Source organism: Streptomyces clavuligerus (genome assembly GCF_005519465.1).
Taxonomy (GTDB): Bacteria; Actinomycetota; Actinomycetes; order Streptomycetales; family Streptomycetaceae; genus Streptomyces; species Streptomyces clavuligerus.
The window spans coordinates 5,963,380-6,019,892 of sequence record NZ_CP027858.1 but is presented as its reverse complement, the minus strand read 5'-3'; the positions used below and the strand labels follow the sequence as shown (position 1 = coordinate 6,019,892).

Genomic DNA, 56,513 nt, shown 5'->3' with positions numbered 1-56,513 from the left:
TGTCGGGGCCGCTGGCGGCGGGTGGTTTCCCGGCCAACGCGCTCGACGCCACCTTCGGTCCGGAGCGGGTCTTCGTCCGGGCGCCGGAGCGGGCGAACGTGTCGCCGATGGAGTCCCCGCAGTACTTCGGGGAGGTCGCCATCGACGGGGGCAGCGGAGAGCTGACGGTGCGGCTGCGGGCGGAGGGGGGCACGGTGCTGTTCAGCAAGACGCTTCAGCCGGGGCGGGTGGGGCAGTAGGGACGGGCGCATCGATCCGGCGGGGCCGTCGGCCGGGGGCTCCCCTGCGGCGGCCCCGGGCCGTGGAACGCGGTACTCCGGGGGCTGGGCCGCCGCTGGGGGCGTGGTGCTCCGCCGGGCCGGGCCGAGGTGGGGAAGACGGCGTTCCGCGGGCCGGTCCAAGCGGGGGGGCGCGCGCCGGGCAGAATGCGCCTCTCATCCCCTGTGACCTGCGAAATCACCGTGACCCAAGGCGAGTTGGCAAGGGCTTCGGAGCGGCCGTCGCCGGGCCATTGTCAGTGGTGGGTCCTACGGTTTTTTCCATGACGCGAACCATGCAGGCGCTCGCCTACGCACGCCCGTCCGCCCTGGAGTCCGGGGCCGGCGGCGGTCTTCTTGGTCTGGAGACCTCCGGCGGGCTCACCCCGGCGGGCGCACAGCCCCACCCCGCCTTCTTCTCCGGTTTCCTCGCCTCGCCGCTGGCCGCGGCCCGGGCGCTGCTCGCGGTCGCCGACGTGGCCGCCGCGCGGTACACGGACCCGACACCGCGCCCGCTGCTCGACCCGGTGGTGACGGGGAACGGGGACCGGCTGCGGTTCGAGTCCTTCTCCGGCTGCTGCGGTGTCTACGCCCGGCTGGACGTGCTGCGCGACGGCCTGGAGGGGCGGGAGACCGCGCACGGCACCACCAATGTGGACGTGAACAACCCGCTGCGGGAGGCGCTGTCCCGGATGACCGGTGACAGCCCGCTCCATCTGCGGGTGGGCCCCGGGGAGATGGCGGTCACCACCCTGGACGGGCCGGTCGTGGAGAAGAAGGTGCCCCTGCCGGACCGCTGGCTGCGCGGGTTCGCGGAGGCCCAGGTCGCCACCGCCGGGTTCGAGCTGCGGGCCGAGCTGCCGGGGGCGGAGGCGGTGCGGTTCCTGCGCTCGCTGCCGCGCTCCTTCGGCCGTGCCTCCCGGGGCACGACCTGGGTGGTCCCGGCGCGGGGGGCCCTGCGGCCCACCACCCGGCCGGTCGCGGGAGCGGTCTGCCTGCCGGGGCCGGAGCGGCTGACGGCCCTGCACCGGGTACTGCGCCACGCCACCGCCCTGCGGGTGTACGGCCCGTCGGGCACCGGCTCCGCGCCCGCCCCGGCCGCGTGGGAGGTGATGCTGCCGGGGATGCGGCTCACCCTGACGCTGTCGCCGGACACCAGCCGCGGTTTCTCCGGCGAGGGCGGTGTCCTGGAGGCGCTGTCCACGCCGGAGGCCGAGCAGGACGCGGAGCTGATCTCGGTGCTGCTCGCCTGGGAGCCGGTGATCGACCCGGCGGAGCTGGCGGACCGGTCCGGTCTGCCCGTGGAGCGGGTACGGGCCGCGCTGGTACGGCTGGGCACGGCGGGCCGGGTCGGGTACGACGTGGCGGACGCGGCCTACTTCCACCGGGAACTCCCCTATGACGCGCGGCGCGCGGAGAGACACAATCCACGGCTGCTCAGCGCCCGGGAGCTGGTCGCGTCGGGTGCGGTGACCCTCGGCGCGGACGGGGAGACGGCCGCGGTGGCCTCGGGCGCGCGGGTCTACCGGGTCGGGGAGCGCGGCGGACGGCTGTGGTGCACCTGCGCCTGGTGGGCGGAGCACCAGGGCGGGCGCGGCCCCTGCAAGCACGCGCTCGCGGTCCGGATGGTGCGGCGCGGCGCCACCGCCGCGGACGGGGACGCGGGTACGCGGGCCGCCGTACCGGCCGCGCGTGCCGCCGGTGCGGACCCGGTCGGGGGTGCCCGGTGAACGCGATTCTCGACACCGTGCGCCGGGGTGCTTTCCGGGAGGTGGCCACGGAGCTGGCCCCGCTGACCGCGGCCGAGCGCAAGGAGCTGCTGCCGGAGCTGAAGGCGCTGCGCACCGAGCTGCGCGGCTGGGGCTGGGAGGAGTGGCGGACCCGGGGCCGGATCTCCACCGCGCTGCTGGTCGCCGGGGCGGGCTGCCACCCGGGTGCCGCCGCGGCGGCGGGCTGGATCGGGGCGCGGGATCTGCGGATGTCCCGGGGCCCGGGGGACGCGCCGGTCCTGCCCGCCGTGCTGGCGGCGCTGGCGGGCCGGGACCCCGACTGGCTCGGCGATCTCGCCCACCGGCTCGCCGCCCGCGCCTCGACCGGCGCTGACGACTACCCCCTGATCCGGGAGCTGGTGGCACTCTCGGGCCGCCCCGTGCCCACGGACGACCCCTGCGTCCGCGGCTGGGCCGTCCATGTGCACCGCCACCGCGAGCTGTTGCGTCACCTGGACCGGGAACCGGCGGTGGACGTGCTGGCGCCCCGGCTCTTCGAACTGCCCGAGCTGCCCGGGGAGCTGCTGTGGTCGGCGGAGGAGGACGGCCCCCAGCACTGGCCGCAGGCGCTGGCACGGCTCTCGGTGTCGGACGCGGTCGAACGCCCGGTGATCGTGGACGCCTGTGTCTCCCGGCTGCTGCGCGGCGGCAGGCCCCAGGAGCTGAAGTTCTTCCGCGCCGTGCTGCGGGCCCTCGCGCTCACGCCGGAGGAGGAGAGCGCCCGGATTCCCGACTGGATGGGCATGGCCGCCGACGGCACGGGCCCGGTGGCCGCCCATGCCCAGGGGGTGCTGGGGGCGCTGGCCGAGCGGGGCACGCTGTCGGAGCACGACTTCGCCCAGACCTCGGGCGCGGTCTTCTTCCGGAGCGAGAAGACCCTGGTGCGCACCCAGCTCACCCTGCTGGGCAGGACCGTCAGGGCACGGGCGAAGGCCGGGGACGCCGCCGCCGTGGCCACGCTGCTGCGCGCCGCGGGAGACGCCTTCGGGCACGCGGACACCGGGGTGCAGGACCGCGCGCTGAAGCTGGTGGCCCGTCATCTGCCGGACGTGGACGCCGGGGTGCGCCAGGAGCTGGCCGAGGCCGCCGCCCTGCTCGGCCCGGCGCACCGGGAGACGGCGGCCGGGCTCTTCGGCTCCCTCCTGCCCGAGGACGGCCCGGAGCCGGGCGCCGAGGAGACGCTGCCCCCGGTGCCCGCGCGGCGCGCGGTCCCCGGGCCGCCGGACTCCGTCGGGGAGTTCACGGCGGACCTGGTCGCCGTGATGGACCGGGACGACAGGGACCCGGACCGGATCGCCTTCGAACGGACGCTGGACGCCCTGGTGCGGCTGGCCCACACGGACCGGGAGCGGCTGGCCGAAGCGATGCGGGAGACCTTCGCGGGACAGTGGTGGTTCGGACCGGACCACGACAGCCGCTATGTCAGCCGCCGGATGGCACGGGTGTCGGCCGGTCTGGAGCTGCTGGTGGCCACGGTGGCCGACGTGGTGCCGACCGAGGTGGTGCGGCGGATACACCGGCGGAGCACCGGCCCGGGGGTCTGCGCGGTCGGGGGGATGTGCGGCGTGATCACGGCCCGGATCGCGGAGGCCGCGTGGCTGATCCGGACGGAGAGGCCGCCGCTGCTGCTCGCGACACCGACCTGGGAGACGGGGGCGCTGGACGCCGAGGTGCTGCTGGAGCGGTTGCGGGAGTACCAGCGGCTCGGTGCCGACCCGGGGCCGGTGGACTTCACCCAGGCCCTGCTGCGGGTCGCGCCGGGCACGGGCGGCCCCGTGGCACGGGAGGCGGCCCTCCTCGGGACGGAGGAGGGCGACCGGCTCGCCGCCTGGCTGGAGGGGACCGCGCCGGAGCTGCCCGCGCTGACGCACCCGGCACCGGTGGACCTGTCGGACCCGGCCGGGCCCCAGGACGCGCCGGAGGGCACCGGGGAGGACCCGGCTCGGGGCGCGGAGTCCACCGGGGGCGGGCTGCTCGGGCTGACCGCGCGCACGGCCCGGGCGCTGACCGGCCGCGTCCGGCAGCGGACCGCCGCCCAGCGGGCACTGCCGGGCCCGTTCCGCTGGCTGGCGCAGCGCCCCGACCCCGCGCACACCCACAGCCACAGCTGCGCCGGCTGGTATCTGTCGCTGGAGCAGGTGGCGCCGCTGTGGACGACGGCCCTGCCGCACCACCGGGAGGCGGTGGCGTCCTGGCTGCGCGTCTTCATGGAGCACCTGGTGGACCAGTACGCCGACCGCTTGGACTGGCAGAACATGACGAGCGCGCTGGCCCGGCTCGCGGAGGGCGAGGGGGACGGGCCCGCGGGGCCGGAGCTGCACCGGGCCGTGGCGCTGGGGCTGGACGCGCCGGACTCCGGGGCCCGGCTGGGCGCGGTGGACGCGCTGCTGGTGCTGGCCGCCCGGGGCCAGCTCGATCCGGTCCTGCTGGGCGGGCGGCTGGGCACGATGTTCCGGAACGGCGCGCTCAAGCCCAACCGGCTCGCGGACGCCGCCCGCACCGCGGCGGCGACCGGCGCGTATACGACGACCTGGGCGGTGCTGGCCGCCGCGCTGCCCGCGCTGCTCGGGGCGGTGCCGGTGGCGCGGTCGCTCGGCGAGGTCCTGGAGGTGGCGGCCGATTGCGCGGAGCGCTCCGGCCCGGCCGTGGCGCGGCCCCCGGCGTCCCTGCCGGAGCTGCTTCCGGGGCTGGGGGAACTGGCCGGGCGGGGAGGCTCGTCGATACGGGTGGCGCAGGCGGCCCGGCTGCTGACGGCGGTGCGCCGCCATGAGGCGGGCCCCGCAGACGGGGGGAGGGAACAATCTCCGCCAGGAACGGCTAAAAAGAGTGCATAGGGGCCCAGATATGTGCTTAACCCATCGGTCACAATACGTTTGTGACCGTGCAACACGGTTCGGCGAGAGTGCTGTCATGACACAGACGACCTCGACAGCATCCTCGTCCGCCCCGTCCTCGCGGAGCGCCCGCCGCCACCACTGGCGGCGGGACCTCGTCGAGCTGGCGGCCGTGTTCACGGCGGTGGTGGTCGCCGACACGGTGGCCAAGCTGATCGTACGGGGGCCGGACGGTCCGGTGCTCCTCGTCGTCTCGGCCGCGACCCTCGCCGCGACCGCCGCCTTCCACACCTGGTGGGCACATCGCCCGGGTCACGCCCCTCCGAACGATACGGCGCACATCATCGACACCACCGACACGACCGGCGCCACCGCGACCGGCCGCCCGCAGCACACCGGCGGAGAGGCCCAGCGGCCACGAGGCCCCGGGGAGGAGGCCGCCCCGGGCGGCGGGACGGCGCTGTGGCGGATGCGCACCACCGTGCGCGACGAGCCGGGCAGCCTCGCCGCGCTCTGCGCGGCGCTGGCCTCCCTCCGGGTCGACATCCTCACCCTGCAGACCCATCCGCTCGCCGAGGGCACCGTCGACGAGTTCCTGCTGCGGGCACCCGCGGCGCTGCCGCCCCGGCAGCTGACCGCGAAGGTCGCGGCGGCGGGCGGCAGCGACACCTGGATCGAGCGCGCCGACGCCCACGACCTGGTGGACACCCCCACCCGGGTGCTGGGCCTCGCCTCCCGCACCGCGCTGGACGCGGCCGAACTGCCGCTCGCCCTGCGCCATCTCCTCGGCCGCTGCACCGTCCACCACCGCCCCGCGCCCGCCCCCGGCGGACGGCCCCCCGCCGAGCTGCCGCCCCCGGAGGGCACACAGGACGGGACCGTGCTGCGGTTCCGCGACCCGCGCGGCGGCGCGATCGAGGTGGAGCGCCCGCAGCTCCCCTTCACCCCGACCGAGTTCGCCCGCGCCCGGGCGCTGCTGGAGTTGGACGCCCGGCTCGGCCACCGGGTGCCGCCGGGCCGGGACGTGCTCACCCTGCCGAAGGGCGAGGAGATCACGGTCGGCCGGGCCGACCAGCGGGACACCGAGGCCGCCAGGGCCCTGCACGGCCGCTGCTCGGAGCGGACCCTGCGGCAGCGCTACCACGGCCCCGTCGCCGACGCGGACCGCTATCTCGACCATCTGCTGAGCCCCCGGTTCGGCCGCACACTCGCCGTGCGGACCGGCTCGGGACGGCTGGTCGCCCTCGGCCATCTGCTCTGGGACGGGGACGAGAGCGAGGTGGCCCTGCTCGTGGAGGACGCCTGGCAGCGCCGGGGCATCGGCTCCGAGCTGCTGACCCGGCTGGTGGCGCTGGCCCGGGAGTCCGGGAGCGGAAGCGTCTACGCGGTGACCCAGGCGTCCAACACCGGCATGGTCGCGGCGATGCGCGGGCTGCGGCTGCCGCTCGACCTCCAGGTCGAGGAGGGCACGCTGGTGCTCACGGCGGCCCTGGACGGAGCGGACCCCGGTCGGAATCAGGCCAGGGAGCGGGCGGAGCGCTGAGGGCCCGCACGGAGCGGCGCCGCGCCCCCGGCCGCCGGGGCGCGCCGTCACCCGCCCGCCCGTCGCGCCTCCCGTCCGGCCGCGCGGAGCACGCGTCGCACCGGCGGTGATCCGGCCACGGCGAAAGCGGCACTGCGGCGGACGAGGGGCGCGGCGGACGATGATGACATGACGCAGTCCCGTGCTTGAGGATGTGTGCATGTCAGTAACCCCCAATAGCCCGCTGCCCCGTGAGGTCGCCGACGCCCATGTCGACGCCGTCATCGCACTCGACCCGACGTTCGGCACCTATCTGGGTGTCAAGGAGAGCAGCCCTTTCCTCCCCGACTACTCGCCCGCCGGGGACGCGGCCCGCGCGGCGCTCGCCCGGGAGACCCTCGCCCGGCTCGACGACGCCGAGAAGCAGCCGGGCGCCGAGAGCGACGTCGAGCGGCGCTGTGCCCGGCTGCTGCGTGAGCGGCTGACGGCGGAACTCGCCATCCACGACACGGGAGAGAAGCTGCGCGCGGTGAGCAATCTGCGCTCGCCGGTGCACTCGGTGCGGGAGTCGTTCTCGGTGATGCCCACCCGGACCGAGGAGGACTGGGCGGCCGTGGACCGGCGGCTGCGCGCCGTGCCCGCCGCGCTGGAGGGCTACCGGTCCTCGCTCGCCCTGGGGCTGGAGCGCGGGCTCCTCGGCGGCCCCCGGGCGACGCGGACCAACATCGGGCAGATGACGGAGTGGATCGGCACGGACCGGAGTTGGTTCGGGCAGTTCGTGGCGGCGGGCCCGGACGCGCTCCGCGACCGGCTCGACGCCGCCGCGGACCTCGCCACCGGCGCGCTCACCGTGCTGCGCGACTGGATGCGGGACGTGTATCTGCCCGCCGTCGCGGACGCGCCGGACACCGTGGGCCGGGAGCGGTACGCCCGCTGGGCGCGCTTCTTCAACGGCACCGAACTGGACCTGGACGAGGCGTACGCGTACGGCTGGTCGGAGTACCACCGGCTGCTCGCCGAGATGCGGACCGAGGCCGGCAAGATCCTCCCCGGGGCGGGCCCCTGGGAGGCGCTGGCCCACCTCGACGAGCACGGCCGGCACATCGAGGGCGTCGACGAGGTGCGCGACTGGCTCCAGGGGCTCATGGACGAGGCGATCGAGACGCTGGACGGCACCCACTTCGAACTCGCCGAGCGGGTGCGGCGGGTGGAGTCCCGTATCGCCCCGCCCGGCAGCGCGGCGGCGCCCTACTACACCGGCCCCTCGGAGGACTTCTCCCGCCCCGGGCTGACCTGGCTGCCGACGATGGGGGCCACCCGCTTCCCCGTGTACGACCTGGTGTCGACCTGGTACCACGAGGGCGTCCCCGGACACCATCTCCAGATCGCGCAGTGGGTCCATGTCGCCGACCGGCTCTCCCGCTACCAGGCCACCCTCGGGAAGGTCAGCGCCAATGTGGAGGGGTGGGCCCTCTACGCCGAACGGCTCATGGACGAGCTGGGCTTCCTGCCCGACCCCGAGCAGCGGCTGGGCTATCTGGACGCGCAGATGATGCGTGCCTGCCGGGTGATCGTGGACATCGGGATGCATCTGGGGCTGGAGATCCCGGCGGACTCGCCGTTCCGGCCGGGCGAGTCCTGGACGCCCGAGCTGGCCGAGGAGTTCTTCGGCCTGCACAGCGGACGGCCCGCGGCGTATGTGGCGAGCGAGTTGACCCGTTATCTCTCGATGCCCGCCCAGGCGATCGGCTACAAGCTGGGTGAACGGGCGTGGCTGCTGGGACGGGAGAAAGCCCGCGCGGCGCACGGCGACGCGTTCGACGCGAAGGCGTGGCACATGGCGGCGCTGTCCCAGGGCTCGCTGGGCCTGGACGACCTGGTGGACGAGTTGTCCCGGCTGTGACCGCCGGACGGGGGCAGAGCACCGCCCCCGGTCGGTGGCGACCGGGGGCGCGGCCGGGAGCGGCGGGGCCCAGGGCGCCGTGGCTCAGCGGCGGAAGCCGCCCTCGGAGTCGATGACCTGACCGGTGATCCACTCCGCCTCGTCCGTCGCCAGCCAGGCGATCAGCCGGGCCGGGTCGTCGGGCATGCCCCAGCGGCCCGCGGGGAAGAGGTCCGCGACAGCCTGGTACTCCTCGCCCTCCATGTAGTCCGTGTCCACCGGACCGGGGTTGACGGTGTTCACGGTGACGGCCAGCTCGGCGAGTGTGGTCGACAGGGAGCGGGTGACCGAGGCCAGCGCCCCCTTGGCCAGCGCGTACGCCAGCTCCCCCGGCATGCCGCCCGCGATGTCCTGGCCCGAGGTCATCATGACGACCCGGCCGCCGGGAGTACGCGCCGGAAGCGCGGCCCGCTGCCGGGCGAAGGTCTGGATCAGCAGCAGCACCGCGCGGGTGTCGATGGCCCAGTGGGCGTCGAGCTTCTCCGCGTCGATCTCCAGGAGGGTGCCGTCGAAGCCGCTGAGGGCGTGGTTGGCGACCAGGATGTCGAGCCGTCCGCCGAGTGCGCGGGTCGCGGTGGCGATCAGCTCGGCGGGGGCGGCGGCGGTGGAGAGGTCACCGGGGCCGTGGCAGACCCGGGCCGAGGGGTCGCCGAGGGCGGCCCGCACCCCGGCGGCCACCGCTTCGGGGCCCTCCGGGTCGGCGCCCCACGGCTTGGCCTCGTCATGGGGGACATGGTGGTGCAGATAGACGCTCGCGCCATGGGCGGCGAGGCGGCGGGCCACCGCGTAGCCGATGCCCCCGCGCCGGCTGGCGCCGGTGACCAGGGCGGTACGGCCCCGCAGCGGAAGGGGGTCGCGGCGCAGGGAGGCGGCTTCGGGATGCGGCAGCTTGGGCATGGGAGCCCATGATGGCCGAGGGGTGAGTGGCTGTCACATGTTTTTCGGCGGCCCGCCGGGGAGGGCCGCCGGGCCGGACTGTCCGGGTGCGCCGTGGCCGGACAGCCCCGTCCCCCGGGTCAGCCGTCCAGCGGGGCGGTGTGCAGCCGGACCGTGGAGCCCCCCCGTGCCTTGACCACCTCCAGCCGGGTGGGAACACGGCGTCGGAGGTCGGCGACATGGCTGACGATGCCGACGCAGCGGTCCCGTTCGCGCAGCGCGTCGAGGACGTCGATGACCTCGTCGAGGGTCTGCTCGTCCAGGCTGCCGAAGCCCTCGTCGACGAAGAGGGTGTCGAGCCGTACGCCCCCGGCCTCTTCGGTGACCACGTCGGCGAGGCCCAGCGCCAACGCCAGCGAGGCGAAGAAGGTCTCGCCGCCGGAGAGGGTCGCCGTGTCCCGCTCGGCCCCGGTCCAGGCGTCCACGACATGGAGCCCGAGGCCCGAACGTCTGCCGCCGGAGCGGGCATCGGAGTGGACCAGGGTAAAGCGGCCGGACGACATGCGCCGCAGCCGTACGGACGCGGCGGCGGCGACCTGTTCGAGCCGGGCCGCCAGGACGTACGACTCCAGCCGCATCCTGCGCTCGTTGTCGGCGGAGGTGCCCGCGGTGAGCCCCGCGAGCCGGGCGACCCGGTCGTACTCCTCGCGCAGCGGGCCGAGCCCCCGCACGGCGGTGACGGCCCGCGCGGAGAGCCGCGCCAGCTCGGCACGGCGCTCACGGGCGGAGTCGAGCGCGGACACAGCCTCGCGCAGGGCACGTTCGGCCCTGTCGTACCCGGTGCGGGCGGCGGCGGAGTCGACGGGGGGACGCTCCCCCGCGGCCCGGGTCCCGGGCTCGTCGAGCCGGTCGGCGACCGCCGCGGCCTCGGTGCGCCAGGCGTCGACGCGGGACTGGACGTCGCGCAGCGCGGCGGCGGGGAGCAACGCGTCGGCGGCGGCCGACGGGGTGCCGAGGTCCGCGTCGAACACGGCGGAGGCGAGCCGGTCGTCGGCCACCTTCAGCCGCCGCGCGGCGGTGTCCGCCTCCCGGACGGCCCCGGCGGCCCGAGCGAGCAGCCGCACCCGGCGCTCCAGCAGCGCGGCGCGGGCGGAGACGCCGGTGCCGTCGTCGAGATGCGCCAGCTCGGCGAGGAGGGCGCCCTGCTCCCGGTCGAGCGCCTCCCGCCGCGAGGTCCGCGCCGCCACCCGCCGCTCGGTCTCCTGACGGTCCGCCAGCCGCTCCCGGTGCTCCCGCTCGGCCCGGTCGAGCGCCTCCCGCGCACTGTGCCCGCCCCCCGCGGTCCGATGCGCCCGCCCGTACTCCTCCTCCAGCCGGACGACCAGCGCCTCCAGCTCACGCACGGTGGGGTCGTACTCCTCCCCGGCCCCCCGTGCCCGCGGAACGGCACCGTCCACCGCGACGGGCGCGTCCCTCGGGGCGCCCCGCCCACCGGCGGACCGCCCGCCGTCCACGGACCCGTTTTCGGCCCCGTCCCCTCCGGTGCCGGAAACCCGACCGGCCGCACCGGCCGCACCACCACCGGCCACCATCGGTGCGACAGAGCCACCCGCGCCCTGGGCCCGGCCCGGCACCCCGCCGCCCACGGACCCGCCGACCGCCCTGTCCCCTCCGGACGGGGCCGGAACCGACTCCCCGGTGGCGGAAGGCTCACCGTCCGCACCACCGGAACCGCCACCGACCACGCCGAACGGACCGGCCTCCCCGGCACCCGCACCCGCGCCGACCGGACCGGCGGTGCCACCCGGGCCACCCACACCGTCCGTCGGGACCGGCGCACCACCGGCACCGGCATCCGCCACCGGTACGCGGAAACCACCCGCAGCGTCCATGCCTTCCGGGCCTTCCCCGGCCGCCGCGACCGGCACCACGGAACTGCCCGGCCCGGCAGGCCCAGCCGCACCGCACGCGGGCCCACCGGACAACCGGTCCGGCTTCCCGGCGCCCGGGAAGCGACCGGGCCCACCGGTCCTCACACCCGAGGTGTCCGGGCCACCCACACCGTCCGTCGCGACCGGCACACCACCGGCACCGCCACCGGCCGCCGCCACCGGTACGCGGAAACCACCCGCGGTGTCCGAGCCGTTCGCGGGCCCACCGGCCACCGCACCACCCACCGCGTCGGCTCCGCGTGCCCGGCCCGAGTCCACAGGACCGGGCAGGCGGCCGGATTCACCGCCTCCGGCACGCGCAGCCGCGCCTGCGGCGACCGGACCGGCCGGACCGGTACCGGGTGTCACCACCGCCGTACCCGACCCGGACGCCCCGGACGCCCCGGACGCGGGGGCCGCGGTGGCCGGGGAGCGGTCGGGTCCGCCGGTCCCGTTCGCCGGGGACGAAGACGTGCCCGTCGGCGGAGAGACGGACCGGGCCTGGGTACGGGCGGTGGTCAGGGCCTCGGTGAGGACCGCGAGTTCGCGTTCGGCGGTGGCCTTGGCGGCGTCCGCGCGGGTGTAGTGGTCGTACGCGGAGTCCTCCTGCGCCGCGGTCACGGAGCCATCGGTCGGACGGGCCGGTTCCGGGTGCTCGGCGGAGCCGCAGACGGTGCACGGGCGGCCCGGGGCCAGCTCGGCGGCCAGCTCGGCGGCGATGCCGAGCAGCCGTCGTTCCTTGAGGTCGAGCCACTGCTCGCGGGCCCGGCCCGCACGGTCGCGGGCGGTGCGCAGCCCCTCCTCGGCCGTCACTCCGAGGACCGCGAGCCGGTCCCTTTCCCGCGCGGCGCGCAGCCGTCGGCGGGCGGGGTCGAGCCGACCCGCGAGGTGTTCGGCGCGGGTCGCCGCGTCCTGTGCGGCGGCGATCCGCTCCTGGTGTCCATGGCGCAGGGCCTCCCAGCCCGCGAGCCACCCCTCCGCGTCCTGGAGGATCTCCTCGTCCGCTCGGGCCTGGCGGTCCAGCGCGGCGCGCTCCCGGGTGATCTCCTCGCTGCGCCGCTCGGCCCGGAGAGCCGCCTCAAGGCCGCCGAGGTCCTGGCGCAGCCGGGCCTCGGCGGCGGCGAGCTGCTCGGCCCCCGCCTCCCGCAGCTCGGCCGGGAGCAGGGCGCGGGCCTCCTCGTACGCGGTGCCCGCCACGGTGTGCTCGCGGGCCGCGTCGTCGCGCAGCCGCAGCGCGGGCGCGACCCGCTCCGCCCGCCGGGCGCGGTCCAGACGGTCGCACAGCTCCTCGTACTCGGGCCGCCGGTCCTCCAGGACGGCACGGCGGCGGCGGGCGTCCTCGTACCGCCGCTGGAGCCGCTCCTCCTCCTGGGCCGACTCCAGTGCCTCGCGCGCCGCCCGCTGGCGGTGCTCCGCCGCGGTCAGCGCTCCTTCGGCGATGTCCCGGCGCTCGGCGGCTCCCGCGCGGGCGACGGCGGCCCACTCCAGGACGGCGTCCGCGAGACCGGGGTCGCCGGGCTGCTGCCGGGGCGGCGGCCAGTCGTCCGCCGCCGCGCCCGCGGCCTGCTCCATGCGGTGGGCGATCGCGAGAAGCCCCTCGTCCGCGGTGCGGACCCGCCCCTCGGCGGTGCGCCGCCGCTCGGCGAGGCGCTCCTCCACGGCGGCGAAGCGGCCGGTGTCGAAGAGACGGCCGAGCAGCCGCGCCCTGGCCTCGGCGTCGGAGCGCAGAAAACGGGCGAAGTCCCCCTGCGGCAACAGCACCACCTGGCAGAACTGCTCCCGGCTCATCCCGACGAGCTGGGTGATCTCCTCCCCGATCTCCTGGTGGGAGCGGCTGAGCGCGCGCCAGGCGCCCTGCTCGGCGTCGTACTCGCGGAGCTGGCTCTGGGCCCGCTCGGTGGTGACGCCCCTGCCGTTCTTCTTGGGACGGGGCTGTGCGGGCCTGCGGCGGATCTCCAGCCGCCGACCGCCCACGGTCAGGTCGAGCAGCACCTCGGTGGGGGTGCCCGCCGGGGCGTGGTCGCTGCGCAGCGAGGTCCCGGGGCTCTGCCGGGCGCCGGGGACCGCCCCGTACAGCGCGAAGCAGACCGCGTCGAGCACAGAGGTCTTGCCCGCGCCGGTCGCGCCGTGCAGCAGGAAGATCCCCGCGCCGGAGAGCGCGTCGAAATCGATCTCCTGGGTGGCTCCGAAAGGGCCGAACGCGGTGACGGTGAGCCGGTGGAGCCTCATCGGGCGGACCTCCCCGCGCTCTCCCGCACCGCTTCCCCGACCCGTACCCCGTCGAACGCGTCGCGCAGCACCTCGCGTTCCCGCTCGTCCGGTCCGCTGCCGCCGCGCACATGGGCGACGAAGTCCTCGGCGATCTCCTGGTCCCCGCGTCCGCCGATCCGTTCGGCGTAGGACATCGTCTCCCCGGCCGGGTCGCGCTCGGGCGCGAACACCAGGCTCAGGGTGTGCGGGAAGCGTTCGGTGAGGCGGGCCATGGGCTCCGCCGGGCGGGCCGGGTCGGTGAGGGTCGCCTCGACGAAGGAGTCCGTGTGCCGGTCGAGCGCGGGGTCCTCCAGCAGCTCGGCGAGGGTGCCGCGGAGCCGGGCCAGCGGCCGGGGGACGGGGCAGTCGACCCGTTCCGCGGAGATCTCGCCCCGGGGCCCGAGGTCGACGATCCACATCGTCTTGCGGTGGTTCGCCTCGGAGAACGAGTACGCGAGGGGCGAGCCGGAGTAGCGGAGCCGCTCGGTCACCGTCTGGCAGCCGTGCAGATGCCCGAGGGCGACGTAATCCACGCCGTGGAAGATCCCCGCGGGCACGGCGCTCATCCCGCCGACGGTGATGTCCCGCTCGCTGTCGCTCGGCTCGCCCCCGGCGACGAAGGCGTGGGCGAGCACCACGGAACGTGTGGCCCGGGGCCGGTCCGCGAGATCGGCGCGCACCCGGTCCAGCGCGGCGCCGATGACGGCCTCGTGGTGCGTCCGCTCGGTCCTGAACTCGTCCTTCACCAAGGCTGGTTCGAGATAGGGCAGCCCGTAGCAGGCGACCTCGCCGTGGGCGTCGGACAGGAGCACCGGGGTACCGCAGCCCGCCGGGTCGGTCCGCAGATGGATACCGGCGCGGCCGAGCAGCCCGGCGCCGACGCCGAGCCTGCGGGCGGAGTCGTGGTTCCCGGAGATCATGACGGTCGGCACGCCCGCGTCGGCGAGCCGGTGCAGCGCCCGGTCGTACAGCTCCACCGCCGCCAGTGGCGGCACGGCCCGGTCGTAGATGTCTCCGGCGACCAGGACGGCGTCAATCCCGCGGTCCCGGACGGTCTCCACCAGGTGGTCGAGAAACGCGGCCTGTGCCTCCAGCATGCTCACCCGGTGCAGCGAGCGTCCCAGATGCCAGTCCGATGTGTGCAACAGCCTCACAGCACCGCCCCGACCCGCATGGTGTCCCCCTTCTCCGCCCCTGGTGTCCGGCCTCCGCCCCGCGCGGGTCCCCCCATCGGCGCCCACCACGCTAACGCCTCGCGCACCCCGGATGTCCCGCGCACCCCTGCCGGGGCGGTCTCTCCCGATGTCCACCCTCGCAGACCGCCCCGGCGTCGGCATCGGCCATTCGGCCGACCGAACCGTCCCCCGTCCCGCTGTCCCTCCCCCGCAAGAAGGAGGAGGCCGGCATTCCGTCCGCTGTCCGAGACTGGTGGGGACCCTGTTCCACCGTCGCCGGGAGCCGCCCGTGAACACCCCCCATCTGCTGTTGCTGGACGCCGCCGGGCGCGGCGACGACGCCGGGGTGCGCGCGGCCCTGGCGGCGGGCGCCGATGTCGGGGCCCGGGACGGGGAGCTGCGCACCGCGCTGCTGCTGGCCGCGCTGGGTGATCATGTCCAGGTCGCCCGGACCCTGATCGCCGCCGGAGCCGACCCCGACGCCCAGGACCGCAGGCACGACAGCCCATGGCTGGTCACCGGCGTGACCGGCAGCGTGGCGATGATGCGGACGCTGCTCCGGGGCGCCCCTGACCTGCGGCTGCGCAACCGCTTCGGCGGTGTCTCGCTGATCCCGGCGAGCGAGCGCGGCCATGTCGCGTATGTACGGGCCGTGCTGCGCGAGACCGACATCGAGGTGGACCACGTCAACGACCTGGGGTGGACGGCGCTGCTGGAGGCGGTCATCCTCGGCGACGGCGGACAGGACCACCAGGAGGTGGTGGCCCTGCTGCTGGCCGCCGGGGCGGACCCGCAGCTCGCCGACTCCGAGGGGGTCACCCCGCTGCGGCACGCGGAGCGCCGCGGCTTCGAGGAGATCGCCGGGCTGCTGCGGGGTACGCGATGAGGCGCCGCGCGCTCGCCCCGGTCCTGGCGCTGGCCGTGGCGGGGCTGCTCGCGGGCTGCGCGGCGGACCCGGGCACAAAGGACGCGCGGACGGCGGGCGCGAGCGCGGCGGGCGGTGCGGGGGACGCGGACGGCACCGGTCCCCAGCGGCCGGACGGAAGCGCCGGACCGGACGGCGGCACCACGGCTCCGGCGGACCGCTCCCCCGGTGTCCTCACCCCCGGGGGCACCCTGCTCGTCGCCGACTTCGGCGGTGACACGGTGACCTTCCTCCATCCGGAACGGGGCCCCTTCGCCTCCGTCCGCGTCGGCACCGCGCCCTACGGGCTGGCCGTCGGCGCGGACGGCCGGGCCTGGGTCGCCACCGCCGAGGGGATCGCGATCGTCGACACCCGTACCCGCGCGGGCCTGGGCCGGATTCCGTACCGCACGGACACCGGACCGGTGACCACGGGCGAGTACCGGGGCGGCGGTATGGGGATCGCCCTCTCCCCCGACGGGAAGCGGGTGTACGCGGGGGTGAATGTCCCGGGCGGCCCCGGGGTACTGGAGGTCGTCGACACCGCCACCCGGAAGGTGGTCGCGACCGTGCCGGTGGGCCGCCGTCCCTTCGACGTGGACGTCTCGCGCGACGGGCGGGAGGTCTACGCCACCAACCACGACTCCTTCGACGTCACCGCCGTCGCCGCGGACACCTTGCGCGCCCGCCGTCACGAGGTCGCCCCCTACGGCACCGAGGGCGGCCTCGGCTCCTGGCTGAAACCGCACTACGCGGTGGTCCGGCAGGACGGCCGGCTGCTGCTGCCGTTCGAGGGCGAGCGGCTCGCGGTGCTCGATCCGCGCACCGGACGGGTCGACGTGGAGCGGATGACCGCCGACACCCATCAGCACGGCGCCGCCCTGACCCCGGACGGCACCCTGCTCGCCGTGGGCACCGGGCCCATCGGCTCCGACGACGAGGAGGCGTCCCTGACCATCCGGGCCCCGGACGGAACGGAACGTGTCGTACCGCTCGACGGGCCGCACGAGGACGTGGCCGTGTCGCAGGACGGGCGCACCGCCTATGTGACCGGTGGTTTCACCCGCGACGGCTTCTGGGACGGCGTCACCGTCGTCGACCTGGAGCGGGGCGCCGCCCGACGGCTGCCCGGCGGTTCACGGCCCCTGGGCATCGCCGTGCTGTAGCCGTTCCGCACCCGGTAGGGCCGGTGGGGACAGGGCCGGTACGGACGGGGGACCGGACAGGAAGGAGCCGGGCGGGGCCGGGCCGGGCGGCAAAACGCCGCAGGGCAGAGGGGCGCAGGGGAGAGGGGCGGGCGTCAGGCGTCGCCGTACGCCTCCCCGCCCAGCTCGAACCCCGCGGCGCCCGCCGTCACATCGGCCAGCCAGGCGCGGAACGCCACGACCTCCGCGTCCGGCAGCCCGATCTCGATCGTGACGCGCTCGTCGTACCGCACCTCGCGCACGGCCCGCCCCGTCGCCCGCAGCTCGTTCTCCAGCTTGCCCGCCCGCTGGAGCTCGGCCGTGACGGTGGCGAGCCGGAAGCGCCGCCGGGTGCGGGTGCCGACCGCGTCCAGGGCTTCGCCGACCACTCCCCCGTACGCCCTGATCAGCCCGCCGGCGCCCAGTTTCACACCGCCGTAGTAGCGGGTGACCACCGCCGCCGTGTAGCGGACCTCGCGCCGCATCAGCATCTGGAGCATCGGGACTCCGGCGGTGCCGCCGGGTTCGCCGTCGTCGCTGGCCTTCTGGACGGAGGCGTCGGCGCCGATGACATACGCGAAGCAGTTGTGGGTGGCGGTCGGGTGCTCCTTGCGGATGCGCGCGACGAACGCCTGGGCCTCCTCCTCGGTCGCGGCGGGTGCGAGCGCGCAGAGGAAGCGCGATCTGTTGATCTCTGTCTCGTAAACGCCCTCGTGGGCGACTGTCCGGTACTGCTCCTGCATCAGTCCACCCTAAGCCGCGCCCGGAGGGGAATGCTCCGCGCGGGTCGCCCGTTGTCCTGGCATGAACGCAGAGCGCGAGGAAGCACAGGGGACGGCCGGGGCGGAGCGGACCACCGGGACGGCGGGCACGGCGGGCGCGCACGGGGCGGAGCGCAGCCAGGACGCGGCGGCGGCACGGGCCGCCGCCGAGCGGATTCTGACCGCCACGGGCGACACCTGGGCCGTGGTGGGCCTCTCGGACAACAGCGCGCGGGCGGCGTACGGCGTGGCCCGCGTACTCCAGGACTTCGGCAAGCGGGTGGTTCCCGTGCACCCCAAGGCAGAGACCGTGCACGGCGAGCGGGGGTACGCGACGCTGGCGGAGATCCCCTTCCCGGTGGACGTGGTGGATGTCTTCGTCAACTCCGCTCTGGCCGGGGCGGTCGCGGACGAGGCCGTCACGATCGGGGCGAAGGCGGTGTGGTTCCAGCTTGGCGTGGTCGACGAGGAGGCGTACGCCCGGACGCGGTCCGCCGGTCTGGACATGGTGATGGACCGCTGCCCCGCGATCGAGATCGGAGCGCTGGGCCTCGACGCCCGCTGAGCCGCCGGGACGCGGGAACGCGCAGCCGCCGGGCGGAGCGGAACGGCGCCGTCAGGGCCGTTCCGTGCCCTCCGGCGGCGGCACCGGCGGCCCGACGACGGGCGGCTCGGCCTCCGCCGACTGCTGGGTCCCCCGCTCCGGCCCGCGTCCCCGCTCCCTGCCCCGTCCGGCTTCCCGTTCCGGCTGATCCGGCTGATCCGGCTGATCCGGCTGATCCGGCTGATCAGCGAGGGCGAGCAACTGCTCCGGGGTGATGTCCTCCGGGAGCGGCACGGGCGCGGGGGTGCGCAGCGGGGGCTGCCAGCCCCGGGCCTGGTCCCAGCGGCGGACGATGCGCGCCGGGGCGCCCGCGACGACACAGTGGTCGGGGACCTCGCCCCGTACCACCGCTCCGGCGGCGACCACGACATTGCGGCCGAGCCGGGCGCCGGGCAGCACCACGGCGCCGGTGCCCAGCCAGCAGCCCGGCCCTATCTCGACCGGCTCGGCGCGCGGCCACTGCTTGCCGACCGGCTGCTGGGGGTCGTCGTAGCTGTGGTTGGTGGAGGTGATGTAGACATAGGGCCCGCAGTAGGTGTCCGAGCCGATGGTCACCCGGGTGTCGGCGATGACATGGCTGCCGCGGCCGAGGACGACGCCGTTGCCCAGGGTGAGGATCGGCTCGGGGCCGAGGTCGAGCCCCGGCATCATGCCCGCCGTGAGGGTGACCTGCTCACCGATGATGCAGTGGTCGCCCAGTTCGATCCATGCCTCGCCGAAGACGGTCCCCTGTGGGAAGGCGAGCCGTGTGCCCGGCCCCAGTCGGCGGAAACGGAGCCGCCCGGGGTGTGCGGCGGTGACGGAGCCCGCCCGCTGCACCCAGCGCCAGCCGCGGTGGACGGCCCGGGTGAGCGCGCCACGGCACCAGACGGCCGGGGACGGGAACAGGTTTCCGTTGAGGGGCACCCGCTCACGGTAATCGGCCCGGTCGAGGCCGTTCCCGGCTCCGACCTGTGATCTTCGCCCCATGAGAGCCCGTGGGGAGTCAGTGGAAGCCCCGTGGGAGCCCCGTGAGAGAGGGCCTTCCGAAGCCCTCCGCCGACCATGGATGACCGAAAAGCATCGCCCGATCTCGCTCCCCGGGCCCTCGGAGGCCGCTGACAGCCGGGGGACGGCCGGAGACGGGCCCGGCCCCGAGGGGTCTTTGCCCGGGGTCCTGCCACCATTTCCAAGGGTCTTGCGGAATCCCGCGCCTATCACGCCGCCCCGCACCGGACGACGACTTCGGGTCTAACTCCTCCGTTCTGTGGCCCACAAGGCCCTGGACGGGGCCTGTGGCCGTGACACGTGACTAGCATGAGCGCCACATACGTGCGGATGATCACCACCCAACTCCCGGTGCCCGCTCGTGTGTTCAGCCGCCCGACCAGCGGCTCCCATCCGCATCCCCGGACTCCAGCAGCGAGGGACCGCACCATGTCAGTGCCCGTCACGCCCGCCCCGCGCCGTATACGTACGCCACGGCCCCGGCATCCGGCCGCCCTTCTGGCCCCTCTCCTCGCAGCGGGCGCGGGCGGCGGCGCCGTGAGCGTGCTGGCGCCCCCGGGGGCCCGTCCCTGGGTCGCGGGGACGGTCGCGGTCGCCTGGGTCTGGCTGGCGCTCACCGTTCTCCTCACCACGCGGACGGCCCGCCGGCTGCACCGGGCCGTGGGCGCGGCGGACGACGAGCTGCGCGGTCTGCGCGCGCAGGGGACCCGGGCGGCGGCGGAGTCCGCGCAGCTCGCCGATGTCACCCTCCCCTCCGTGCTCAAACGGCTCCGTGAGGGCGGGAGCGCCCGCGGCGCGGGGGTCATGCCGCCGTCCGAGCCCGCGCTGCGACGGGCGCTCCAGCTCTTCACCGACGAGATCACGGCGGCCGAGGTCCGCGCCAGGGCCGCCGAGGCGGGGCGTGCCGCGGCCGCCGAGCGGCTGGCGCACACCGTCGGCGGGCTGGACCGGCTGACGGGCGTGACCCTGCCCGCCGCCGTGGAGCGGCTGGGCGGCGGCGCCTCCGCCGACACCGTCCTCGCCGAGCTGGAACGACCGGACGACGAGCGGCTGCGCGCGGTCCTGGAGAACACCGTCCGCGCGCTGGCCTTCAGCGAGCGCCGGGCGGCGGCGGCTCGCGAGGTGAGCACCAAGGTGCTGAGCCGGGTGCAGGCGAAGGCCGTGAGCACCCTGGCCGATCTCCGGGACATGCAGGATCGTCACAGCGAAGAGGTGTTCGGGGATCTGCTGCGCCTCGATCACAACACCTCGCAGCTCGGACTGCTCACGGACCGGCTGGCGCTGCTGATGGGCGGCCGGACCAGCCGGGCGTGGAACAAGCCGATCGTGATGGAGTCGATTCTCCGCGGCGCCGTCGGCCGGATCGCCGCCTACCGGCGGGTACGGCTCCACTCCTCCAGCACCGCCTCGATCGTGGGGTACGCGGCCGAGGGCGTGATGCATCTGCTGGCCGAACTGATGGACAACGCGGCCAACTTCTCCCCGCCGATCGACGAGGTCCATGTCTATGTCGAGGAGCGGACGGCCGGGCTGGTCGTCACCGTCGAGGACAGCGGGCTGAAGATGCCCGAGGCCGCGCTGCGGCGGGCCGAGGAGGCGGTATCGGGCCGCGACCACGATCTGGCCCGGCTCCAGAGCACCCGGCTGGGGCTGGTGGTGGTGGGGCTGCTGGCCGTGAAGTACCGGATGAGCGTGAGCTTCCGGCCCTCGTCCCGGGGCGGCACCGGGGTCGTGGTGCTCTTCCCGCCGGAGCTGCTGCACCAGACGCGGCACACGGTGGGCGAGGAAGCGGCGGCGCTGTCGGGGACGGCGGCCCTGCCCCCGGAGCCGACCGGGACCCGGGCCCCCGAGCCGCGTCCCGCCGCGGCCGGGTCCCCGGAGCGTGCCACCCGAGCCGCCGTCGGCCGCGGTGCCACGGTCCACACCGTCCCGGCCCTCCCGGCCTCCGCCGCGCCGCCGTCCCCCGCCGAACCGGTCGGTCCGGTCGGTCCACGGCCCCCGCTGCCGTCCCGGGGCGGCGGCACCGGGCCGCAGCTCTCCACCCCCGGCGGGCTGCCCGTGCGTCCCCCGGGGCGCACCATGGCCGCCGCGGAACGGGGCCGTCCCGAGGCCGAGTCCCGGGCGGCGCACTCCCCCGCCCCGCCGCCGCGCGACGCCGGAACGCAGTTCGGGGCCTTCCACCGGGCCCGCAAGGAGGCGAAGGGGCACGACAGAGGGTGATCGCGGAGTGGCGGCGGAGCCGCTCCCGCCCTCGTCTGTCGCCGTGCCGCCCCACTGCCACGCCGCCGCGTGCCCCGGCCTCCCGTTCCCCCGTCCCTCATCCGTCACCCCTCTCACCCACCCCGCTCACCCACCACCCATCGCATCAGTCCATCGGAACCATCGGATCAGCGAACCCACGGAAGACAGGAGGCACGGGCCGGTGGGCCGGACCGTCCGGCGACACCCGCCCCACGCACCATGCAGACCACGGACAACAGCCTGACCTGGCTACTGGAAACCCTGCTCGACCGGACCCCGGGCACCCGGCACGCCCTGGTGCTCTCCCGGGACGGGCTGAAGCTCTGCTGGACCCCCCATCTGACCCTCGACCAGGCCGACCAGCTCGCCGCGATCTGCTCCGGCATCCAGGCGCTGGCGCAGGGCGCGTCCGTCGAGTTCGGCAACGGCCAGGGCGGTGTGCGCCACTCCATGACGGAGTTCCACGGCGGGCTGCTCTTCATCGTGGAGGCGGGCACCGGGGCGCATCTGGCCGTCGTCGCCGAGGACGGCGCGGACCCGGGGGCCGTGGGCCATCAGATGACCGAGCTGGTCGAGCAGATCGGCGAGCACCTGCGGGCCGAGCCGCGCACGACGGCCCCCGAGACCCGTCTCTGATGGTGCGACGCCCCGTCGACACGGGGGACCCCGACCGGCTCTACACCGTCACACAGGGCCGCAGTCACCCCGTCGACGACTCCTCCTTCGACCTGGTCACCCTGGTGGTCAGCGAGTGCGGACCGACGCCCGGCATGCAGTCGGAGCACGTCCGGATACTCGAACTGTGCCGACACCCCACCGCCGTCGTGGAGATCTCCGCCGAAATGCGGCTGCCGATCACGGTGGTACGGATTCTGCTCGGCGACCTTCTGTCGACGGGGCGTATCACCGCACGCCACCCCCGGGCGGGACGGTCCCTGGTCGACCTGCCCGACCCGTCCTTCTTGGAGGAGGTGCTCCATGGACTCCGCAATCTCTGACCCGCCCCGCCACCGCACCCCGCTCGCGCACTCCGCCGAGACCGGGCTGAAGATCGTGGTCGTCGGCGGCTTCGGCGTCGGCAAGACCACCCTGGTGCGGTCCGTCAGCGAGATCCGCCCGCTGAACACCGAGGAGGTGATGACCCAGGCCGGGATCGGTGTGGACGAACCGGCCTGTGTCACCACCAAGACCACGACCACGGTGGCCTTCGACTTCGGCCGGATCAGCCTCAACGACCGGATGGTCCTGTACTTGTTCGGCGCACCGGGGCAGGAGAGGTTCTGGTTTCTGTGGGACCGGCTCTTCTCCGGCACCCTGGGGGCGGTCGTCCTGGTCGACACCCGCCGGATGAGCGACTCCTGGTACGCCATCGACCGCCTCGAACACCACCGGACACCGTTCGTGGTGGCGGTCAACCGCTTCGACGGCGACCACCCCTCCTTCCCGCTGGAGGAGATCCGCCAGGCCCTCGCGCTGGACGCCCGGGTACCGCTGATCGACTGTGACGCCCGGGTCCGCGCCTCCGGGAAGCAGGTGCTGATCACCCTCGTCGACCATCTTCAGCGACTGGCCAGGGCCAGGGAGACAACGCCATGACCGAAGCCGACTTCACCGCGTCCGACTTTTCCGACCATCCCGATCTCTCGGGCCTCTCGGGTCTCTCCGACATTTCCGCTTTCTCCGGCCCCGCCGACCCGGCGGACCCGACCGATCCGGCCAGGCCCGCCGGTGCACCGCCGACCGGCTGCCCCGCACACCTCGCGCACCCCGCGGGAGCGATCCGCCTCAGCGGTCTGGAGTACCAGCAGACCCCCGCCGAGCTGTACCGCAGCATGCGCCGGGAGCACGGTCCGGTCGCGCCCGTGCTGCTCGACGGTGACATCCCCGCCTGGCTTGTTCTGGGCTATGCCGAGGTCACCCATGTCACCGCCCACGACGAGCTGTTCGCCCGGGACTCACGCCGCTGGAACCAGTGGCCCTCGATCCCGGCGGACTGGCCGCTGCTCCCCTACGTCGGCCATCAGCCGTCCGTTCTCTTCACCGAGGGGGCCGAGCACCAGCGGCGGGCGGGGGTGATCACCCAGGCGCTGGAGGGGGTCGACCAGTTCGAACTCGCCCAGTGGTGCCGTGAGATCGCGCACCGGCTGATCGACGTGTTCGCCGGGAGCGGCCGGGCCGAGCTGATGGCCTCGTACGCCCATGCCCTGCCGATGCGGGCGGCCCTCCGGATGTGCGGCATGCCGTCGGGCGACGACACCGAGGACCTGGTGACCGATCTGCGGATATCACTGGACGCCCACGAGGGCGACGACCCGGTGGCCGCGTACGTCCGGGTCGGAGAGCGCATCCAGCGGCTCGTACGGGACAAGCGCCGGGAGCCGGGCGCCGATGTCACCTCCCGGATGATCACCCACCCCGCGGGCCTGACGGACGAGGAGATCGTCCAGGATCTGATCTCGGTCATCGCGGCGGCACAGCAGCCCACCGCCAACTGGATCTGCAACGCGCTGCGACTGATGCTCACCGACGACCGGTTCGCGCTGAACGTCTCCGGCGGACGGCTGAGCGTGGGCCAGGCGCTCAACGAGGTGCTGTGGCTGGACACGCCCACCCAGAACTTCATCGGACGGTGGGCGGTCCGCGACACCCGGCTCGGGGGCCGGAGCATCCGGGCCGGGGACTGTCTCGTCCTGGGGCTGGCCGCCGCCAACACCGATCCGCAGATCTGGCCCGAGGGGCATGTGGGCGCGGAGAACTCCGCCCATCTCTCCTTCAGCAACGGCGAGCACCGCTGCCCCTACCCGGCGCCGCTGCTGGCCGACTGCGTCTCCCGGACGGCGATCGAGACCCTGCTGGAGCGGCTGCCCGATCTGGTGCTCGCGGTGGAGCCGCAGGAGCTGACCTGGCGTCCGTCGATCTGGATGCGGGGGCTGACCGCGCTCCCGGTACGGTTCACCCCGGCCGGGGGCTGACCACCGGGACGGGACCCGCCGGGGCCGCCGACCGGCCCGTACCCGCACGCGGTACGGGCCGCACGCGCCCGCGGGCCACGGTCACCGGGTCACCGGGTCACCGGGTCACCGGGTCACCGGGTCACCGGGTCACCGGGTCACCGGGTCGAAACGTACCGGGAGCGCCGGATGGCCGCGGGTGAAGACGCCCTGTTCCGCGGGGACGAAGCCGTCGGCGAGCCGCAGACCGGGCATCGCGTCGAGCAGCATGCCGATGCCGGTCTCCACCTCCGCCCTGGCCAGCAGGGCGCCGACGCAGAAGTGGCGCCCCAGCGCGAAGGCCAGATGACCGGCGGCGGCCGAGAAGGCGGTGTCCGCGTCGAGGTCGTCGCGGAAGATGTCGAAGGTGTCCGGATCGCGGTAGCGCGCGGCGTCCCGGTTGGCGGAGCCGATCAGACAGATGACGGTGGCTCCGGCGGGTATGGTGCCCCCGCTGACGGTGACCTCCGCCGCCGTCTGCCGCATGATCATCTGGACCGGCGGGGTGTACCGGAGGGTCTCCGCGAACGCCCGGCCGATCAGCGAGCGGTCCTCGCGCACCGCCGCGAACTGCTCGGGATGCGCGAGCAGATGGGCGAAGACGGAGCCGATCGCCTTGTCGGTCGTCTCACCCCCGGCGGCGAGCAGCAGACTGCAGAACGCCTTGACGTCCTCGTCGCTCATCCGCACCCCGTCGACCTCCGCGAGACACAGTGTGGAGAGCAGATCGTCCCCCGGGTTCCTCCGGCGCTCCCGGATCACGGGGAGCAGATACTCCGCGAACTCCACCCGGGTGCGCTCGCCCGCCGCGGTGACCTCCGGGTCGCCGGTGAGGTTGCCGAGATAGGCGACGACGCTGCTGTACCAGCGGTGGAACCGCGCGTGGTCGGCCTTGTCCAGGCCGAGCATGTCGGCGATGACGTTGACGGGGAAGCGGGTCGCGAAGGAGTCCACGAGATCGGTGGCGCCGGTGTACCGGAAGGCGTCGATCAGCTCCCGGGCGTTGCGTTCGATCACCGGGAGGAACTTCTCGCGCAGTTCGTCGCCCCGGAACGCGGGCGCGACCAGGGCCCGTCGTACGGCGTGCTCCCGCCCGCTGAGCTGGAGGATGGTCCGCCCGTGCACCGGCTCGATCTGCCACCCGTAGTTGTCCGTGGTGAACAGCCCCTCCTTGTCCTTGAAGGCGCGCTCCACGTCCTCGTGGCGGGAGAGGACATGGCTGCGGGTGGCCTCGTGCCACAGCAGCGGGGTGTGCTCGCGCATGGCCCGGTAGACGGGATAGGGATTCTCGGCGAACTCCGGCGAGAGGATGTCGGGTACGTGGTGCGGGGTGGCCATGGCGCTCCCTCGGCGTAATGGACGACAGCCCTTACGCTAGGCGCCGCGGACTCGGCCGGGACAGATGGATCTTGGCCGAGTCCGGACGGTGCCCAAGGGCTCAGCCGCGGGGGGCCGCCTCGCGATGGACTTCCGTCAGCTCCCGGTACATGACGGCGTTGAGCCGGATGCCCTCGCGCTCCTCCTCGGTCAGCTCGCGCCGGACCCGGGCGGGGACGCCCGCGACCAGGGAGCCGGGAGGGACCATCATGCCCTGCGGGACGAGCGCCTGGGCGGCGACGAGCGAACCGGCCCCGATGTGCGCGCCGTTGAGGACCGTGGCACCCATGCCGATCAGCACGTCGTCGTCCACGGTGCAGCCGTGCAGGACGGCGTTGTGGCCGACGGAGACCCGTTCGCCGACGGTGACGGGAAAGCCGGGGTCGACATGGACGGTGCAGTTGTCCTGGATGTTGGAGTCCGCGCCGATGGCGATGGGGCCGCAGTCGGCGCGCAGCACGGCGTGGTACCAGACGCTGGCCCCCGGGGCCAGGGCGACCTCGCCGACGACGACGGACGTGGGCGCGGTGAAGGCGTCCGGCGCGATGTCCGGTTCCTTGCCCCCGACCCCGGCGATCCATGGTGCTGCGGTCATCGCGCTCTCCTTCCGGCGTGCGCCCCTCGGCGCACGCCGGGCAGCCTACCCAGGAGGTGATCAGAGACGATCAGGGGCGGTCGGGAGCGCTCAGGAGTGCGGACGCAGTGTCCAGACGATCTCCATCTCACCGGTCACGGCGCCGTCGGCGCGGGCGATGGAGACCTGGACGGAGAACTCGGGGCGTCCGCCCGCGTCCAGTTCGGCGACGATGTCGGCGATCGGGCGGCCGAGCGTGGCCGTCGCGGTCACCTCGCCCATCGCCAGCTTGCGGTACGCGATCTCCGCCTTCACCGCGAGCGGTACGGCCCGGTCCATCCGGTCGCCGAAGGCGGCGACGACGATGGCGCCGCTCGCGGATTCGGCGAGGGTGAACATCGCTCCGGCGTGCGGTCCGCCGACGTGGTTGTGGTACTCGGGCTGGTCCGGCAGGCGCAGTACGGCGCGCTCCGCCGTGGTTTCCAGGAACTCCAGCTTCAGGGTCCTGGCCATGGGGACGGTGGCGGCGAGCAGTTCGCCGACGGACATCTGATCAGCGCTCATGACCGCGATGTTACCCATGGGTAGTGACCTTGGCCATCCTCCAGGGGAGGCCGGGACGGTCCGGGCGGCACGCCGGCCTCTATGGTTGACCGCCATGTGGCCAGGACAGCAGCAGCCCGGAGAGCCGGGGCAGCCGAATCCGTATCAGCGGCCCGGGTACCCCGCGTCCGGACCTCAGCAGCCGAACCCCTACGCCCCGCAGCAGCGGACACAAGCGGGCGGACAGCCGGGGACCTCCCCGTACGGGCCCTTTGCGCACACACCCTCCCCGCCGTACGGACCCGGTGGCGCAGGGGCACACACCAGGACGGCGGAAGCCGCGGCGGCCGAGGCCGACAGGAAGCGGACGAGGGCGTTCGCGATCGGTGCGGTCGCGGCGGTCGTCACCACGGCGGTGATCACGGGTGCGGTGGTCCTCGGGACCGGTGACACCCGGGAGCCGGGCGCGCAGCGGCCGGAGGCAGGGGCAGGGGTGGCCGGATCGACCGGCCCGGAGTCCGCCGAGGGCGCCACGGAGCCCGAGGGGGCGGGGGAGGCCGGGGACCCCGCCGCGCCCGGGGGCGCGAACCCGCGGGAGGGCGGCGAGAGCGTGCCCACCGTCAAGGGCTGGAAGGTCGTCACCAACCCCAAGCACGGCACCCGGTTCGACGTGCCGCCCGACTGGTCGGTGTCCGCCTCCGGCATGAGCACCTTCGTCGAGGACCGGGCGAAGGGCGGTGGCACCCCGCTGATCACCATGTCCGCCCCGGCGCACCTCAAACCGGAGTCCTGCACCGGCGACACCGACGGCGACGGCGTGGCGGAGCCGTCCGGCCGGGCCACGGTCGGCACCAAGGGAGCCAAGGGAGCCAGGGACACCGCGACCGCCGCGCGCGGCGAGGCCGCGGCCTGGGCCTGGGGCGCCTATGCCCAGACGGAGCCGAAGGAGACGGTCAGGGCCACCCCCGCCAGGCCGTTCACCACCGCCTCGGGACTGAAGGGCAGCCTCGCGACCGCGACGGCGGCCGGGGTGCGCGGGAACGCCCCGTGCGCCACCGACGGCAAGTCGGCCGCGTTCACCTTCAAGGACCCGAGCGGCGAGTTCCGGACCTGGGTCCTCTACGCCGACGCGGGTGTCCCGGACGAGATCCCGGACGCCACCGTGGAACGGATACTGCGCACGCTCCGGCTCTCGGGAACACCCACCGGCTGACCGGAACCCGTCGGCACCCGACCCCTCCCCCGCTCCGTTCTCCCCTCCCCTTCCCCTTGCTCCGTGACGGTGCCGCGGCTCGGCCGCGGCGGTGGGGCGGGGGTGTGGGGCGCGGGGTCCCTCAGCCGATGCCGAAGGCCCCGTCCGGCGGCTCCGGGGACGGCTGGGCCTCCTGGTCCGCGACCGGGACCGCGTCCCCGATGAGCCGGGTCAGCGGCGCGCCGTGCTCCACCCGGGCCGGGAAGGGGTCGGCGGCACAGCGGCGGGCCAGCGCGGCGAGGTCGACCGGGGTCCGGGAGGCGAGCAGCACCACATTGCCGAAGCGGCGGCCGCGCAGCACGGCCGGTTCGGCGATCACGGCGAGTTCGGCGAAGACCTCGCGGAAGGCGGCGAGCTGGGAGCGGAGGAAGCCGAAGGGCGCGCCGTCGGCGATGTTCGCGGCGTACGTCCCGCCGGGGCGCAGCATCCGGGCCGCGGCCCGCGCGTACTCGACCGAGGTGAGGCCCGCGGGGATGCGGGAGCCGCTGAAGACATCGGCGACGACGAGGTCCGCCGAGTTCTCGGGGGCGGCCTCGACCCAGGCACGGGCGTCCGCCGCGCACACCTCGACCCCGGCGCCGGGCGGCAGCGGCAGCACGTCCTCGACCAATGAGATCAGGCCACGGTCGGCTTCGACAGCGAGCTGCCGGGAGCCGGGCCGCGCGGCGGCGACATAGCGCGGCAGGGTGAGGGCCCCGCCGCCGAGGTGCACGACGTCCAGCGGGGCGTCCCGGGGCTCCTGGACGTCGATGACATGGGCGAGCCGCCGGGTGTACTCGAACTCCAGCCGGGCGGGGTCGTCGAGGTCGACGTAGGACTGGGGCGCTCCGTCGACCGTCAGCAGCCAGGCCCGGTCGCAGTCGATGTCGGGCAGCAGTCTGGCGGTGCCGAAGTCCACGGATCTGGTCACCGGAAGGGGCTCGTTCACCGGGCCATTGTCGTCGGTCCCGGCGGGGGCGGCGGTACGGGGTGCGCGGGCTGCCGCCTGCCGCGCGGCGGACACCGGGCGCGGAGCGGAGCGGTGTCCGGGGGCGCCCCGGACGGGCGGCGCCGGGTACGCGGTGCCGGGTGCGGAGGGCCATGGCCCGGACGCCGGGTTTCGGCCACCCGGGACGCGCACAGGCCACCGGCCCGTTCACAGGACCTCGGTCACGGTGCCCGCGCCGATGGTCCGGCCGCCCTCGCGGACCGCGAAGCCGAGACCCGCTTCGAGCGGCGCGGGACGGCCCAGCCGTACGGTCATGGCGACCGTGGTCCCGGGGCGGGCGAGGGCGGGGGCACCGAGGTCGACGCCGCCGGTGAGGTCGGCGGTCCGCAGATGGAACTGTGGCCGGAAGCCGGTGCGCACCGGAGCGGTCCTGCCGCCCTCCCGGCCGGACAGCAGCCGGACCCGGGCGGCGAAGTCGCGCCCCGGTGTCAGGGTGCCGGGCGCGGCGACCACATGCCCGCGCCGGACGGCCTCCCGGGGCACCCCCCGCAGCAGCAGGGCGACGCGGTCCCCGGCCGCCGCCCGCTCCAGCGGCCGGCCGAAGGACTGGAGTCCGGTGACGGTGCACGCCCGGGGCCCGCCGTCCGCGCCGACGAGGTGGACGGGATCGCCGACGCGTACCGTGCCGCGTTCCACGGCGCCGGTGACCACGGTGCCCCGTCCGGTGACGGTGAGGACCCGGACCACCGGCAGCAGCAGCGGCGCGGCGACCGCGCGCGCCGGCGGCGGCACATAGGTCTCCACGGCGTCGAGGAGGGCGTCCACCGCCGCTGTCCAGCGCGGGCGGCCCGCCAGGGCCCCGACGGCGGAGACCTGGACGACGGGGGCGGACCCTCCCTCGTACCCCTGCGCGGTCAGCAGCCGCCGGACGCTCTGCTCGACCCGTACGGCGTCGTCGTCCTCGCAGGTCTCGGCCTTGTTGAGCGCGACGACGACATGGGCGACCCCGGCCTGGCGGGCGAGCAGCACATGTTCGGCGGTCTGGGGCATGACGCCGTCGGCGGCGGAGACGACGAGGATCGCCCCGTCGAGCCCGCAGAGCCCGGCGGCCGTCGTGCGGGTGTGGTCGGCGTGACCGGGGAGGTCGACATGGGTGTAGCGGCGGGTGTCGGTCGCGTACTCCACCAGGCCGGGATGGACGGTGATGCCGCGAATCCGCTCCTCGGGTGTCCGGTCGAGCCGGTCGAAGGGCACGAAGGCGCCGCCGCCCCGGGCGGCGAGCACCTGGGTGACGGCCGCGGTCAGCGTGGTCTTGCCGTGGTCGACATGGCCGATCGTGCCGATGTTCACCGCGGGTTCGGTCCGGGCGCCGGGCCGGAGGGCGGCGGCAGCGGAGCACGCGGTACGGGGAGTGCGCGGACGAGTGCTACGGGTGTTCCCGGCGAACGGGTCTGTGGACATGGCTCTTCCTCGGAATCCGTCACGGTGGAGGTCAGGGAGGGCCCCGCTGCGGGCGGGCCCTCCCCCGCGGGGGCCGGACGATCCGGGAAGGGCCCGCGTCAGCCGCAGCCGGGGGGAAGCGCCACGGCGGCGGCGACGGCGCTGTGCACCGGACTGGCGCAGGGGCGGCCCGCCGCGTCGGCCGTGCGGACCGGCGGGCGGACGGCGCGTGCCGCTGAGGGGGCGGTGAGGCGGTGGGCGGCCGGGGGCAGCGGTGCCACCGTGCGGAGCGCTGCGGTGCGGGCCGGCCGGAACATGATGCGATCATCGCTGCGGGCACCCGGCCCGTCGAATGGTTTTCCCGGCCCCGAGACCCCCATGACGGCGATCACATGCGCTCGTCGGTTAGTCTCCCCGGATGTTCGAGCCCGCCCCTAGACCGTCCACCGCTCTCGCCGTCCGCTGCGGAAGGGTGCTGCTCTCCCCGTGGTCCCGGCTGGCGCTGCTGTTCACGATGCTGGCCACGGCCGGCACCCTGGTCGTGCTGTACGAGCCGCAGCGGCTGCTCGCGGACGGCTGGCCCGCCGCCCGGCTGAGCGGCGCGGCGGCGGTGGTGCTGTTCGCGGTCGGCTACGGGGCCTGCACCGCCGCGTTCGTCCCCCGGCCGATCCTCAACCTCGCGGCGGGGGCGCTCTTCGGGACCCAGGCGGGCCTGGTCGCGGCGGTCGCGGGAACGGTCCTGGGCGCGGGGGTCGCCTTCACCCTCGGACGGGTACTGGGGCAGGACGCCCTCCGCCCGCTGCTGCGGGGACGGGTCCTGACCACCGTCGACCGGCAGCTCAGCGACCACGGATTCCGTTCGATGCTGGCGGTCAGGCTTTTTCCCGGGATTCCGTTCGCCGCGGCCAATTACTGCGCCGCGGTCTCCCGTATGGGGTACACACCTTTTCTGCTGGCGACCGCGGTGGGGACGATTCCCAATACCGCGGCGTATGTGGTGGCGGGTGCGCGCGCGGGCTCACCGACATCACCGGCGTTTCTGCTCGCGATGGGTTTCATCGTGGCGACGGGGCTGATCGCGGCCGTGGTCGCCTGGCGCAAGCGGCGCGCCCTGAAAGCCGGGTGAACGGCCCGCCCCGGACAACGGGCCGACGGCGCGCCCGAGCGCGGACCGCCGCGCGAAACGCCGGAGCGGGGCACTGTCACGAAAGCCGTCCCGTACAGCAGTTCACCGGGAGGACGCCGCCCGAACGCCACGTCACGTTCACTTCGGAGCGCTACGCTCATTCCGCACCGGCGCACCTTTGATCCGCTCCGCTCCGCGCCGTTCGGAAACGATCATCTTTGGGTGGCGCGCTTTTCCATGTCGTGGTTCGAATCCCTCATCCTCGGCCTCGTCCAGGGGCTGACCGAATTCCTGCCGATCTCCTCCAGCGCGCATCTGCGCCTCACCGCCGCGTTCGCGGGCTGGGAGGATCCCGGCGCGGCCTTCACGGCGATCACACAGATCGGCACCGAGACGGCCGTACTCATCTATTTCCGCGAGGACATCGGCAGGATCGTCCGGGCCTGGTTCCGCTCGCTCACCGACAGGGCGATGCGCCACGACCACGACGCCCGGATGGGCTGGCTGGTCATCGTCGGGTCGATTCCGATCGGGGTGCTCGGGGTCACCCTGAAGGACCAGATCGAGGGCCCGTTCCGCGATCTGCGGCTGATCGCGACCACTCTGATCGTCATGGGTGTCGTCCTCGGTGTCGCGGACCGGCTCGCGGCCCGCGACGAGTCGGGCGGTCGGCACCGCGCCGTGAAACAGCGCAAAACGCTCCGCGAGCTGAGCGTCAAGGACGGTCTGATCTACGGCTTCTGCCAGGCGATGGCCCTGATCCCGGGCGTCTCCCGCTCCGGCGCCACCATCAGCGGCGGTCTGCTGATGGGCTACACCCGTGAGGCGGCGGCCCGTTACTCGTTCCTCCTCGCCATCCCGGCGGTCCTGGCCTCGGGTGTGTACGAGCTGAAGGACGCGGGCGAGGGGCATGTGGCCTGGGGGCCCACCCTGTTCGCGACGGTGGTCGCTTTCGCGGTGGGATACGCCGTCATCGCATGGTTCATGCGGTACATCACGACCAAGAGCTTCATGCCCTTCGTCATCTACCGAATCCTGCTGGGAATCCTGCTGTTCGCGCTGGTCGGAGCAGGTGTGCTGAGCCCGCACGCGGGCGAGTCGGGCGGCTAGGGCCCATGCCCGCGGGTCCGGCGGGGCCGGAGGCCGGAGGCTCTTGAGGGGCGCCGGGAAAGCCCGGTGGGCCCGTCGTCTCCACGACGGGCCCACCGGGCTTGCGGCCGGGGCCTACCTCTGAGGGATCAGTCCCACGTGGGGTCGGGCCGGCCCGCCCTGGGCGCCGGAACGGCCGCCGCGGAGATCTCCGACGCCGTCACCTGAGCGGGCTCCACGACGGCCCCGCCCCCCGCGACCGTGGCGCCCACGGCGATCGCCGCCAGAGCACCCACCAGAACCGCCGCGGCCTTCAGTCTGTTGAACACGAAAACTTCCCCTCCCCAGGTCCACCCGGCCTTCCGAATGGACCGCAGTAACGTTTCCCCCGTCGCACTCCGTAGCCTTACATGTGCATATGACATATTCCAATACCTGACGCGTCAGGGGTTCCTCAAGGCGGCCACCGCCGCGGCGCGACGAGGTCCGAAACCCTCACCGCGGCGCGCTGTTGCACCTGTGACCTTTGCGGCACGGCACGGCCGACCCGTGCCGACCGTCCCGGCGGAACGGGTCGGCGCTCCTCAATCCATGAGGTTCATCACTCTGCGGGGCCCTCTTCGTACACACGGTTCACCATGCCCGCCGGGGAATCGCCCAGTTCACCCCGGCGATGACGGACATCCGTGCCCGGACAGCGGTGATTCGGGTGACCGACCGCACCTGCGACAGGGGAGACGGCGCCATCCCCGAGGCCGTAATCTGTTCGGCATGTCCCCCCTTCCCCGCGAGTCAGAGACTGCTTTGTCCGCCTTGTCCGCCGCTGAGCTCAACGCTCGCATCCGTGAGCTGTGGGCCGACGGTCAGCTCCCCGAGGAACGGCGCGGTGAGTACGAGGCGCTCGTCCTCAGGTGGGCGGCGGCCGCGCTGGAGCGGGCCGAGAACGTCGAGCCCGCCGCCTGAACGGAACCCTGTCACCCGCTTGGCGGCCCCGGCCGCATCGCACAAGCGAAGAACGGGAAGGCCGGCGCACGCGGCGCCGGGCGGCGCGGGGAGATCACGCGCGGCGCACTGGGCTAGCCTGACTGCACGATGAACCGTTTGAGCACGTCCTGGGGCGACTTCGCCCTCACCCGCTTCCCCGAAGACCCCCGCGAGCCGCTGCGCGCCTGGGACGCGGCCGACGAGTATCTGCTGCGTCGGCTCGCCGAGACCGAAGCCGAGGCCGAGACCGGGACACCGGACGGCAGGGCCGGGTCCAGGACGGAGAGCGGGGCAGGCCCGCTCTCCGGGACCGCCGGGGCGGTGGTCGTCGTCGGTGACCGCTGGGGGGCGCTCACGACGGCGCTCGCGGCCCACCCGCTCGTGGGGGCCGACCGGATCAGCCAGATCAGCGACTCCTTCCTCGGCCGTCAGGCGACCCTCGCCAATCTCGCCCGGAACACACCGCCCGGCTCCGGCGCGGCGGCGGACGTACGGCTGCTCTCCCCCCGGGACACCCCGCCGGAGCGGATCGACGTCCTGCTGGTGCGCGTACCGAAGAGCCTGGCGCTGCTGGAGGACCAGCTCCACCGGCTCGCGCCCGCCGTCCACGCGGACACCGTGGTGATCGGCACCGGCATGGTCAGCGAGATCCACACCTCCACGCTCCGGCTCTTCGAACGGATCATCGGCCCCACCCGGACCTCGCTGGCGGTGCGCAAGGCCCGGCTGATCCTCAGCACGCCGGACCGCTCGCTCACCCCCGGCCCGAGCCCCTGGCCGCTCCGGTACGACCTGCCCGCGGACATCGGGGCCCTCGCGGGCCGCACCGTGACCAACCACGCGGGCATCTTCTGCGCCGACCGGCTCGACATCGGCACCCGGCTGTTCCTGCGCAGCCTGCCCGAGCGCGCGGGACCGGTCCAGGTGGTGGACCTGGGCTGCGGCAACGGTGTCGTCGGCACGGCGGTCGCGCTGGCCGACCCCGGGGCGTCGGTGACCTTCATCGACGAGTCGTACTCGGCCGTGGCCTCCGCCGAGGCCACCTACCGCGCCAATGTCACCGGCGGCGCACCCGCCCGTTTCCTCGTCGGGGACGGGATGGACCCGGTGCCGGACGCCTCCGTGGACCTGGTGCTCAACAACCCCCCGTTCCACTCGCACCGCGCCACCACCGACACCACCGCCCGGCGGATGTTCTCCGGCGCCCGGCGGGCCCTGCGGCCCGGGGGTGAGCTGTGGGTCATCGGGAACCGCCATCTCGGCTATCACGTACGGCTGCGCCGTCTCTTCGGGAATGCCGAGGTCGTGGCGAGCGACCCGAAATTCGTGGTCCTGCGCGCGGTACGGCGCTGAACCGCGCCCGGCGGAGCCGGGCCGGGAGCCCCGGGGGCGGACGGCCCGGTCCGCACGCCCCCGGGGCTCCCGGCCCACGCGTTTCCCCCGGCGCACGGCTCTTGGCTCCGGGCCGGGGCGGGGCCGACACTGAGGCGATGACACAGCGCGTGGATCTCGCGACGGTGCTGGACCGGCTGGCCATCGACGATTTGATCAGCGGCTACGCGGCAGCCGTGGACGACGGGGACTGGGCCGCCTTCCGGGCCCTGTTCACGGAGGACGCCCGGATCGACTACCGCGGCGCGGGCGGGATCGCCGCCCCCGCCGCCGAGGCCGCCGCGTGGGTGGCGCGGGCCATGACCCTCTTTCCCGTACGCCAGCACCTCATCGTCAACCGACGGCTGCGGCTCCAGGATCTGGGCGGCTACCCCGGGGATTCCGCCGAGGTACGGGCGGACTACCTCAACCCGATGGGACGGGCGTCCGGCGACACCCATGTCTCCGGCGGGCGGTACGCCTTCGGAGCGGTGCGGACGGACGCGGGCTGGCGGCTGAGTTCCCTGGTCATCGAGGAGAAGTGGCGCCAGGGGCCCGGGCCGCGGGCCGAGGGGGGCCAAGGCGGTGGGACGGATTCCGGGCTCGGCGCGGAGCCCCGGGAGGCGGCGGGCGGCGGCTGAGACGTCCCGCCGCGGCACCGGGGCCGTGTTGAGGCGGGCCACGCACCCGGCGACACTGGAGGGAACTCTTCCGGGAGGGGACGAGGAGGCGCGGCCGTGCAGTTCACGAGCGGCGTGGCGAGATCCGCCCGGCGCTCCGCCGCCGCGGTCGTCGCCGGTGCGCTGCCCGTGCTCGCCTTTCCCGAGCCGTCCCTGTGGTGGTGGGCGTTCCTCGCGCTCGTCCCGTGGATGCTGCTGCTGCGGACCGCACCGACGGGGCGGCGGGCCGCTGTCGAGGGCTGGCTCGGCGGCCTCGGTTTCATCGTCGCCGTGCACCACTGGCTGATACCCAGCCTGCATGTCTTCACCGTGGTGCTGGGGGCGCTGCTCGGGCTGCTCTGGGCCCCCTGGGGGCTGCTCGTCCGCTCCCTGCTGCGGGGCCCGGGCCCCGGCCGGGCGCTCGCGGCCCTCGTCGTGCTCCCCTCGGGCTGGCTGCTGATCGAGCTGATCCGCTCCTGGGAGGGGCTCGGCGGGCCCTGGGGGCTGCTGGGGGCCGCCGAGTGGCGGATCGACCCGGCGCTGCGGCTGGCGTCCCTCGGCGGGGTGTGGCTGCTGAGTCTGCTGGTGGTGGCGGTGAACACGGCTGTCACCGAGGTGGTCGCGCTGCCCCGTACCCGTACGGCGGTGGTCTGCGCGGCGGTGCTCGGGGCCGTCCTGGTCACCGCGGGCGCGGCCGGGGCCCCGCGCCCCGGGGAGGCGGGCCGGGCCCGGATCGCCCTCGTCCAGCCGGGGGTCTTCGACGGGCCGGACGGGGCCGACCGGCGGTTCGCGCGGGCGGAGGAGCTGACCCGTACGCTCGCCGGGCGCGATCCCGATCTGGTGGTGTGGGGCGAGAGCAGCGTGGGCGCGGATCTCGGGCAGCGGCCGGATCTCGCCGCGCGGCTCGCGGCGCTCTCCCGTGCGGTGGGGGCGGATCTCCTGGTCAATGTGGACGCGCGGCGCACCGGCGCCGGCGGTGGGGGGATCTTCAAGAGCGCGGTACTGGTGGGGCCGCAGGGGCCGACGGGGGAACGCTACGACAAGATGCGGCTGGTTCCGTTCGGTGAGTACGTCCCGGCCCGGGGGCTCCTCGGCTGGGCGACATCCGTGGGGAAGGCCGCGGCCGAGGACCGGTCGCGCGGCACCCGGCCGGTGGTGCTGACGCTCTCCGGCGCGCGGCCCCGGGTGGGGCCGCTGGTCTGTTTCGAGTCGGCCTTCCCCGACATGGGCCGACGGCTGGTGCGGGACGGGGCGGACCTTCTGGTCGTGCAGTCCGCGACCTCGACCTTCCAGAGCGGCTGGGCGCCCGAGCAGCACGCCTCGCTCGCCGCGCTGCGGGCCGCCGAGACCGGCCGCCCGGTGGCGCACGCCACCCTCACCGGGGTCTCCGCCGTCCATGGCGCGGACGGCGGGCGGATCGGCCCGGCGCTGTCCACGGAGACGAGCGCGGCGGCGGTGTACGAGGTCCCGCTCGTACAAGGGATGACAGCGTACGTCCGGCTCGGGAACTGGTCGGCGGGCGCCGCGCTGATCGCCCTGTCGGCGTGGGGCGCGGCGGGCGGCGGACTGCGGCTGATCCGCCGCGCGGACCGGGGGCAGGACACGGACCGGGGAGGGGGCGCGGGCCGGGCGGCCGGACACCAGCGGAGACCGGGCCGGTCAGCGGGTCGGGAACGGGACCCGGGGCAGGCAGGCGGTCGGGGACGCGGCCCGGGGGCGGCGGGTCAGGGACGGGCCGAGCGCTCCTGGATCCCGAGCACCACCCGTTCGCACAGCTCATGGGTGAGCAGGGCGTCCCGTGCGCTGAGGACCGTCCCCGCGCGCACCGCGTCCAGGAAGGAGAGCACCACCTGCTCGATGCCGCGCTGCCGGGCGACCGGGACCCAGTCGCCGCGCCTGCGGACGCTGGGCTGCCCCTTGTGGTCGACGATCTCGGCGATATCGCGCACCTCGCGCTTGGTGTCCTGGCCGGAGACCTCCAGGATCTCCTGGGTGGAACCGCTCTTGCGGTTCATCACCCCGATGGCGGTGAATCCGTCGCCGGAGAGCTGGAGCATCACATGGTGGACGAGCCCGTCGACGACCTTGGCGCGCACGTCGGTGTGGTCGACGGTGCCGGGCACCAGGAAACGCAGGGTGTCCACGACATGGATGAAGTCGTCGTAGACGAGCGTGCGCGCGTCCTCGGCGAGCCCGACGCGGTTCTTCTGCAGGAGGATCAGATCGCGCGGGTGTTCACGGCACTGGGCGTAGGCGGGCGCGTGACGGCGGTTGAAGCCCACGGTGAGCGTGGTGCCGCGCTCCTCGGCGAGGCGCACCAGCCGTTCCGCCGCGCCGAGTTCATAGGCGAGCGGCTTGTCGACGTAGGTCGCCACCCCGGCGTCCAGCAGCGCCGTCACGATCCCGGGGTGGGTCTCGGTCGGGGCGTGGACGAGCGCGGCGTCGAGCCCCTGGGCGAGCAGCGACTCCAGGGTGGTGTGCCGCCGTTCCCCGGGGACGTGGTACGCGTCGCCGACCCGGTCCAGAGTGGCGGGGGTCCGGGTCTGGAGGTGCAGTTCGACGCCGGGGATGGTGCCGAGGACGGGCAGATACGCCTTCTGCGCGATGTCTCCGAGTCCGATGCAGCCGACCTTCACCCGATGCCTCCCCGACAGCCCTGGCGCCCGTGCGGCGCCCGGTCAGCATACGGGGGCGGGTCCGGGGCAGCCCGACCCGCCCGGCTGACCTGGGGTCACCCGTGCGGGCCCTTGTGTGTCCTTCCCCTGTCCAGAGGGCCGCCGACGGTCCACAGTGGCGGCTGTGGACCGTACGACAACCACGACAAAGGCCGTGGTCTCGCTCGCCGTCTGGGTCATGGCCCAGCTCGCGCTCTCCGGCTGTGTGACCGTGGAGCCGCCGCCCTCCGGGCCGCCGCCGCGCGGCGGCCGTCCGGAGCCGACCGCCGACGCGCGGATCGTGCAGGGGCCCGCCCGGGAGGTGCTGCGGGCGGCGCCGGACGAGCCGGTCGACCCGCCTCCGCCCGACTCAGCGGCCGGGGGCACCGCCCCGCTTCCGCCGCCCCCGCCGCCCGCTCCCGTACCTGCTCCGGCGGCGGAACGGGTCCGTCCCCCGACGGCCGCCGGGGTCCGGGGCGCGCCCCGGACCCTCCCCCGTCCGGCGCCCCGGCCCCGCCGGGTCCCGGCGCCGCCGCGGGTCGTGCTCCCACCGGACGTCTGCCGTCTGGGCGAGGCCCACGGCGGCTGGCGGCGGGAGAGCGCCCAGTCCAGGGCGTGCCGCCAGGTCTACGGCAGGCTCACCGGCCGCTGACCGGGACCGGCGGCCCCGGACCGGCCGCCGCACCGCGCCCGTCAAGCGTCCGGCCCCGCGCTCCGGGGCGCACGCGAGCCCCGGGCCGAGCCCCGTGCGGGCCTGTGCGGGTCAGCACTCCTCGGCCTCGGCGAGTCTGCGTTCCAGCCGCTCCACGGCGGTGCGGACCCCGGGGCCGTGTCCCCCGTCCCCCAGGGCCGCCATCGCCTCGCGCGCCCGGTCCAGATGGATACGGGCCGCCCCGGGGCGCTGGAGCTTCAGATAGTCGGCGGCGAGATTGAGATGGAGCGCGGGGTAGAAGGCCCGGATCGCCGCCCCGGCGCCGCCCCCGTCGGCCGCCGCCAGCGCCCTGAGGTCCCAGGCCAGCTCGTCCCCCGGGTCGTCCTGGGCGTCGGCCAGATAGTGGGCCAGCGCGCAGCGGCGGAAGGCGTCGGCCGAGGCCCCGATCTCCGACCAGAGCGCGCCGAACCGGTTCCGCGCCTCCTCCCGGTCGCCCCCGTGCAGCAGGATGACCGCCTGCCCGATCCGGGTCATCACGGCGTCGTCCGACGCCTCCTGCTCCCTCATGCGGCCTCCCGCGTCCGTACCGCGCACGGCGACGACGATCCGCGAGGCTCTCCGCGCCCCGCGGGGGCGGAGGGTCCACGCGAAACGACGCTAAGCCACCCGGAGCGAACCCGCACAGGATCGACCCCGCCCGGGGCCCGTACCGGTGGGCCTCCGTCCCGCACGGGAGGGCGCCACCGGCCCGCCGGGGAGCGGCCCAGGGGGAGCCTGGGCCGCGGCGGGGGCCGTCCTCAGGAGGCCGACGGACCGAGGTCCGGGATGCGCCAGTCGATGGGCTCGTGCCCCTGCGCGGCCACCGCCTCGTTGATCTGGGTGAAGGGGTGGGAGCCGAAGAACTTCTTCGCCGACAGCGGCGAGGGGTGCGCCCCCTTGACCACCACATGGCGGGTCTCGTCGATCAGCGGCAGCTTCTTCTGCGCGTAATTGCCCCAGAGGACGAAGACCGCCGGGTCGGGCCGCTCGGCCACCGCCCTGATCACCGCGTCGGTCACCTTCTCCCAGCCCTTGCCCTTGTGGGAATTGGCCTCGCCCGCCCGCACGGTCAGCACCGCGTTGAGCAGCAGGACGCCCTGCTGGGCCCAGGGCATCAGATAGCCGTTGTCCGGGATGGGCAGGCCCAGCTCGGTGTGCATCTCCTTGTAGATGTTCCGCAGGGACGGCGGAATCCTGACGCCCGGCCGCACGGAGAAGCAGAGCCCGTGCCCCTGGCCCTCGCCGTGGTAGGGGTCCTGCCCCAGGATGAGCACCTTGACCTTGTCGTACGGGGTGGCCTCCAGGGCGGCGAAGACCTCTTCGCGCGGCGGATAGACCGCCCCCTTCGTCCGCTCCTCCGCCACGAACTCGGTCAGCTCCTTGAACCAGGGCTGGGCCAGTTCATCGCCGAGGACGCCACGCCAGGACTCGGGCAGCAGGTCGGTGTCGGTCACGTCAAGAACCTCCGGAACGCTTTCAGTTGCTGATCACAGAACCTACCGGGAGCCACTGACAACGGGCTCCCCGAGGCCGGACCAACCCCGCGCGAACGGCGTCCGGCGGCGCCGCCGACCACCGGCTGCCGGCTACCAGCTCGCCTTGCGGTACAGCTCCCACAGCTGCATGACGGTCTGCGGGTCGAGGGCCCGCTCACCGCCGCCGATCTCCTCGCTCACCGCGAGATACAGCTTGCCCTGCCACAGCGGCAGCAGCCGTACGTCCTTCGCGATGATCTCCTGCGCCCGTTCGAAGTCCTTGGTCACCGCTCCCCGGTCGGTCTCCCGCCGGGACGCGGGCAGCAGCTCGTCCGTGATCTCGGTGCTCTCGTACGGAGTGGCGAGCACATTGTTCTCGCCGACGAACGGGGCGATGAAGTTGTCCGGGTCGGGGAAGTCGGGGAACCAGCCCCGGCCGAAGACCGGGTAGCGGGCGGAGGTGTAGCCGCGTTTGAACTCCTGCTCCGGCCTGCCCTGAACGGTGACCCGGAACAGTCCGGACGCTTCGAGCTGCCGCTTCAGCTCGGCGAACTCCGCGCGGGTCGCCGAGCCGTAGCGGTCCGTCGTGAACCACAGCTCCAGCTCGACCGGCGCGGTGATGCCCGCGTCCCGCAGGATCTCGCGCGCCTTGGCGGTGTCCGGCTCGCCGTAGCGGTCGAAGAAGACGGTGCTGTGCCCGGCGATCCCCTTGGGAACCATCGAGTACAGCGGCTCCGCGGTGCCGTGGTAGACCTTCGAGACCAGCGCGCCCCGGTCGACGAGCTGGGCGACGGCCCGCCGCACGGCGAGCTTGCCCGCCTGGGGGTCCTTCGCGTTGAAGACGAGGTAGCGGATGTCCGCGCCGACCGTCTCCACGAGCCGCAGCCGGCTGTCCCGCGTCCCCTGCTGCTGGAGGTCCACGACGTCCTGCGCGCCCAGTCCCCGGTAGGTGAGGTCGACGCGCTCGTCCTCCAGCGCCTTCACCATGGAGTCGGAGTCCCGGTAGTAACGGATGGTCACGGCATCGTTTCTGCGCTCGGCGAAGCCCCGGTAGTTCTTGTTCCGTTTCAGCTCCGCCCGCTCCCCCGCGGCGTACGCCTCCAGGACATAGGGCCCCGAGCCGGTCAGCCGGCCGTCCCGGCGCGGCCGGTCGGCGGGGTACTCGCCGGGCGGTACGAGGGAGGTCGCCGGGGTCGCGAGGATGAAGGGGAAGGTGGCGTCCGCGGACTTCAGCCGGAACCGGACCGTCCGCTCTCCGGTCACCTCGATGCGGTCGAGCGAGTTCAGCAGGCCGCGGGGACCGCCCCGTCTGTCGATGGTCACGATGCGGTCGATGGAGTGCTTGACCGCCGCGGCGTCGAGTTTCTCCCCGTTGGAGAACTCCAGGCCCTCCCGCAGCTCACAGCTGTAGACGCGATGGCCCGCGTCCACGAAACCGCAGCTCTTCGCGGCGTCGGGCTGTGGACTTGTGCTCCCTGTGGGCAGGCTGAGCAGGGTCTGGAACACATTGCGGTACAGCTCCCAGGAACCGTCCCAGGCTTCGGCCGGATCGAGCGTGGTGGGCTCGCTCGTGGTGCCGACAGTGATCCTCTTCTTCCCGCCCGACGCTTCGTCGGTGAGCAGCCCGCACCCGGCCAGCAGGGTTATGGACGCCAGGGCGGCAGAGGCCCGGAGACAGGTTCGATGGAACACGTGGACGCTCCTCGTTCGGCCATGAGGGGGCCGACCCTACCGCAGCGCCCCACCGGATCAACTGGCAAGCCCGGCAGGGCCTTTGCGTCCTCGTTCCACACCTCCCGGCCACCGGACCGGCGCCCGGGAACCATGACCGATGCCCGTGGAACACCGTCCGATATCCGGGAACGGCCGCGCCGGAACGGGGTGCCGTCCACCACTCCCGCGCGGGCCTCGTCCGTCCTGTCAGTGGACCCCGGCGCCGAGGAAGAGGCCGCCGTCGACCACCAGGGTCTGCCCGGTGATCCAGTCCGCCTGGTCGGAGGTGAGGAAGGCGGCGGCACCGCCGATGTCCTCGGGCACCCCGAGCCGCCCCAGGGGATACCCGGAGGCCGCTTCCTCCTCCCTGCCCTCCCACAGCGCCTGGGCGAACCGGGTCTTCACCACCGCGGGCGCGATCGCGTTGACCCGTACCCCCGGCGCGAACTCATGGGCGAGCTGGAGCGTCAGATTCACCATCGCCGCCTTGCTCATGCCGTAGGCGCCGATGAACGGGGACGGGGCCAGGCCCGCCACGGAGGCGATGTTCACGATCGCCCCGCCGTGCTCCCGCTGCCAGGCCCGGTAGGTCTGCTGGGCGAAGCCGAGCGCCGAGATCACATTGGTCTCGAACACCTTGCGCACGACCTGGAGGTCCAGCTCCGCCATGGACCCGTACACCGGGTTGGTCCCGGCGTTGTTCACCAGGAAGTCGACCCGCCCGAAGGTCTCCATGGCGCGTTCCACGGCTTCCGCCTGATGGGCCTCGTCGTGCGCCTTGCCCGCGACGAAGATCGCCCGGTCCGGGCCGAGTTCGGCCACGGCCTCCTTGAGCGCGTCCTCGCCCCGCCCGGTGACGCAGACCCGGTCGCCCCGGGCGACCAGCGCCCGCGCGACCCCGAAACCGATGCCCCGGCTCGCGCCCGTGATCAGCGCGACCTTTCCGCTCTCGGGTACCTCAGCGGCCATCTCCGCCGCTCCTTTCCGCTGTCGGCTCTCGTCCCCGCTTGTCCGCTGCGTGCTGCGCAGGGATCAGTTCAGCGGTCCGCCCGCCACGTACAGGACCTGTCCGGAGACAAAGCCCGTGTCGTCGCCGGTGAAGAACGCGATGGCCCCGGCGATGTCCTCGGGGCGGCCGACGCGCTGCACCGGGATCTGGGTGGCCGCGACCGCCTGGAACTCCTCGAAGTCCATGCCGACGCGCTGCGCCGTCTGCGCCGTCATGTCGGTGACGATGAAGCCGGGGGCGACGGCGTTGGCCGTGATGCCGAACTTGCCCAGCTCCTTGGCGAGGGTCTTGGTGAAGCCCTGGAGCCCCGCCTTGACGGCCGCGTAGTTGGCCTGTCCGCGGTTGCCGAGGGCGGAGGACGAGGAGAGCGAGACGATCCGGCCGAAACCGGCGTCGACCATGTACTTCTGGCAGGCCCGCGTCATCAGGAAGGCGCCCTTGAGATGCACGTTCATCACGGTGTCCCAGTCGGACTCGCTCATCTTGAAGAGCAGGTTGTCGCGGAGCACACCCGCGTTGTTGACCAGGACGACCGGCGGGCCGAGTTCGGCGGCGACCCGGGTGACGGCGGCCTCCACCTGGTTACTGTCGGAGACGTCGCAGCCGACCGCGAGCGCGGTGCCGCCCGCCGCGGTGATCTTCTCGACCGTCTCCCCGCAGGCCGCCTCATCGAGGTCGAGTACGGCCACGGCGCGGCCGTCGGCGGCCAGCCGTACGGCGGTCGCGGCGCCGATCCCCCGCGCCGCTCCGGTCACGACGGCGACACGCTGCTCGGTGGTGGACATGCTTCTCTTCTCCTCGCCCATGAGTGGCCCGATACCCCGGAAGGCCCCGGGGCGCCGGTGGGTGCCCCGGGGTACGGCCCTGTGCCCGGATCACCGCCCGCCCCGGCGGAACCGGTCGGGCGGGCGATGTGCACGGACGAGTGAGCGACCGCTTAGTACCTTCGGCAGACGAGACGCTAGAAGCCCCCGCAGCCGGTGTCAACGGCCCACCGGGTGCGGCGCATCACCCCATGCGTACGCCGGGGCCACGAACACGGCCGTGCCCCGGGGCGGCCGATGGCCGGGCCCGGGGCACGGGGGCCCTTCGTCCTCAGCGGACGAGCAGCTCCAGCAGCCGCTCCACCTCGGCCTCCGGGTCGGCGGTCAGCCCCGTGTGCACGGGCCCCGGCTGCACCACCGTGGAGCGCGGCGCGATCAGCCAGCGGAACCGGCGCCCCGCGTCGTCCCCGGCCGCCTGCCCGGACTCCGCACCGCCGCGGCAGACCGACTCGACGGCGTGCAGCGCGGCCCGTACCCCCGTCACATCGGCCGCCGGGTCGAGCGCCCTGAGCTTGTTCTCGTCCAGATGGGTCCGGGCGGCGACGAGGGACCTGGCCCGGCTGTAGACCACGACCCCGGCGTTGAAGCACTCCCCGCGCTCGACCCGGGGCACCACGCGCAGCAGCGCGTACTCGAAGACCTGGCGCTCGCTCATGCGCGGTCTCCCTTCCGTGCGGTGGGGTCCAGACGGGCGGTCAGCCAGCCGGGGGCCTGCGAGGGCCGGTCGGGGGTGGGCTCGTCCAGGGTGATCCGGGTGTGGACGGTGGCCGCCCGCGGCAGCAGGGCCTCCACATAGGCCCGGCGCAGCGCGTCCGGTGTGTCGAACCCGGGCTCGTCCACCAGCCAGGCGTCGGGGACGTCCGCGGCCACCTCGGTGAGCAGCTCCTCGGTGACGAGCGGGGCCAGCTCGGCCGCGGCGGCCCGGACATCGGGCCGGAAACGGGCGAGGGCATGGTCGGAGGCGTTGTACGGCTTGGCGGCCGACGCGGCGGCCGAGGGCCAGTTGTGGTGCCAGATCATGGTGGCTCCATGATCGATGAGCCATAGATCTCCGTGCCACACCAACAGGTTCGGGTTGCGCCAGGAGCGGTCGACGTTGTTGATCAGCGCGTCGAACCAGACCACACGGCCGGCCTCGGCGGGGTCCACCTCGTACGCCAGCGGGTCGAAGCCGATCGACCCGGGCAGGAAGTCCATGGCGAGGTTGAGTCCGCCGCTGGCCTTCAGCAGCTCCTGCACCTCCTGGTCCGGCTCGCCGAGTCCGATCACCGGGTCGAGCTGGATCGCGGCCAGCCGGGGGACGCGCAGTCCGAGCCGGCGGCCCAGTTCGCCGCAGACGACCTCGGCGACCAGCGTCTTGCGGCCCTGTCCCGCGCCGGTGAACTTCATGACATACGTACCCAGGTCGTCCGCCTCGACGATGCCCGGGAGCGAGCCGCCCTCACGCAAGGGCGTGACATAGCGGGTCGCGATGACTTCGGTGAGCATCGCTCCACCCTATGCCGCACCGGGGAAGGGGGCCTCGTGGTTTACCGCCGGGGCGCGCGCCAAGGGGACGGACGGACCGGTGGCGCGCAACGACGCGCAGGCGACGCGGGCGGCACACCGGCGGCAGGGGGCGCACCGGTGGCACCGGCGGCAGCCGTCGAAAAGGACTTGCCGGGTCCCGCCGGAGGGTGCGCACGATGCCCCGTGCCCCCCATCTCCGCCGACGGCGCGACCGCCGACCTCCAGTGTCCCGGCTTTCCCCGACAACTCGCCCGTACCCATCGGTTCTCGCTGGGCGTCCCCCGGCGGTTCACCGTCTCCCCGGACGGCGAACGGGTGCTGTTCCTGCGCTCCACCCGCGGCGACGACCCCGTCAGCAGGCTCTGGCTGTACTCCGGCGGACGGGAGCGGATGCTCGCCGACCCGACGGCCCTGGACGGGGCGGAGGGCGAGGTCCCGGAGGCGGAGCGAGCGCTCCGGGAGCGGACGCGGGAGACCGCGTCGGGGGTGGTGGCCTACGCGACGGACGCGGAGGTGCGCCTCGCCGCGTTCGCGCTGGGCGGGGTGGTGTGGGTGGTGACCACGGACGGCGCGGCGCCCCGGCGGATCACCACCGCGGGTCCGGTGACCGACCCCCGCCCCTCCCCCGACGGCCGCTGGGTCGCGTACGTCAGCGGGGGCTCGTTCCGTGTCGTCGGGGTGCGCGGCGGCGGTGACCGGCTGCTGGCCGCACCGGACGGGCCGGATGTGACGCACGGGCTGCCGGAGCACGCGGCGGCGGAGTCCATGGGGCGCACGCGGGGCCACTGGTGGTCGCCGGGGAGCGACGCGCTGCTGGTGACCCGGGTGGACACCGCCCGGGTGGAACGCCGCTACCTCACCGACCCCGCCGACCCGGCACAGCCACCGCGGGTGATCCCCTACCCGGCGGCGGGCACCGCGAACGCGGACGTCTCGCTGGAGCTGATACGCCTGGACGGCACCCGGCTGCCGGTGCGGCTGCCCGCGCACGCCGACCCGGCGGCGCATCCGCCCGGCGCCTGGACGGACACCGCGTTCGAGTACCTGACGGACGCGGGCTGGGACGGGCTCGGGCCGATGGCCCGGGTGCAGACCCGGGATCAGCGGACCGCCGTCCTGCTCGCGGTCGACCCGGACACCGGCGCGAGCGAGGTGCTGCACACGGAGCACGACCCCGCGTGGGTGGAGCCGGTGCCCGGGCTCTTGGCCCGTACCGCGTCCGGTGTGCCGGTCACCGTGTGCCCCGTGGACCGCGCCGCCGGCGGGCCGGGCGCGCTGCGGATCGGGGAGGCGGTCTCCCCCGCGGGGGTGCGGGAGGTGTTCGCTGTCGACGGCGAGGATGTCTGGTTCAGTGCCCAGGAGGACCCGACCGAGGTCCATGTCTGGCGGTACGGCCCGGCGTCCGGATTCGTCCGGGTCAGCGAGGGCCCCGGGGTGCACATGGCCTCGGTCGGCGGCGGCACCGTCGTCCTGGGGAGCAGGACCGGGTCGGGGCACGAGGTGCGGGTGGTCCGTGAGGGGAAGCCCGCCGGTCGGATCGCGGTCCTCGCCGAGGAGCCGGTTCCCGCCCCCCGGCCCCGCTTCCGCACACTCGGCGCGCGCGAGCTGCGCAGCCAGCTCTTCCTTCCGTCCTGGTACCGGGAGGGCGCGGAGGGCTCCGGTCCGCTGCCGGTGCTGCTCAACCCGTACGCGGGTCCCGGCCTGCAAACGGTGGTCCGGGCGCGCACCTGGTGGAGCTGTGTCTCGCAGTGGTTCGCCGAGCAGGGGTTCGCGGTCCTGGTCACCGACGGCCGGGGCACCCCGGGCCGCGGCCGGGACTGGGCGAAGGCGGTGCACGGCGACCGGCTCGGGCCCGCGCTCGACGATCAGATCGACGCGCTGCACGCGGCGGCCGCAGAGCATCCGGCCCTCGATCCCGGCCGGGTGGCGATCCGTGGCTGGTCGTACGGCGGCTATCTCGCGGTGGGCGCGGTGCTGCACCATCCCGAGGTCTTCCACGCGGCGGTGGCGGGGGCCGCCCCGACCGACCGGCGGCTCTACGACACCCACTGGGAGGAGCGCTTCCTCGGCCATCCGGAGGTCTTCCCCGAGGCGTACCGGCGCAGTTCGCTGATCCCGTACGCGGACCGGCTCTCCCGGCCGCTGCTGCTCGTGCACGGGCTCGCCGACGACAACGTGTACGCGGCGCACACCCTGCGGCTGTCCTCGGCGCTGCTCGCGGCGGGCCGTCCGCACAGCGTGCTGCCGCTGGCCGGGGCCGGTCACCGGGTCTCCCGGGAGGAGCAACTCATGGGGCTGCTGAGCCACGAGGTGATGTTCCTGAGGAGACATGTGTGTTCTTGAGAATCTGAACGTTCCTGATCCACGAGCCGTAGAACACCAAGAACAACCGGCCGGACCTGGGCCGGGCGGGGACCGTGAAGACAAAGGAGCACGTCAGATGAGCGGATCGAAGGGGACAGCGCGGGCCGTCGGGCGCCGGACCGTCATGACCGCGATGGGGGCGGCCGGGCTCGGCGCCGCGCTCGTCGCCTGCGGCGGTGACACGGACAGCGGCGGGAGCGGCGCGGGCGACCCGTCGGCCGGCGGCAGCACGGGAGGCGGCACCGGGAGCGGCACCGGCGGCGGCGCGGAGATCGCCAAGGTGGCGGACATCCCCGAGGGCGGCGGCAAGGTCGTCGGCGCCGTGGTGATCACCCAGCCGCAGGCGGGCACGTTCAAGGCGTTCTCGTCCAAGTGCACCCATCAGGGGTGCGCGGTGAAGTCGGTCTCGGACAACGTCATCAACTGTCCCTGCCACAACAGCAACTTCGACGCCGCCGACGGCAGTGTGAAGAGCGGTCCGGCCACCTCGCCGCTGCCGGAGCAGAAGATCAAGGTCGAGGGGGGCTCGATCACACTGGCGTAGCGGGCCCGCCGGGCGCCGTGCCGTCCGCCGACATGCCATCCGTCGACGTGTCGTCCGCCGATCCGCTGCCCGCCGACGTGTCATCCGCCTGCATGTCGTCCCTCGACCCGCTGCCCGCCGCCCAGCAGGCGATGATCTCGTCGCTGGTGGCGATGGTGGCGACGAGGGCGAGGGTGTGACGGATCATCGCCGGGGTGTAGTCGGCGGGCACCCCCGCGACGGCGTCGCTCGCGACGACGGCCGTGTAGCCGAGGTTGACGGCGTCGAACACGGCGTTGGGGACGGCGACGTTCGCCGAGACCCCGGCGATCAGGAGGGTCCGGCAGCCGAGGTGGCGCAGCATCCCGTCGACACCGGTCCCGGCCAGCGGGGTGAGCCCGTGCAGCCGCCGTACGACGATGTCCCCGGCCGCCGGTTCGATGGGCGGCGCGATCCGCACGGCCGCCGTCCCGGAGTACTGCCGGACGGGAAGGCGCTCGGCGGCGCGGAGCAGCGGGGCGTTGCGGCCGGTGCCCCGGCCGTCGGGCCGCCGTTCGGCCACGGCGTGCAGCACCTGCACCCCGGCGGTGTGGGCGGCGGCGACCAGGCGGGCGACGGCGGCGAGCGCCCCGGACGAACGGGCCTCGGCGGCCAGCTCCGGCAGCGCGCTCCCCGGCCCCACCACGCCCTGCTGACACTCGACGGTGAGCAGCGCGGTAGTCGCCGGATCGATCCGCCGGGCGAGGCGCTCCCGCGCCACGGGCGCGGCCCGGCTGTCCCGGTGTGCGGTGCGGCTGTCCCCGGCGTCGGACGGCATGCGCTCCCCCTCCCGCTCCATTGCGCCGCTCCGGCGGAGCGCGCATGCTTTCGGGGCGCCTTTCTCTGACGCCCAGTCAGTTCTACTGCTCCCGGGAGGGGACCGCCATGGCCGCCGTACAGCGCCGGGGCCGCCGGATCATGATGACCCCCGAGGAGCTGGACGCCTTTCTGTCCGAGCGGCGCACCTGCCGGGTGGCCACGGTGGCGGCGGACGGGCGGCCCCATGTCAGCGCCCTGTGGTTCGCCTGGGACGGGACCTCGCTCTGGCTGTACTCGCTGGTCCGCAGCCGCCGCTGGGCGGAGCTGCGGCGCGATCCCCGGCTCGCGGTGGTGGTCGACTCCGGCGAGGAGTACGGGGAGCTGCGGGGCGCGGAGCTGTCCGGCCGCGCGGAGTTCGTCGGCGAGTCCCCCCGCACCGGCCGCCCCTGCCCGGAGCTGGAGGCCCCGGAACGCCTCTTCGCCCGCAAGAACTTCGCCCTCGACGCCATGCCCCACGACGGCCGCCACGCCTGGCTCCGGCTGACTCCGGAGGCGATCACCTCCTGGGACTTCCGCAAGCTCTCACCGCACGGGGGAGCGCCCCGCCCCCGGGCGGAGTGAGCCGCCACCCGTGCCGCGCTCCTCAGCGGACGATCCCGCCGGCGCGCGCTCCAGCAGGGACTGATCCCGTACGGCCTGACGCATCGCGGCGACCGCGGCCCGCAGCGAGGGGCGCCGTTCCGCGTCGGTGCGCCAGACCGCGTACACATGGCGCCGCATGCCGCTGCGCACGGGGACGACGGCGACCCCCTCGGGCACGGGTCCGCGGCCGAGGCGGGGGGCCACGCAGACGCCGAGCCCGGCCGCGATCAGCGCGAGCTGGGTGTGGTGTTCGGCGGCCAGATGGCCGATCCGGGGTTCGATGCCCTGGGAGCGCAGGGTGAACATCAGCCACTCGTGGCAGAACTCCCCCTCCGGCCAGGAGATCCACTCGTCGTCGGCGAACTCCGCCAGTTCGACGTCGGCGCGTCCCGCGAGCGGATGGCCCGCGGGCATGGCGATGTCGGCGGAGTCGTCCAGCAGATGCGTCTGCGCGAGGCCGCCGGGCACCGGCAGTCTCCGGTTGCTCCAGTCGAGCACCACCGCGAGGTCGAGATCGCCCCGGACGACTCCGCGCACCCCCCGCTCGGGCTCCAGCTCCTGGGTGCGGACGCGCAGGTCGGGGTGGTCCGCGCGGAGCCGGGCGAGGGCCGCGGGGAACAGTCCGCGCGCGGCGGTCGGAAAGCCGCCGATCCGCACCTCGCCGACGACCTGGCCGCTCTGGGCCTCGATGTCCGCCTGGGCCAGCTCGACCTGGGAGAGGATGCGGGCCGCGTGGTCGGCGAGCAGCCGCCCGGCGTCGGTGAGGCGGACCCCGCGCCCGTTTCTGGCCAGGAGCCGCTGCCCCACCTCCCGTTCCAACTTGGCGAGCTGCTGCGAGACGGCGGATGTGGTGACATGCAGCCCTTCGGCGGCCCCGCTGACCGAGCCGAGACGGGCGAGGGCGTCCAGGGTCCGTAGGCGCTCCAGATTCAACATGTAAGCAATGCTAAGCAAAACCCTGAACAAATTCTCGCTTGTGCTAAGAAGTTCGCAGGGGTGAGGGTGGAACGCATGACCAGCGTCCCCGCCCGCACCACCCCGCGCTCCCCCGTCGAGCGGGGCCGCCGCCCCCGCCGTGACCAGCACCCCGGTCCCGATCGGCGCCCCCGCCTCGACTGGCGTGTCCGCTTCGCGGTGCTGTCCCTGGTGTGGGGGTTCAGCTTTCTGCTGATCAAGGTCGGCACCGAGGGATACGCACCGTTCCAGGTGACGTTCGGCCGGCTCTTCTTCGGTACGGCGGTACTCGCCGTGGCCATGGCCGTACGGCGCGACCGACTGCCGCGCGGCATCCGGGTCTGGGCCCATCTCACCGTGGCCGCGCTGCTGCTCAACGCGGTGCCGTTCTCGCTCTTCGCCTACGCGGAGCTGACGATCCCGTCGACCCTGGCGGGTATCTGCAACGCCACCTCACCGCTGTGGGGCATGCTGCTCTCCCTGGTCGCGCTCTCCGAGGACCGGCCCACCCGGCGCCGGGTGGCGGGGCTCGGCGTCGGCTTCCTCGGTGTGCTGACCGTGCTCGGCGCCTGGCAGGGCTTCTCCGGGCTCGATGTCCGGGGCACGGCGCTGGCCCTGCTGGCCTCGTTCTGCTACCCGGTCGGCTGGATATACGTACGCCGGACGCTCGCGGGCCGCGAGGAGTCGCACCTCTCCCTGACCGGTGCGCAGCTTCTGCTGGCCACGGTCCAGCTCGCTGTGGTGACCCCGCTCTTCACCGAGCTTCCGTCGTCGTTCGCGCCGGTGCCGCTGCTGGCGGTGGTGGCCCTCGGCGTCCTGGGGACCGGGTTCGCCCTGCTGGTCCAGTACGGCCTGGTGGAGGAGGTCGGGCCGACTACCGCGACCATGGTCACGTACTTCATCCCGGTCATCGCCACGGCGGCGGGTGTCGCACTGCTGGGCGAGCAGTTGAGCTGGAACACCCCGGTGGGTGCCGCGATCGTGCTGGCCGGGGCCGCGCTGGCGCAGAGCCGGGGACGGGGGCGGAACAGCGGCGGCACCGTCCGGGCAGGCGGGCGGCCGGAACAGGGCCTCCGCCCCCCGAAGGGCGACCTCCCGGCGGACGGACTCCCCGGAGACGTGCGGACGGCGCCCACCACGACCGGCGCGGCGGCCGGAACCGAGGCCATGGCCCGCGCGACCGCCGCCGGACGGTCCGCCGCGAGCACCCCCGCCCAGCCGTAGGCCGCGCGACCGCGGACCACACCACCGCGGACCGGTCAGCCGTGGACCGTCCCTCCGCAGCCCGTGCGGCCACGTTCTGCACGACCGCGGCCGGAGCCCCGCCGTCGCCGGGGCCGCTCAGCCGTAGCTGCGGGCCGGCGCGGGTGCGGTGGCCACGGCGACCGCCGCGGCCACCGCGTCGATGTCGGCGGGTGACAGCCCCGAGACGGTGATCCGCACACCGGGCGGTGCCGCCATCCGGAACCGCGCGCCGGGGGCGACGGCCCACCCCTCGTGCACCAGCCGTGCCACCGCCGCCGTCTCGTCCGGCACCGGCACCCACACATTCATCCCGCTGCGCCCGTGCGCCGCGATCCCATGACCGGCCAGCGCCCGCACCAACGCCTCGCGCCGCTCCCCGTACGCGCGGGCCACCGTGCGCGGGTCGACGGCCCCCGAGGCCCAGAGCCCGGCGACGGTGCGCTGGAGCAGCCTGCTGACCCAGCCGGGCCCGAGCCGCTGCCGCCCTGCGACCCGGTCGAGGGTGAGCGGGTCGCCGGTGAGCACCGCGACCCGCAGATCGGGCCCGTACGCCTTGGCCGTGGAACGGACGAAGGCCCAGTTCCCGGTGGCCCCGGCGAGCGGGTGCAGCGGCTGGTCGACGATCCCGTGCCCGTGGTCGTCCTCGATCAGCAGCACCTGCGGATGGCGGGCGAGCACGCCCCGCAGCTCCTCCGCCCGGTCCGCCCCCACGACGGCCCCCGTGGGGTTCTGGGCGCGGTCGGTGACGATCAGCGCCCGCGCCCCCGCCGCGAGGGCCCGCTCCACCCCGGCGGTGCGGGGCCCCTCGTCGTCGACGGGGACGGGGACGGCACGGAGCCCGAGCGCCGGGACGAGGTCCAGCAGACTGTGCCAGCCGGGGTCCTCGACGGCGACGGCGTCACCGGGCCGCAGCCGCGCCGCGAGCACCCGTTCGATGGCGTCGAGCGAGCCGGAGGTGGCGACAACGGGTCCGGCGGGCACCCCGTCGGCGTCCAGCGCGGCCCGGGCGAGCCGGGCGAACTCCTCGTCCAGGGGCTCCTCGCCGTAGAGCACGGGCCGCTCGTCGGCGCGTCGCGCCACCGCGTCGAGCACCTCGCGGAGCGGCGGCAGCAGCGCCGGGTCGGGGTTGCCCCCGCCCACGTCCCGTACCCCCGGCGGCGCCCCGCCCCCGATGGAGCCGCGCGAGGTGCTGGCCGGACGGGGGCGCACCCGGCTGCCCCGGCGGCCCGCCGTCTCGATGACGCCGCGCTCGCGCAGGGTGCGGTAGGCGGCGGCCACGGTGTTCGGGTTGACGCCGAGACCGGCCGCCAGCTCCCGCATCGGGGGCAGCGACTGACCGGGCCTCAGCTTCCCGGCGCCCACCGCGCGTTCGATGTCGGCCGCGATCTCCGCTGCGCGCCGACCAGTGATCAGATACTCTCCTAGCACAAATAACATTATGCACTAGTGCAATGGAGGCCGCCATGCCGGACACCCGGACCGAATCCGCCGCCGCCCCCGCCGTCGGCACCGGCGCCTACGAACCGACCGGCCGCACCGTCCCCACCCGTTCCAGGGAACGCGCGGTGTACGACCGCGAGCAGGTGCACTCCATCCTCGACGGGGCATACCTCTGCCACCTCGGTTTCGTCCGGGACGGCGCCCCGGTGGTGCTGCCGACGCTGTACGCGCGCGTCGGGGAGCGCGTGTACGTCCATGGCTCGACCGGTTCCCGGCCGCTGCGGATGGCCTCCGGGGCGGACGGGGAGGCCCCCGGTCTCCCGGTCTGTCTGACCGTCACCCACCTCGACGGGCTGGTGCTGGCGCGCTCCGCGTTCCACCACTCCGTCAACTACCGCTCGGTCGTCATCCACGGCACCGCCCACCAGGTCGTGGACCCCGGGGAGCGGCGCGCCGCCCTCGACGCCCTGGTGGACGCGGTGGCGCCGGGCCGCTCCCGGGACTCCCGCCCGCCCAACGCCCGTGAGCTGGCGGCGACGGCCGTCCTGCGGCTGGATCTGGAGGAGGTCTCGGCGAAGGTCCGCACCGGCCCGCCGGTCGACGACCCGGAGGATCTGGACCTTCCGTACTGGGCGGGGGTCGTGCCGGTGCGGACCTCGTACGGGGCCCCGGTCCCGGCGGACGACCTCGACCCGGCGACCGGGACCCCGGGGTATCTGCCCGCCGGTTGACCCGCCGCCCGGCCGCCGGGCCCGTCGAGCACACCCCGTGCGTCCCCTCCGCACGGCACCGGGCCGCGGAAGGGGACGCACGGGAGGGATGTCAGCGCCGTGCGGCCCGGGTCCGGCGCCCCGGTGCCGTCTCGGCCCAGGCCAGTCCCGTGACCGCCGTCAGCAGCAGGGCGGTGCCGAGCACGGTCGCCGGGGTCAGCCGCTCCCCCAGCAGGGTCACCGCGATCACGGCGGCGCTCACCGGCTCCAGGAGCATGACCACCGACACGGTGGCGGCCCGGACGCGGGCGGCTCCCGCGAAGTAGAGGACATACGCCAGCGCCGTCGGGACCGCCGCGACATACGCCAGCAGCAGGACCACGCGGACCGTGTCCCCGGAGCCCGGCAGCAGCCCCTCGGCGAGGGCCGGGGGCAGCATCGCGACCGCGCCGATCACGAAGGACCACACGGTGGTGACGAGCGGGTCGGCCCCGCCACGCGGGCCCGGTCGGCGCGCGAGCAGCGTGGTCACCGCGTACCCGGTGGCGGAGAGCAGCGCCGACGCGATCCCGGCGGGCCGGACCGTACCGCCCTCACCGCCCAGGACCAGGACGGTGAGACCGCAGAGCGCCCCGCCGACCGCGAACACACCGCCCGCGCCCAGCCGCTCCCCCAGCGTCAGCCGGGCCCCCAGCGCGATCAGCAGCGGACCCGCGCCCAGGGTGACGACGGTGGCGACGGCGAGGCCGGTGGCCTCCACGGCGGCGAAGTACCCGCCCTGGAAGACGGTGAGGCCGATTCCGGTCCCGAGCATCCGGACCGTGCGGCGGCGGCGCGACCCGGCCGCGGCGGGCGCCCCGGCCCCGCCCAGGGCGGCGGAGCCGGCGACGGCGCGCGAACGCCGTGCGCGCAGGGCGAGCACCGGCAGAAGCAGCAGCAGGGCACCGGCGCAGCGCCAGAACGACAGGGACAGCGGCCCGAGATCACTGGCCCGGAAGACCAGCGAGGCGGCGGCGCCCGCGGTCCCCCAGGCGATCCCGGCGACGACCAGACAGAGCAGGCCGCGTCCGGCGGAGAGGGGCGCGGCGGCCCGTGCGGACACAGCGGCAGCCGAGGGCTGCGAGGAATGCGACACGAGAGGTCTCCGTGAGAAGAACGGGAGGATGAACGCTCGGCTCCGGCGTGCGGGCAGCGCGCATCAACCCGGGACGCCCCGGGCCCGTCTTCGTCAACGGCAGACCGCCCGCGCTAGGCGGCAGGCGGCGGGAGGACAGTCGAATGCATGATCGGCACTCTACGGTCCGGCGGCTTCGGCGGACAACTTCCCTCCGGGCGCCCGGCCTTCCGCCGCCGACGGCTCGGCGGTCCGGCCGGCACGGGAGTCCGCCCGCCGCCGTGTCCGCGCGGACCTCCTCGGCGCGGAGGAGCGTCCCGTCGCGGCGCGCGGCGGGACGTCCTCCCGCGCGGGCGCGGGAGGCCCTTCAGGTGCGTACGCGAGGCACATCCGCCGGACGGTCCGCCGATCCGCCCTCCGGGCCGTCCGCACGCTCGTCCACCGCCGACGCGTTCACCGCCAACGCGCGCTCCGCCGACACGCCCTCCGCCGACACGCCCTCCGCGGACCCGGGCCGTACCGGCGTGCCCGAGGCCACCGGCTCCGACGCGGGGGCCTTCGGCGCCTGCGACTGGGCGATGAGGGCCCCGAGCAGCACCAGGGCGCCGCCCAGCAGTTGCGGCAGCGACAGGTGCTCCCGCAGCAGCACCCAGGCCAGCACGGTGGCGATCACCGCCTCCAGACAGGCGACCACCCCCGCGACCTGCGGGGACAGTGAGCGCACCGAGACGACTCCGGTGATGTACGCGAGCACGGTGGCGATCAGTACCACCCATCCGAGCAGCAGCAGCGCCGGGACGAGCCTGCCCGTGTCCCCCACGGCGACATCCTGGGCGAGCAGCCCGAAGTCCAGATTCCAGGGCCGGGCGACCACCGTCAGCACCAGCGCGCCGACCAGGAGGCCGTACGCGATGACTCCCAGCGGATCGGCCGGTTCCGTCCCGTCGGCGCCATGGTCCGCCAGGATGAAGTAGCACGCCTGGCAGCACGCCGCGCCCAGCGCGAGCAGCAGCCCGAGGGGGTCGAAGCCCAGCCCCGACCAGACCTCGACCACACAGGCGAGTCCGGTGACGGCGAGCACCACGCCGACGGCCGCCGCGCGGGTGACCGGTCGGCGCTGGACAAAGCGGATCCAGCCGAGCACCAGGGCCGGGCCGAGATATTCGACGAGCAGGGCCACCCCGACAGGGATGCGGGATATGGAGGCGAAGTAGAACGCCTGGACACCCGCGACGGCGAGCGTCCCGAACCCGAGAAGCAGTGCGGGCCTGCGGCGGA

The 56,513-nt window shown here is 74.6% G+C and carries 50 protein-coding genes and 1 pseudogene (2 of these 51 only partly in view); 26 read left to right on the top strand and 25 right to left on the bottom strand.

All coding sequences use genetic code 11. The features are described 5' to 3' along the window. The 5 genes from CRV15_RS25470 to CRV15_RS25450 form a co-directional block, all read left to right on the top strand. Positions 1-239, top strand: partial view of an alkaline phosphatase D family protein gene (locus tag CRV15_RS25470; protein WP_003959620.1) — the 3' portion only. It extends 1,438 nt beyond the left edge of the window; the window shows 239 of its 1,677 coding nt (coding positions 1,439-1,677); its start codon lies off the left edge, out of view; the stop codon is at positions 237-239. Between the two features lie 302 nt (positions 240-541). After that, complete coding sequence (locus CRV15_RS25465) at positions 542-1,987, top strand: SWIM zinc finger family protein (protein ID WP_003959621.1); 1,446 nt, start codon at positions 542-544, stop codon at positions 1,985-1,987. Further along, on the top strand, positions 1,984-4,860 hold the full coding sequence (locus CRV15_RS37470; protein ID WP_003959622.1) for a DUF6493 family protein: 2,877 nt from the start codon (positions 1,984-1,986) through the stop codon (positions 4,858-4,860). Before CRV15_RS25465 ends, CRV15_RS37470 begins: the two co-directional genes overlap by 4 nt. Positions 4,861-4,936: 76 nt before the next feature. Further along, positions 4,937-6,403: a GNAT family N-acetyltransferase gene (locus CRV15_RS25455; RefSeq protein ID WP_003959623.1), complete on the top strand. Its 1,467-nt coding sequence runs from the start codon at positions 4,937-4,939 to the stop codon at positions 6,401-6,403. A 199-nt stretch (positions 6,404-6,602) separates the two neighbouring features. Further along, a complete protein-coding gene (locus tag CRV15_RS25450) occupies positions 6,603-8,285 on the top strand; it encodes a DUF885 domain-containing protein (protein WP_003959624.1) in 1,683 nt (560 codons plus the stop codon). 84 nt (positions 8,286-8,369) lie between these two features. On the opposite strand, the gene CRV15_RS25445 is transcribed toward CRV15_RS25450, so the two are convergent. From CRV15_RS25445 to CRV15_RS25435, 3 genes are all read right to left on the bottom strand, one after another. Then, positions 8,370-9,221, bottom strand: coding sequence for an SDR family oxidoreductase (locus tag CRV15_RS25445; protein WP_003959625.1), 852 nt, complete (start codon positions 9,219-9,221; stop codon positions 8,370-8,372). A 119-nt stretch (positions 9,222-9,340) separates the two neighbouring features. Continuing rightward, positions 9,341-13,360, bottom strand: a complete 4,020-nt coding sequence (locus CRV15_RS25440) for an AAA family ATPase (protein ID WP_003959626.1) — start codon at positions 13,358-13,360, stop codon at positions 9,341-9,343. Then, positions 13,357-14,535, bottom strand: coding sequence for an exonuclease SbcCD subunit D (locus CRV15_RS25435; RefSeq protein WP_003959627.1), 1,179 nt, complete (start codon positions 14,533-14,535; stop codon positions 13,357-13,359). The genes CRV15_RS25440 and CRV15_RS25435 overlap by 4 nt, the downstream gene beginning before the upstream one ends. A 310-nt stretch (positions 14,536-14,845) precedes the next feature. Between CRV15_RS25435 and CRV15_RS25430 the strand changes: the two genes are divergently transcribed. Together CRV15_RS25430 and CRV15_RS25425 are read left to right on the top strand one after the other, a co-directional pair. Continuing rightward, on the top strand, positions 14,846-15,442 hold the full coding sequence (locus tag CRV15_RS25430) for an ankyrin repeat domain-containing protein (RefSeq protein WP_009995414.1): 597 nt from the start codon (positions 14,846-14,848) through the stop codon (positions 15,440-15,442). Further along, positions 15,439-16,626, top strand: coding sequence for a YncE family protein (locus CRV15_RS25425; protein ID WP_003959629.1), 1,188 nt, complete (start codon positions 15,439-15,441; stop codon positions 16,624-16,626). Before CRV15_RS25430 ends, CRV15_RS25425 begins: the two co-directional genes overlap by 4 nt. A 134-nt stretch (positions 16,627-16,760) precedes the next feature. Here CRV15_RS25425 and CRV15_RS25420 read toward each other — a convergent pair whose 3' ends face one another. Further along, positions 16,761-17,387, bottom strand: a complete 627-nt coding sequence (locus tag CRV15_RS25420; RefSeq protein WP_003959630.1) for a YigZ family protein — start codon at positions 17,385-17,387, stop codon at positions 16,761-16,763. Between the two features lie 61 nt (positions 17,388-17,448). On the opposite strand from CRV15_RS25420, the gene CRV15_RS25415 reads away from it, so the two are divergent. Further along, on the top strand, positions 17,449-17,970 hold the full coding sequence (locus tag CRV15_RS25415; RefSeq protein ID WP_003959631.1) for a CoA-binding protein: 522 nt from the start codon (positions 17,449-17,451) through the stop codon (positions 17,968-17,970). A gap of 51 nt (positions 17,971-18,021) precedes the next feature. Here the strand turns inward: CRV15_RS25415 and CRV15_RS25410 are convergent, their stop codons facing one another. Continuing rightward, positions 18,022-18,915 (bottom strand): acyltransferase, encoded by an 894-nt coding sequence (locus CRV15_RS25410; protein ID WP_009995416.1) that lies wholly within the window; start codon positions 18,913-18,915, stop codon positions 18,022-18,024. Positions 18,916-19,425: 510 nt separating this feature from the next. Between CRV15_RS25410 and CRV15_RS25405 the strand changes: the two genes are divergently transcribed. From CRV15_RS25405 to CRV15_RS25385, 5 genes are all read left to right on the top strand, one after another. After that, positions 19,426-21,216, top strand: a complete 1,791-nt coding sequence (locus CRV15_RS25405; RefSeq protein WP_003959633.1) for a sensor histidine kinase — start codon at positions 19,426-19,428, stop codon at positions 21,214-21,216. Between the two features lie 240 nt (positions 21,217-21,456). After that, positions 21,457-21,873 (top strand): roadblock/LC7 domain-containing protein, encoded by a 417-nt coding sequence (locus tag CRV15_RS25400; protein WP_003958985.1) that lies wholly within the window; start codon positions 21,457-21,459, stop codon positions 21,871-21,873. Continuing rightward, complete coding sequence (locus tag CRV15_RS25395; protein WP_003959635.1) at positions 21,873-22,235, top strand: DUF742 domain-containing protein; 363 nt, start codon at positions 21,873-21,875, stop codon at positions 22,233-22,235. Before CRV15_RS25400 ends, CRV15_RS25395 begins: the two co-directional genes overlap by 1 nt. Then, positions 22,216-22,833, top strand: coding sequence for a GTP-binding protein (locus tag CRV15_RS25390; protein ID WP_003959636.1), 618 nt, complete (start codon positions 22,216-22,218; stop codon positions 22,831-22,833). The genes CRV15_RS25395 and CRV15_RS25390 overlap by 20 nt, the downstream gene beginning before the upstream one ends. Further along, entirely contained in the window at positions 22,830-24,209 is a 1,380-nt protein-coding gene (locus CRV15_RS25385; RefSeq protein WP_003958982.1) for a cytochrome P450, read from the top strand. The genes CRV15_RS25390 and CRV15_RS25385 overlap by 4 nt, the downstream gene beginning before the upstream one ends. A gap of 129 nt (positions 24,210-24,338) precedes the next feature. Here the strand turns inward: CRV15_RS25385 and CRV15_RS25380 are convergent, their stop codons facing one another. The 3 genes from CRV15_RS25380 to CRV15_RS25370 all read right to left on the bottom strand — a co-directional run bounded on the left by CRV15_RS25380 (position 24,339) and on the right by CRV15_RS25370 (position 26,727). Next, the gene (locus CRV15_RS25380; protein WP_003958981.1) at positions 24,339-25,565 is read right to left on the bottom strand and encodes a cytochrome P450; all 1,227 of its coding nucleotides are present in this window, start codon (positions 25,563-25,565) and stop codon (positions 24,339-24,341) included. Positions 25,566-25,665: 100 nt separating this feature from the next. After that, entirely contained in the window at positions 25,666-26,199 is a 534-nt protein-coding gene (locus CRV15_RS25375) for a gamma carbonic anhydrase family protein (protein ID WP_003958980.1), read from the bottom strand. A gap of 90 nt (positions 26,200-26,289) precedes the next feature. Continuing rightward, positions 26,290-26,727: a DUF4442 domain-containing protein gene (locus CRV15_RS25370; RefSeq protein ID WP_003958979.1), complete on the bottom strand. Its 438-nt coding sequence runs from the start codon at positions 26,725-26,727 to the stop codon at positions 26,290-26,292. 109 nt (positions 26,728-26,836) lie between these two features. Between CRV15_RS25370 and CRV15_RS25365 the strand changes: the two genes are divergently transcribed. Next, positions 26,837-27,934, top strand: a complete 1,098-nt coding sequence (locus CRV15_RS25365; protein WP_003958978.1) for a DUF8017 domain-containing protein — start codon at positions 26,837-26,839, stop codon at positions 27,932-27,934. 121 nt (positions 27,935-28,055) lie between these two features. Here the strand turns inward: CRV15_RS25365 and CRV15_RS25360 are convergent, their stop codons facing one another. The 3 genes from CRV15_RS25360 to CRV15_RS25350 all read right to left on the bottom strand — a co-directional run bounded on the left by CRV15_RS25360 (position 28,056) and on the right by CRV15_RS25350 (position 30,658). Next, a complete protein-coding gene (locus tag CRV15_RS25360) occupies positions 28,056-28,901 on the bottom strand; it encodes a spermidine synthase (RefSeq protein ID WP_029182837.1) in 846 nt (281 codons plus the stop codon). 207 nt (positions 28,902-29,108) lie between these two features. After that, the gene (locus tag CRV15_RS25355; RefSeq protein WP_003959639.1) at positions 29,109-30,362 is read right to left on the bottom strand and encodes an elongation factor Tu; all 1,254 of its coding nucleotides are present in this window, start codon (positions 30,360-30,362) and stop codon (positions 29,109-29,111) included. 98 nt (positions 30,363-30,460) lie between these two features. Beyond that, on the bottom strand, positions 30,461-30,658 hold the full coding sequence (locus CRV15_RS25350) for a hypothetical protein (RefSeq protein WP_009995422.1): 198 nt from the start codon (positions 30,656-30,658) through the stop codon (positions 30,461-30,463). 101 nt (positions 30,659-30,759) lie between these two features. On the opposite strand from CRV15_RS25350, the gene CRV15_RS25345 reads away from it, so the two are divergent. Beyond that, complete coding sequence (locus CRV15_RS25345; protein ID WP_003959641.1) at positions 30,760-31,467, top strand: TVP38/TMEM64 family protein; 708 nt, start codon at positions 30,760-30,762, stop codon at positions 31,465-31,467. Positions 31,468-31,704: 237 nt separating this feature from the next. Beyond that, positions 31,705-32,577, top strand: coding sequence for an undecaprenyl-diphosphate phosphatase (locus CRV15_RS25340; protein ID WP_003959642.1), 873 nt, complete (start codon positions 31,705-31,707; stop codon positions 32,575-32,577). Between the two features lie 128 nt (positions 32,578-32,705). Here CRV15_RS25340 and CRV15_RS25335 read toward each other — a convergent pair whose 3' ends face one another. Beyond that, entirely contained in the window at positions 32,706-32,885 is a 180-nt protein-coding gene (locus CRV15_RS25335; protein ID WP_009995424.1) for a hypothetical protein, read from the bottom strand. A gap of 484 nt (positions 32,886-33,369) precedes the next feature. Between CRV15_RS25335 and CRV15_RS25330 the strand changes: the two genes are divergently transcribed. The 4 genes and pseudogenes from CRV15_RS25330 to lnt all read left to right on the top strand — a co-directional run. Then, the gene (locus CRV15_RS25330; protein ID WP_009995426.1) at positions 33,370-33,519 is read left to right on the top strand and encodes a hypothetical protein; all 150 of its coding nucleotides are present in this window, start codon (positions 33,370-33,372) and stop codon (positions 33,517-33,519) included. Between the two features lie 129 nt (positions 33,520-33,648). After that, the gene (locus tag CRV15_RS25325) at positions 33,649-34,893 is read left to right on the top strand and encodes a methyltransferase (protein ID WP_003959645.1); all 1,245 of its coding nucleotides are present in this window, start codon (positions 33,649-33,651) and stop codon (positions 34,891-34,893) included. A 137-nt stretch (positions 34,894-35,030) separates the two neighbouring features. Then, positions 35,031-35,552: a nuclear transport factor 2 family protein gene (locus CRV15_RS25320; RefSeq protein WP_063646027.1), complete on the top strand. Its 522-nt coding sequence runs from the start codon at positions 35,031-35,033 to the stop codon at positions 35,550-35,552. Positions 35,553-35,648: 96 nt separating this feature from the next. Further along, positions 35,649-37,229 (top strand): annotated as a pseudogene (gene lnt, locus CRV15_RS25315) (apolipoprotein N-acyltransferase); the annotation flags it as partial. A 65-nt stretch (positions 37,230-37,294) separates the two neighbouring features. On the opposite strand, the gene CRV15_RS37735 reads toward lnt, so the two are convergent. After that, positions 37,295-38,206 (bottom strand): Gfo/Idh/MocA family protein, encoded by a 912-nt coding sequence (locus CRV15_RS37735; protein WP_003959648.1) that lies wholly within the window; start codon positions 38,204-38,206, stop codon positions 37,295-37,297. Between the two features lie 163 nt (positions 38,207-38,369). Here CRV15_RS37735 and CRV15_RS25305 point away from each other — a divergent pair, with 163 nt between their 5' ends. Continuing rightward, positions 38,370-38,876 carry a hypothetical protein gene (locus CRV15_RS25305; RefSeq protein WP_230864096.1) on the top strand — a complete coding sequence of 169 codons (507 nt, stop codon included), beginning with the start codon at positions 38,370-38,372 and terminating at the stop codon, positions 38,874-38,876. A 111-nt stretch (positions 38,877-38,987) separates the two neighbouring features. On the opposite strand, the gene CRV15_RS25300 is transcribed toward CRV15_RS25305, so the two are convergent. The 7 genes from CRV15_RS25300 to CRV15_RS25265 all read right to left on the bottom strand — a co-directional run bounded on the left by CRV15_RS25300 (position 38,988) and on the right by CRV15_RS25265 (position 45,424). Continuing rightward, positions 38,988-39,443, bottom strand: coding sequence for a hypothetical protein (locus CRV15_RS25300; protein WP_009995435.1), 456 nt, complete (start codon positions 39,441-39,443; stop codon positions 38,988-38,990). A 230-nt stretch (positions 39,444-39,673) separates the two neighbouring features. Continuing rightward, positions 39,674-40,369 carry a uracil-DNA glycosylase gene (ung, locus tag CRV15_RS25295; protein ID WP_003957188.1) on the bottom strand — a complete coding sequence of 232 codons (696 nt, stop codon included), beginning with the start codon at positions 40,367-40,369 and terminating at the stop codon, positions 39,674-39,676. Positions 40,370-40,501: 132 nt separating this feature from the next. Further along, positions 40,502-42,082 carry an ABC transporter substrate-binding protein gene (locus CRV15_RS25290; protein WP_003957187.1) on the bottom strand — a complete coding sequence of 527 codons (1,581 nt, stop codon included), beginning with the start codon at positions 42,080-42,082 and terminating at the stop codon, positions 40,502-40,504. A 228-nt stretch (positions 42,083-42,310) separates the two neighbouring features. Beyond that, positions 42,311-43,072, bottom strand: coding sequence for an SDR family oxidoreductase (locus tag CRV15_RS25280; protein WP_003957185.1), 762 nt, complete (start codon positions 43,070-43,072; stop codon positions 42,311-42,313). Between the two features lie 63 nt (positions 43,073-43,135). Continuing rightward, positions 43,136-43,897 carry a 3-oxoacyl-ACP reductase FabG gene (gene fabG / locus CRV15_RS25275; protein WP_003957184.1) on the bottom strand — a complete coding sequence of 254 codons (762 nt, stop codon included), beginning with the start codon at positions 43,895-43,897 and terminating at the stop codon, positions 43,136-43,138. Positions 43,898-44,207: 310 nt separating this feature from the next. After that, entirely contained in the window at positions 44,208-44,591 is a 384-nt protein-coding gene (locus tag CRV15_RS25270; protein ID WP_003957183.1) for a DUF3037 domain-containing protein, read from the bottom strand. Then, positions 44,588-45,424, bottom strand: coding sequence for a HipA family kinase (locus tag CRV15_RS25265; protein WP_003957182.1), 837 nt, complete (start codon positions 45,422-45,424; stop codon positions 44,588-44,590). The genes CRV15_RS25270 and CRV15_RS25265 overlap by 4 nt, the downstream gene beginning before the upstream one ends. Before the next feature lie 204 nt (positions 45,425-45,628). Between CRV15_RS25265 and CRV15_RS25260 the strand changes: the two genes are divergently transcribed. Continuing rightward, complete coding sequence (locus CRV15_RS25260) at positions 45,629-47,788, top strand: S9 family peptidase (protein WP_003959653.1); 2,160 nt, start codon at positions 45,629-45,631, stop codon at positions 47,786-47,788. A 97-nt stretch (positions 47,789-47,885) separates the two neighbouring features. After that, positions 47,886-48,353: a Rieske (2Fe-2S) protein gene (locus tag CRV15_RS25255; protein ID WP_003957179.1), complete on the top strand. Its 468-nt coding sequence runs from the start codon at positions 47,886-47,888 to the stop codon at positions 48,351-48,353. Here the strand turns inward: CRV15_RS25255 and CRV15_RS25250 are convergent. Beyond that, the gene (locus CRV15_RS25250) at positions 48,340-49,149 is read right to left on the bottom strand and encodes an isochorismatase family protein (protein WP_003959655.1); all 810 of its coding nucleotides are present in this window, start codon (positions 49,147-49,149) and stop codon (positions 48,340-48,342) included. The genes CRV15_RS25255 and CRV15_RS25250 overlap by 14 nt on opposite strands. Before the next feature lie 107 nt (positions 49,150-49,256). On the opposite strand from CRV15_RS25250, the gene CRV15_RS25245 reads away from it, so the two are divergent. Next, complete coding sequence (locus CRV15_RS25245; protein WP_003957177.1) at positions 49,257-49,751, top strand: pyridoxamine 5'-phosphate oxidase family protein; 495 nt, start codon at positions 49,257-49,259, stop codon at positions 49,749-49,751. Here the strand turns inward: CRV15_RS25245 and CRV15_RS25240 are convergent. Beyond that, positions 49,713-50,708, bottom strand: a complete 996-nt coding sequence (locus CRV15_RS25240) for a LysR family transcriptional regulator (RefSeq protein ID WP_003957176.1) — start codon at positions 50,706-50,708, stop codon at positions 49,713-49,715. The genes CRV15_RS25245 and CRV15_RS25240 overlap by 39 nt on opposite strands. A gap of 75 nt (positions 50,709-50,783) precedes the next feature. On the opposite strand from CRV15_RS25240, the gene CRV15_RS25235 reads away from it, so the two are divergent. Next, positions 50,784-51,950, top strand: a complete 1,167-nt coding sequence (locus CRV15_RS25235; protein ID WP_003957175.1) for a DMT family transporter — start codon at positions 50,784-50,786, stop codon at positions 51,948-51,950. A gap of 117 nt (positions 51,951-52,067) precedes the next feature. On the opposite strand, the gene CRV15_RS25230 is transcribed toward CRV15_RS25235, so the two are convergent. After that, on the bottom strand, positions 52,068-53,399 hold the full coding sequence (locus CRV15_RS25230; protein WP_044977324.1) for an aminotransferase class I/II-fold pyridoxal phosphate-dependent enzyme: 1,332 nt from the start codon (positions 53,397-53,399) through the stop codon (positions 52,068-52,070). 35 nt (positions 53,400-53,434) lie between these two features. On the opposite strand from CRV15_RS25230, the gene CRV15_RS25225 reads away from it, so the two are divergent. Next, positions 53,435-54,142 carry a pyridoxamine 5'-phosphate oxidase family protein gene (locus CRV15_RS25225; RefSeq protein WP_009995443.1) on the top strand — a complete coding sequence of 236 codons (708 nt, stop codon included), beginning with the start codon at positions 53,435-53,437 and terminating at the stop codon, positions 54,140-54,142. A 91-nt stretch (positions 54,143-54,233) separates the two neighbouring features. Here CRV15_RS25225 and CRV15_RS25220 read toward each other — a convergent pair whose 3' ends face one another. Both CRV15_RS25220 and CRV15_RS25215 read right to left on the bottom strand, forming a co-directional pair. Continuing rightward, positions 54,234-55,223, bottom strand: a complete 990-nt coding sequence (locus tag CRV15_RS25220) for a DMT family transporter (protein ID WP_029182839.1) — start codon at positions 55,221-55,223, stop codon at positions 54,234-54,236. Positions 55,224-55,602: 379 nt separating this feature from the next. Next, positions 55,603-56,513, bottom strand: the 3' portion of a protein-coding gene (locus tag CRV15_RS25215; RefSeq protein WP_003957171.1) for an EamA family transporter. Its footprint extends 190 nt past the window's final position; only the last 911 of its 1,101 coding nucleotides appear in the window; the start codon falls outside the window, past its right edge; it ends in the stop codon at positions 55,603-55,605.

What these genes read in the sequence shown, in the direction of transcription:
- CRV15_RS25465 (WP_003959621.1), top strand. Translation starts at nt 542, where the DNA reads ATGACGCGAACCATGCAGGCGCTCGCCTACGCACGCCCGTCCGCCCTG.
- CRV15_RS25455 (WP_003959623.1), top strand. Translation starts at nt 4,937, where the DNA reads ATGACACAGACGACCTCGACAGCATCCTCGTCCGCCCCGTCCTCGCGG.
- CRV15_RS25450 (WP_003959624.1), top strand. Translation starts at nt 6,603, where the DNA reads ATGTCAGTAACCCCCAATAGCCCGCTGCCCCGTGAGGTCGCCGACGCC.
- CRV15_RS25445 (WP_003959625.1), bottom strand. Translation starts at nt 9,221, where the DNA reads ATGCCCAAGCTGCCGCATCCCGAAGCCGCCTCCCTGCGCCGCGACCCC.
- CRV15_RS25440 (WP_003959626.1), bottom strand. Translation starts at nt 13,360, where the DNA reads ATGAGGCTCCACCGGCTCACCGTCACCGCGTTCGGCCCTTTCGGAGCC.
- CRV15_RS25425 (WP_003959629.1), top strand. Translation starts at nt 15,439, where the DNA reads ATGAGGCGCCGCGCGCTCGCCCCGGTCCTGGCGCTGGCCGTGGCGGGG.
- CRV15_RS25420 (WP_003959630.1), bottom strand. Translation starts at nt 17,387, where the DNA reads ATGCAGGAGCAGTACCGGACAGTCGCCCACGAGGGCGTTTACGAGACA.
- CRV15_RS25415 (WP_003959631.1), top strand. Translation starts at nt 17,449, where the DNA reads ATGAACGCAGAGCGCGAGGAAGCACAGGGGACGGCCGGGGCGGAGCGG.
- CRV15_RS25405 (WP_003959633.1), top strand. Translation starts at nt 19,426, where the DNA reads ATGTCAGTGCCCGTCACGCCCGCCCCGCGCCGTATACGTACGCCACGG.
- CRV15_RS25400 (WP_003958985.1), top strand. Translation starts at nt 21,457, where the DNA reads ATGCAGACCACGGACAACAGCCTGACCTGGCTACTGGAAACCCTGCTC.
- CRV15_RS25395 (WP_003959635.1), top strand. Translation starts at nt 21,873, where the DNA reads ATGGTGCGACGCCCCGTCGACACGGGGGACCCCGACCGGCTCTACACC.
- CRV15_RS25390 (WP_003959636.1), top strand. Translation starts at nt 22,216, where the DNA reads ATGGACTCCGCAATCTCTGACCCGCCCCGCCACCGCACCCCGCTCGCG.
- CRV15_RS25385 (WP_003958982.1), top strand. Translation starts at nt 22,830, where the DNA reads ATGACCGAAGCCGACTTCACCGCGTCCGACTTTTCCGACCATCCCGAT.
- CRV15_RS25380 (WP_003958981.1), bottom strand. Translation starts at nt 25,565, where the DNA reads ATGGCCACCCCGCACCACGTACCCGACATCCTCTCGCCGGAGTTCGCC.
- CRV15_RS25375 (WP_003958980.1), bottom strand. Translation starts at nt 26,199, where the DNA reads ATGACCGCAGCACCATGGATCGCCGGGGTCGGGGGCAAGGAACCGGAC.
- CRV15_RS25370 (WP_003958979.1), bottom strand. Translation starts at nt 26,727, where the DNA reads ATGTCCGTCGGCGAACTGCTCGCCGCCACCGTCCCCATGGCCAGGACC.
- CRV15_RS25365 (WP_003958978.1), top strand. Translation starts at nt 26,837, where the DNA reads ATGTGGCCAGGACAGCAGCAGCCCGGAGAGCCGGGGCAGCCGAATCCG.
- CRV15_RS25355 (WP_003959639.1), bottom strand. Translation starts at nt 30,362, where the DNA reads ATGTCCACAGACCCGTTCGCCGGGAACACCCGTAGCACTCGTCCGCGC.
- CRV15_RS25350 (WP_009995422.1), bottom strand. Translation starts at nt 30,658, where the DNA reads ATGTTCCGGCCGGCCCGCACCGCAGCGCTCCGCACGGTGGCACCGCTG.
- CRV15_RS25345 (WP_003959641.1), top strand. Translation starts at nt 30,760, where the DNA reads ATGTTCGAGCCCGCCCCTAGACCGTCCACCGCTCTCGCCGTCCGCTGC.
- CRV15_RS25340 (WP_003959642.1), top strand. Translation starts at nt 31,705, where the DNA reads ATGTCGTGGTTCGAATCCCTCATCCTCGGCCTCGTCCAGGGGCTGACC.
- CRV15_RS25325 (WP_003959645.1), top strand. Translation starts at nt 33,649, where the DNA reads ATGAACCGTTTGAGCACGTCCTGGGGCGACTTCGCCCTCACCCGCTTC.
- CRV15_RS25320 (WP_063646027.1), top strand. Translation starts at nt 35,031, where the DNA reads ATGACACAGCGCGTGGATCTCGCGACGGTGCTGGACCGGCTGGCCATC.
- CRV15_RS25300 (WP_009995435.1), bottom strand. Translation starts at nt 39,443, where the DNA reads ATGAGGGAGCAGGAGGCGTCGGACGACGCCGTGATGACCCGGATCGGG.
- CRV15_RS25280 (WP_003957185.1), bottom strand. Translation starts at nt 43,072, where the DNA reads ATGGCCGCTGAGGTACCCGAGAGCGGAAAGGTCGCGCTGATCACGGGC.
- fabG (WP_003957184.1), bottom strand. Translation starts at nt 43,897, where the DNA reads ATGTCCACCACCGAGCAGCGTGTCGCCGTCGTGACCGGAGCGGCGCGG.
- CRV15_RS25270 (WP_003957183.1), bottom strand. Translation starts at nt 44,591, where the DNA reads ATGAGCGAGCGCCAGGTCTTCGAGTACGCGCTGCTGCGCGTGGTGCCC.
- CRV15_RS25265 (WP_003957182.1), bottom strand. Translation starts at nt 45,424, where the DNA reads ATGCTCACCGAAGTCATCGCGACCCGCTATGTCACGCCCTTGCGTGAG.
- CRV15_RS25255 (WP_003957179.1), top strand. Translation starts at nt 47,886, where the DNA reads ATGAGCGGATCGAAGGGGACAGCGCGGGCCGTCGGGCGCCGGACCGTC.
- CRV15_RS25250 (WP_003959655.1), bottom strand. Translation starts at nt 49,149, where the DNA reads ATGCCGTCCGACGCCGGGGACAGCCGCACCGCACACCGGGACAGCCGG.
- CRV15_RS25245 (WP_003957177.1), top strand. Translation starts at nt 49,257, where the DNA reads ATGGCCGCCGTACAGCGCCGGGGCCGCCGGATCATGATGACCCCCGAG.
- CRV15_RS25240 (WP_003957176.1), bottom strand. Translation starts at nt 50,708, where the DNA reads ATGTTGAATCTGGAGCGCCTACGGACCCTGGACGCCCTCGCCCGTCTC.
- CRV15_RS25235 (WP_003957175.1), top strand. Translation starts at nt 50,784, where the DNA reads ATGACCAGCGTCCCCGCCCGCACCACCCCGCGCTCCCCCGTCGAGCGG.
- CRV15_RS25225 (WP_009995443.1), top strand. Translation starts at nt 53,435, where the DNA reads ATGCCGGACACCCGGACCGAATCCGCCGCCGCCCCCGCCGTCGGCACC.